General features: G+C 59.0%; 56 protein-coding genes and 2 pseudogenes (1 of these 58 running past the window's edge). 29 read left to right on the forward strand and 29 right to left on the reverse strand.

Going from position 1 to position 55,244, the window contains the following annotated elements:
- Nucleotides 1–106: 106 nt before the first annotated feature.
- Nucleotides 107–313 (forward strand): NepR family anti-sigma factor, encoded by a 207-nt coding sequence (locus tag C3Y91_RS21540; protein ID WP_024319398.1) that lies wholly within the window; start codon nucleotides 107–109, stop codon nucleotides 311–313.
- Between the two features lie 9 nt (nucleotides 314–322).
- On the forward strand, nucleotides 323–880 hold the full coding sequence (locus tag C3Y91_RS21545) for an RNA polymerase sigma factor (RefSeq protein WP_003542247.1): 558 nt from the start codon (nucleotides 323–325) through the stop codon (nucleotides 878–880).
- A 263-nt stretch (nucleotides 881–1,143) separates the two neighbouring features.
- Here C3Y91_RS21545 and C3Y91_RS21550 read toward each other — a convergent pair whose 3' ends face one another.
- The 7 genes from C3Y91_RS21550 to hemP all read right to left on the reverse strand — a co-directional run bounded on the left by C3Y91_RS21550 (nucleotide 1,144) and on the right by hemP (nucleotide 6,162).
- The gene (locus C3Y91_RS21550; RefSeq protein WP_168575772.1) at nucleotides 1,144–1,545 is read right to left on the reverse strand and encodes a hypothetical protein; all 402 of its coding nucleotides are present in this window, start codon (nucleotides 1,543–1,545) and stop codon (nucleotides 1,144–1,146) included.
- A gap of 9 nt (nucleotides 1,546–1,554) precedes the next feature.
- Nucleotides 1,555–1,899 (reverse strand): DUF883 family protein, encoded by a 345-nt coding sequence (locus C3Y91_RS21555; protein WP_017965788.1) that lies wholly within the window; start codon nucleotides 1,897–1,899, stop codon nucleotides 1,555–1,557.
- Nucleotides 1,900–2,046: 147 nt separating this feature from the next.
- Entirely contained in the window at nucleotides 2,047–2,841 is a 795-nt protein-coding gene (locus tag C3Y91_RS21560) for a heme ABC transporter ATP-binding protein (protein WP_168575815.1), read from the reverse strand.
- Between the two features lie 24 nt (nucleotides 2,842–2,865).
- Nucleotides 2,866–3,978, reverse strand: a complete 1,113-nt coding sequence (locus tag C3Y91_RS21565; RefSeq protein ID WP_130763731.1) for a FecCD family ABC transporter permease — start codon at nucleotides 3,976–3,978, stop codon at nucleotides 2,866–2,868.
- Nucleotides 3,979–3,980: 2 nt separating this feature from the next.
- Nucleotides 3,981–4,910, reverse strand: coding sequence for a heme/hemin ABC transporter substrate-binding protein (locus C3Y91_RS21570; protein WP_168575773.1), 930 nt, complete (start codon nucleotides 4,908–4,910; stop codon nucleotides 3,981–3,983).
- Between the two features lie 11 nt (nucleotides 4,911–4,921).
- Nucleotides 4,922–5,971: a hemin-degrading factor gene (locus C3Y91_RS21575; protein ID WP_168575774.1), complete on the reverse strand. Its 1,050-nt coding sequence runs from the start codon at nucleotides 5,969–5,971 to the stop codon at nucleotides 4,922–4,924.
- 8 nt (nucleotides 5,972–5,979) lie between these two features.
- The gene (gene hemP / locus C3Y91_RS21580; protein WP_018073757.1) at nucleotides 5,980–6,162 is read right to left on the reverse strand and encodes a hemin uptake protein HemP; all 183 of its coding nucleotides are present in this window, start codon (nucleotides 6,160–6,162) and stop codon (nucleotides 5,980–5,982) included.
- 176 nt (nucleotides 6,163–6,338) lie between these two features.
- Between hemP and C3Y91_RS21585 the strand changes: the two genes are divergently transcribed.
- The 5 genes from C3Y91_RS21585 (at nucleotide 6,339) to hmuQ (ending at nucleotide 9,359) form a co-directional block, all read left to right on the forward strand.
- A complete protein-coding gene (locus C3Y91_RS21585; protein ID WP_168575775.1) occupies nucleotides 6,339–6,761 on the forward strand; it encodes a hypothetical protein in 423 nt (140 codons plus the stop codon).
- Nucleotides 6,762–6,919: 158 nt separating this feature from the next.
- Nucleotides 6,920–8,251, forward strand: coding sequence for a TonB C-terminal domain-containing protein (locus C3Y91_RS21590; RefSeq protein WP_168575776.1), 1,332 nt, complete (start codon nucleotides 6,920–6,922; stop codon nucleotides 8,249–8,251).
- A gap of 107 nt (nucleotides 8,252–8,358) precedes the next feature.
- Nucleotides 8,359–8,766, forward strand: a complete 408-nt coding sequence (locus C3Y91_RS21595) for a DUF2325 domain-containing protein (RefSeq protein ID WP_027689261.1) — start codon at nucleotides 8,359–8,361, stop codon at nucleotides 8,764–8,766.
- The gene (locus C3Y91_RS21600; protein WP_018073760.1) at nucleotides 8,763–9,035 is read left to right on the forward strand and encodes a hypothetical protein; all 273 of its coding nucleotides are present in this window, start codon (nucleotides 8,763–8,765) and stop codon (nucleotides 9,033–9,035) included. The genes C3Y91_RS21595 and C3Y91_RS21600 overlap by 4 nt, the downstream gene beginning before the upstream one ends.
- 9 nt (nucleotides 9,036–9,044) lie before the next feature.
- Nucleotides 9,045–9,359, forward strand: a complete 315-nt coding sequence (gene hmuQ / locus C3Y91_RS21605; RefSeq protein WP_168575777.1) for a heme-degrading protein HmuQ — start codon at nucleotides 9,045–9,047, stop codon at nucleotides 9,357–9,359.
- A 377-nt stretch (nucleotides 9,360–9,736) separates the two neighbouring features.
- On the opposite strand, the gene C3Y91_RS21610 is transcribed toward hmuQ, so the two are convergent.
- Complete coding sequence (locus tag C3Y91_RS21610; protein WP_018073762.1) at nucleotides 9,737–10,108, reverse strand: DUF423 domain-containing protein; 372 nt, start codon at nucleotides 10,106–10,108, stop codon at nucleotides 9,737–9,739.
- 3 nt (nucleotides 10,109–10,111) lie between these two features.
- Entirely contained in the window at nucleotides 10,112–10,501 is a 390-nt protein-coding gene (locus C3Y91_RS21615) for a group II truncated hemoglobin (protein WP_027689260.1), read from the reverse strand.
- Between the two features lie 166 nt (nucleotides 10,502–10,667).
- Between C3Y91_RS21615 and C3Y91_RS21620 the strand changes: the two genes are divergently transcribed.
- The 6 genes from C3Y91_RS21620 (at nucleotide 10,668) to C3Y91_RS21645 (ending at nucleotide 15,569) form a co-directional block, all read left to right on the forward strand.
- Nucleotides 10,668–11,231 (forward strand): TetR/AcrR family transcriptional regulator, encoded by a 564-nt coding sequence (locus tag C3Y91_RS21620; protein WP_026171030.1) that lies wholly within the window; start codon nucleotides 10,668–10,670, stop codon nucleotides 11,229–11,231.
- Nucleotides 11,232–11,249: 18 nt separating this feature from the next.
- Entirely contained in the window at nucleotides 11,250–11,591 is a 342-nt protein-coding gene (locus tag C3Y91_RS21625; protein ID WP_003542195.1) for an SMR family transporter, read from the forward strand.
- 190 nt (nucleotides 11,592–11,781) lie between these two features.
- Nucleotides 11,782–12,567 (forward strand): ThuA domain-containing protein, encoded by a 786-nt coding sequence (locus tag C3Y91_RS21630; protein WP_130763727.1) that lies wholly within the window; start codon nucleotides 11,782–11,784, stop codon nucleotides 12,565–12,567.
- Between the two features lie 9 nt (nucleotides 12,568–12,576).
- On the forward strand, nucleotides 12,577–13,620 hold the full coding sequence (locus C3Y91_RS21635; RefSeq protein ID WP_003561895.1) for a Gfo/Idh/MocA family protein: 1,044 nt from the start codon (nucleotides 12,577–12,579) through the stop codon (nucleotides 13,618–13,620).
- Nucleotides 13,621–13,724: 104 nt separating this feature from the next.
- On the forward strand, nucleotides 13,725–15,257 hold the full coding sequence (locus tag C3Y91_RS21640; protein WP_168575778.1) for a winged helix-turn-helix domain-containing tetratricopeptide repeat protein: 1,533 nt from the start codon (nucleotides 13,725–13,727) through the stop codon (nucleotides 15,255–15,257).
- A 99-nt stretch (nucleotides 15,258–15,356) separates the two neighbouring features.
- Nucleotides 15,357–15,569, forward strand: coding sequence for a hypothetical protein (locus C3Y91_RS21645; RefSeq protein WP_168575779.1), 213 nt, complete (start codon nucleotides 15,357–15,359; stop codon nucleotides 15,567–15,569).
- Here the strand turns inward: C3Y91_RS21645 and C3Y91_RS21650 are convergent, their stop codons facing one another.
- The 6 genes from C3Y91_RS21650 to C3Y91_RS21675 all read right to left on the reverse strand — a co-directional run bounded on the left by C3Y91_RS21650 (nucleotide 15,570) and on the right by C3Y91_RS21675 (nucleotide 21,784).
- Nucleotides 15,570–15,965: a DUF1236 domain-containing protein gene (locus tag C3Y91_RS21650; protein WP_130662071.1), complete on the reverse strand. Its 396-nt coding sequence runs from the start codon at nucleotides 15,963–15,965 to the stop codon at nucleotides 15,570–15,572.
- A gap of 130 nt (nucleotides 15,966–16,095) precedes the next feature.
- Nucleotides 16,096–17,205, reverse strand: a complete 1,110-nt coding sequence (locus tag C3Y91_RS21655; RefSeq protein WP_130744893.1) for an ABC transporter permease — start codon at nucleotides 17,203–17,205, stop codon at nucleotides 16,096–16,098.
- 1 nt (nucleotide 17,206) lies between these two features.
- Nucleotides 17,207–18,334 carry an ABC transporter permease gene (locus C3Y91_RS21660; protein ID WP_024319411.1) on the reverse strand — a complete coding sequence of 376 codons (1,128 nt, stop codon included), beginning with the start codon at nucleotides 18,332–18,334 and terminating at the stop codon, nucleotides 17,207–17,209.
- On the reverse strand, nucleotides 18,331–20,076 hold the full coding sequence (locus C3Y91_RS21665) for an ATP-binding cassette domain-containing protein (protein ID WP_024319412.1): 1,746 nt from the start codon (nucleotides 20,074–20,076) through the stop codon (nucleotides 18,331–18,333). The genes C3Y91_RS21660 and C3Y91_RS21665 overlap by 4 nt, the downstream gene beginning before the upstream one ends.
- The gene (gene hlyD / locus C3Y91_RS21670; protein WP_024319413.1) at nucleotides 20,073–21,086 is read right to left on the reverse strand and encodes a secretion protein HlyD; all 1,014 of its coding nucleotides are present in this window, start codon (nucleotides 21,084–21,086) and stop codon (nucleotides 20,073–20,075) included. Before hlyD ends, C3Y91_RS21665 begins: the two co-directional genes overlap by 4 nt.
- Nucleotides 21,083–21,784 (reverse strand): CerR family C-terminal domain-containing protein, encoded by a 702-nt coding sequence (locus C3Y91_RS21675; RefSeq protein WP_024319414.1) that lies wholly within the window; start codon nucleotides 21,782–21,784, stop codon nucleotides 21,083–21,085. The genes hlyD and C3Y91_RS21675 overlap by 4 nt, the downstream gene beginning before the upstream one ends.
- 771 nt (nucleotides 21,785–22,555) lie before the next feature.
- Here C3Y91_RS21675 and C3Y91_RS21680 point away from each other — a divergent pair.
- Nucleotides 22,556–22,870 carry a hypothetical protein gene (locus C3Y91_RS21680; protein ID WP_018481629.1) on the forward strand — a complete coding sequence of 105 codons (315 nt, stop codon included), beginning with the start codon at nucleotides 22,556–22,558 and terminating at the stop codon, nucleotides 22,868–22,870.
- A 78-nt stretch (nucleotides 22,871–22,948) separates the two neighbouring features.
- Here C3Y91_RS21680 and C3Y91_RS21685 read toward each other — a convergent pair whose 3' ends face one another.
- On the reverse strand, nucleotides 22,949–23,965 hold the full coding sequence (locus tag C3Y91_RS21685; RefSeq protein ID WP_018073778.1) for an NAD-dependent epimerase/dehydratase family protein: 1,017 nt from the start codon (nucleotides 23,963–23,965) through the stop codon (nucleotides 22,949–22,951).
- A 246-nt stretch (nucleotides 23,966–24,211) separates the two neighbouring features.
- Here C3Y91_RS21685 and C3Y91_RS21690 point away from each other — a divergent pair, with 246 nt between their 5' ends.
- Nucleotides 24,212–25,168: an endonuclease/exonuclease/phosphatase family protein gene (locus C3Y91_RS21690; protein ID WP_024319415.1), complete on the forward strand. Its 957-nt coding sequence runs from the start codon at nucleotides 24,212–24,214 to the stop codon at nucleotides 25,166–25,168.
- Nucleotides 25,169–25,225: 57 nt separating this feature from the next.
- On the opposite strand, the gene C3Y91_RS21695 is transcribed toward C3Y91_RS21690, so the two are convergent.
- From C3Y91_RS21695 to C3Y91_RS37595, 3 genes and pseudogenes are all read right to left on the reverse strand, one after another.
- A complete protein-coding gene (locus C3Y91_RS21695) occupies nucleotides 25,226–25,531 on the reverse strand; it encodes a hypothetical protein (protein ID WP_018481626.1) in 306 nt (101 codons plus the stop codon).
- 117 nt (nucleotides 25,532–25,648) lie between these two features.
- Nucleotides 25,649–27,076 carry a mannose-1-phosphate guanylyltransferase/mannose-6-phosphate isomerase gene (locus tag C3Y91_RS37590; protein ID WP_018074644.1) on the reverse strand — a complete coding sequence of 476 codons (1,428 nt, stop codon included), beginning with the start codon at nucleotides 27,074–27,076 and terminating at the stop codon, nucleotides 25,649–25,651.
- Nucleotides 27,077–27,127: 51 nt separating this feature from the next.
- Nucleotides 27,128–28,540 (reverse strand): annotated as a pseudogene (locus C3Y91_RS37595) (phosphomannomutase); the annotation flags it as partial.
- Between the two features lie 238 nt (nucleotides 28,541–28,778).
- On the opposite strand from C3Y91_RS37595, the gene ung reads away from it, so the two are divergent.
- The 3 genes from ung to C3Y91_RS21715 all read left to right on the forward strand — a co-directional run bounded on the left by ung (nucleotide 28,779) and on the right by C3Y91_RS21715 (nucleotide 31,169).
- Nucleotides 28,779–29,480 carry a uracil-DNA glycosylase gene (gene ung / locus C3Y91_RS21705; RefSeq protein WP_024319416.1) on the forward strand — a complete coding sequence of 234 codons (702 nt, stop codon included), beginning with the start codon at nucleotides 28,779–28,781 and terminating at the stop codon, nucleotides 29,478–29,480.
- Nucleotides 29,481–29,619: 139 nt separating this feature from the next.
- A complete protein-coding gene (locus tag C3Y91_RS21710) occupies nucleotides 29,620–30,552 on the forward strand; it encodes a VOC family protein (protein ID WP_018073782.1) in 933 nt (310 codons plus the stop codon).
- A gap of 11 nt (nucleotides 30,553–30,563) precedes the next feature.
- The gene (locus C3Y91_RS21715) at nucleotides 30,564–31,169 is read left to right on the forward strand and encodes an alpha/beta hydrolase (RefSeq protein ID WP_024319418.1); all 606 of its coding nucleotides are present in this window, start codon (nucleotides 30,564–30,566) and stop codon (nucleotides 31,167–31,169) included.
- 206 nt (nucleotides 31,170–31,375) lie between these two features.
- Here the strand turns inward: C3Y91_RS21715 and C3Y91_RS21720 are convergent, their stop codons facing one another.
- Nucleotides 31,376–31,579 carry a KTSC domain-containing protein gene (locus C3Y91_RS21720; protein ID WP_018446824.1) on the reverse strand — a complete coding sequence of 68 codons (204 nt, stop codon included), beginning with the start codon at nucleotides 31,577–31,579 and terminating at the stop codon, nucleotides 31,376–31,378.
- Nucleotides 31,580–31,910: 331 nt separating this feature from the next.
- Between C3Y91_RS21720 and C3Y91_RS21725 the strand changes: the two are divergent.
- Both C3Y91_RS21725 and C3Y91_RS21730 read left to right on the forward strand, forming a co-directional pair.
- Nucleotides 31,911–32,552, forward strand: a pseudogene (locus tag C3Y91_RS21725) (TolC family protein); the annotation flags it as partial.
- On the forward strand, nucleotides 32,553–33,344 hold the full coding sequence (locus tag C3Y91_RS21730) for a metallophosphoesterase family protein (protein WP_024319420.1): 792 nt from the start codon (nucleotides 32,553–32,555) through the stop codon (nucleotides 33,342–33,344). It abuts the pseudogene before it with no gap.
- A 121-nt stretch (nucleotides 33,345–33,465) separates the two neighbouring features.
- Here the strand turns inward: C3Y91_RS21730 and C3Y91_RS21735 are convergent, their stop codons facing one another.
- Nucleotides 33,466–34,794, reverse strand: coding sequence for a UDP-glucose dehydrogenase family protein (locus tag C3Y91_RS21735; RefSeq protein ID WP_018073786.1), 1,329 nt, complete (start codon nucleotides 34,792–34,794; stop codon nucleotides 33,466–33,468).
- A 269-nt stretch (nucleotides 34,795–35,063) separates the two neighbouring features.
- Nucleotides 35,064–35,663, reverse strand: a complete 600-nt coding sequence (locus tag C3Y91_RS21740) for a transglutaminase-like cysteine peptidase (RefSeq protein ID WP_024319421.1) — start codon at nucleotides 35,661–35,663, stop codon at nucleotides 35,064–35,066.
- Nucleotides 35,664–35,971: 308 nt separating this feature from the next.
- Here C3Y91_RS21740 and C3Y91_RS21745 point away from each other — a divergent pair, with 308 nt between their 5' ends.
- The 5 genes from C3Y91_RS21745 (at nucleotide 35,972) to C3Y91_RS21765 (ending at nucleotide 42,713) form a co-directional block, all read left to right on the forward strand.
- On the forward strand, nucleotides 35,972–37,396 hold the full coding sequence (locus tag C3Y91_RS21745; RefSeq protein WP_024319422.1) for an O-antigen ligase family protein: 1,425 nt from the start codon (nucleotides 35,972–35,974) through the stop codon (nucleotides 37,394–37,396).
- 288 nt (nucleotides 37,397–37,684) lie between these two features.
- Nucleotides 37,685–38,896 carry an SLBB domain-containing protein gene (locus C3Y91_RS21750; RefSeq protein WP_032988630.1) on the forward strand — a complete coding sequence of 404 codons (1,212 nt, stop codon included), beginning with the start codon at nucleotides 37,685–37,687 and terminating at the stop codon, nucleotides 38,894–38,896.
- Nucleotides 38,897–38,976: 80 nt separating this feature from the next.
- Complete coding sequence (locus C3Y91_RS21755; protein ID WP_029767213.1) at nucleotides 38,977–39,681, forward strand: hypothetical protein; 705 nt, start codon at nucleotides 38,977–38,979, stop codon at nucleotides 39,679–39,681.
- Nucleotides 39,682–39,732: 51 nt separating this feature from the next.
- The gene (locus C3Y91_RS21760; protein WP_018073790.1) at nucleotides 39,733–42,009 is read left to right on the forward strand and encodes a polysaccharide biosynthesis tyrosine autokinase; all 2,277 of its coding nucleotides are present in this window, start codon (nucleotides 39,733–39,735) and stop codon (nucleotides 42,007–42,009) included.
- Nucleotides 42,009–42,713 (forward strand): hypothetical protein, encoded by a 705-nt coding sequence (locus C3Y91_RS21765; RefSeq protein WP_024319423.1) that lies wholly within the window; start codon nucleotides 42,009–42,011, stop codon nucleotides 42,711–42,713. Before C3Y91_RS21760 ends, C3Y91_RS21765 begins: the two co-directional genes overlap by 1 nt.
- Before the next feature lie 235 nt (nucleotides 42,714–42,948).
- Here C3Y91_RS21765 and rapA2 read toward each other — a convergent pair whose 3' ends face one another.
- A complete protein-coding gene (gene rapA2, locus C3Y91_RS21770; protein WP_018481614.1) occupies nucleotides 42,949–43,647 on the reverse strand; it encodes a calcium-binding lectin RapA2 in 699 nt (232 codons plus the stop codon).
- 679 nt (nucleotides 43,648–44,326) lie between these two features.
- Between rapA2 and C3Y91_RS21775 the strand changes: the two genes are divergently transcribed.
- The 4 genes from C3Y91_RS21775 to C3Y91_RS21790 all read left to right on the forward strand — a co-directional run bounded on the left by C3Y91_RS21775 (nucleotide 44,327) and on the right by C3Y91_RS21790 (nucleotide 50,332).
- Nucleotides 44,327–45,937 (forward strand): right-handed parallel beta-helix repeat-containing protein, encoded by a 1,611-nt coding sequence (locus tag C3Y91_RS21775; protein ID WP_024319424.1) that lies wholly within the window; start codon nucleotides 44,327–44,329, stop codon nucleotides 45,935–45,937.
- Between the two features lie 462 nt (nucleotides 45,938–46,399).
- Nucleotides 46,400–48,166, forward strand: a complete 1,767-nt coding sequence (locus C3Y91_RS21780) for a type I secretion system permease/ATPase (protein ID WP_018073794.1) — start codon at nucleotides 46,400–46,402, stop codon at nucleotides 48,164–48,166.
- 15 nt (nucleotides 48,167–48,181) lie between these two features.
- Nucleotides 48,182–49,489, forward strand: a complete 1,308-nt coding sequence (locus tag C3Y91_RS21785; protein ID WP_018073795.1) for an HlyD family type I secretion periplasmic adaptor subunit — start codon at nucleotides 48,182–48,184, stop codon at nucleotides 49,487–49,489.
- Between the two features lie 147 nt (nucleotides 49,490–49,636).
- A complete protein-coding gene (locus tag C3Y91_RS21790; protein WP_018073796.1) occupies nucleotides 49,637–50,332 on the forward strand; it encodes an SGNH/GDSL hydrolase family protein in 696 nt (231 codons plus the stop codon).
- Nucleotides 50,333–50,377: 45 nt separating this feature from the next.
- On the opposite strand, the gene C3Y91_RS21795 is transcribed toward C3Y91_RS21790, so the two are convergent.
- From C3Y91_RS21795 to C3Y91_RS21820, 6 genes are all read right to left on the reverse strand, one after another.
- Nucleotides 50,378–50,854 (reverse strand): glycosyltransferase, encoded by a 477-nt coding sequence (locus C3Y91_RS21795; RefSeq protein WP_018073797.1) that lies wholly within the window; start codon nucleotides 50,852–50,854, stop codon nucleotides 50,378–50,380.
- The gene (locus C3Y91_RS21800; RefSeq protein WP_018073798.1) at nucleotides 50,851–51,309 is read right to left on the reverse strand and encodes a glycosyltransferase family protein; all 459 of its coding nucleotides are present in this window, start codon (nucleotides 51,307–51,309) and stop codon (nucleotides 50,851–50,853) included. The genes C3Y91_RS21795 and C3Y91_RS21800 overlap by 4 nt, the downstream gene beginning before the upstream one ends.
- A 212-nt stretch (nucleotides 51,310–51,521) precedes the next feature.
- Complete coding sequence (locus C3Y91_RS21805; protein ID WP_130662059.1) at nucleotides 51,522–52,502, reverse strand: glycosyltransferase family A protein; 981 nt, start codon at nucleotides 52,500–52,502, stop codon at nucleotides 51,522–51,524.
- Nucleotides 52,499–53,383 carry a glycosyltransferase family 2 protein gene (locus C3Y91_RS21810; protein WP_130664968.1) on the reverse strand — a complete coding sequence of 295 codons (885 nt, stop codon included), beginning with the start codon at nucleotides 53,381–53,383 and terminating at the stop codon, nucleotides 52,499–52,501. Before C3Y91_RS21810 ends, C3Y91_RS21805 begins: the two co-directional genes overlap by 4 nt.
- Nucleotides 53,380–54,354, reverse strand: coding sequence for a glycosyltransferase family 2 protein (locus C3Y91_RS21815; protein ID WP_024319426.1), 975 nt, complete (start codon nucleotides 54,352–54,354; stop codon nucleotides 53,380–53,382). Before C3Y91_RS21815 ends, C3Y91_RS21810 begins: the two co-directional genes overlap by 4 nt.
- 91 nt (nucleotides 54,355–54,445) lie before the next feature.
- Nucleotides 54,446–55,244, reverse strand: the 3' portion of a protein-coding gene (locus C3Y91_RS21820) for a glycosyltransferase (RefSeq protein WP_075225039.1). The gene runs 170 nt beyond the window's last position; only the last 799 of its 969 coding nucleotides appear in the window; its start codon lies off the right edge, out of view — the gene reads right to left on this strand; its stop codon occupies nucleotides 54,446–54,448.

The following is a 55,244-nucleotide window of genomic DNA, read 5'->3' on the forward strand; positions in this document are numbered from 1 at the left end:
CTGAATCCTGTTCTAAATTAGAAAGTTAGAGCATGATGTCATCCGAAAGCCGCTCACACTTTTCGGCATCATGCTCTGGACAGACAACCGGCGAGAAGACGAATTGATGACTACACGCAAGAAAGAAGCAGCCGATCAGCGAAAGCTGGAGCTGCGGGCGAGCGACATCCTGGACCCGAACAATCAGATCGGCGTCAGGCTGCGGTCGCTTTATGCGGCCGCACAGGATGAGGCGATCCCCGATCGTTTTCTCGACCTTCTCGAAAAGCTCGACCATGCTGAAATGATGGCTTCTGCCAAGATGGCCGAATAGGATCGCCGCATGGAAGACAAATCGCAACCCAGCTTCAAGCGGGAACTGCTGGCGGCACTCCCAAGTCTTCGCGCCTTCGCGATCTCGCTCATCGGGCGGCACGACCGTGCCGACGATCTCGTCCAGGACACCATCATGAAAGCCTGGGCCAAACAGGATCATTTCGAGATGGGCACCAATATGAAGGCCTGGCTCTTTACGATCCTGCGCAACGAACTCTACAGCCAGATGCGCAAGAGCGGCCGTGAAGTGCAGGACAGCGACGGGCTGTTCACAGAATCGATGGCGATGCACCCCTCGCAGTATGGCGCACTCGATCTGCAGGACTTCAAGAAGGCGCTCGACCAGCTGCCGCCGGATCAACGCGAGGCGATCATCCTCGTCGGGGCCTCGGGCTTTTCCTACGAGGAGGCGGCCGAAATCTGCGGCTGTGCCGTGGGGACCATCAAGAGCCGCGTCAACCGGGCCCGCCAGCGGCTGCAGGAGTTGCTGCAGATATCAGGCGAGGCCGATTTCGGCCCCGACGCGACCTCGGCGCCGCTGACGTCGAAGGCCTTCGCATTCTGAAAAGAATTACATTTGGGAGGAAAGCCGGTCGCCCTTCGGGGCGCCGGTTTTTTGGTTGTCGGTTATGGCATTGATATAGTTGTGTATCCGCCCCTCATCTGCCTGCCGCCGCCTTCTCCCCGCAAGCGGGGCGAAGGGACATGCCGTACCCACCTCGCTCTCGCAGAGCACGTCCCCTCTCCCCGTTTTACGGGGTCCGGAGGACGGGTCGAGAAGAGTGACCCGACCCTGAGGGGCAGCCGCTTGCCTTCACGCCTCCTCAATCAATCCTCGCGCTTCGATCCCACCAGATTGGCTGCGACAATTGCCGCCAGAACACCGGCGGTCAGGAGCGGCTGGGCGCGGATAAGGCCGAGCCCGACCGTTGCCAGCGATTCCAGCGCTGCGCGGCGTTCCCGGGTGCGACGCGCTTCCCGGGCGTTGATAATCGACATTACCACCAGCGCGATGATGGCGATCAGCAGCGCGCAGGCGGCCAGGAAAAGAGCAGCGCCGACCGGGCCGTATATGCCGGCGAGCCAGATGGCGCCGGCAGTGACGGCCAGCGCGTAGGCAGTAAGGAGGAAGAGCACGGCAAGCGCAATGAAGATGCCATTGCGCTTGGCGCGCCCAACGGTTCGGTGCACGCTTGTGCCCGTCAATAGGCTGAGGATCGAGAAGAGCATCGCGCTTCCTCAGCGCCGGGCGAGGAAGGCGATGGCAAGGCCGAAAGCGGCTGCAGCGCCGATGGTTGCCAGCGGATGCTTGCGCACCGTCTCACGCATTTCCGTCGCTCCACGCTCATAGCCGTGCTGCAATTCGCGCAGCAGATCCTCGCTGCGGCCGAGCAGTTCCTCGTAGCCGGCACCGGCCTGGCTACGGATTTTCTCACCCTGGTGGCGCGAGCTCTTGCCGACGAGGCGCGTCAGTTCTGCGAGTTCGTCGCGTAGCGCTTCGATCTGCTCCTCGATGCCGGATTCCAGATTGTGGAAGGTGCCGTTGCGGCGGCTGCGGCCGGACTGGAAGATAGAATAGCTCATGGTTGTCTCCATTGACTGGGGCGCGCACAAGCCCGCCTGTTTCGCACGAGGGTCACCACCGTCCGTTGCATGAATGATATCGCCCGGCATTGACCCAGATCATGCCGGAAACGTGCCGGGCGATCAAAAGTTCCGCTCGCGCGGTGCTCAGGGGCGGGAAACGGCGCTGTGGGCGAGCACGAAGGGCGTGCCATCGGCCGGCACCTGGTTGATGCGCAGCGCGCAGCCGAACACCGAGAGCATCGTTTCGTTCGTCAGCACGTCAGCGATGCTGCCGGCGGCCGCGAGCCGGCCGGATTTCATCAGCACGATGCGGTCGGCAAAGAGCGCCGTCAGGTTGAGATCGTGCATGACGGCGATAACGCCGCCGCCGCGTTCGCAGAAAGTGCGGGCAAGCGTCATGATGGTCAGCTGATGGCTGATGTCGAGGCTCGAGACCGGCTCGTCGAGCAGCAGCCAGCATGGCTTGCCGTCGACGACGGGCTCGGCGATCTGGCAGAGCACGCGGGCAAGCTGCACGCGCTGCTGCTCGCCGCCGGAGAGCTCCTGATAGAAACGGCCTTCGAAGCCGGTCAGGTCGACGGAGGCAAGCGCTGCGGCCGCCGTCTGCTCGGCCTTGTCGGGATGCAGGTTGAAGCCCGAAGTCAGTCCCATGCGGACGATCTCGCGCACGGTGAACGGAAAGGAGATCGTGCTTGCCTGTGGCAGCACGCCACGAATGGCGGCAAGCTGCCAGGGTTTCAGCCCCTTCACCTCGTCGCCGCCGATGCGCACCGAGCCGCCATAGGCAAGTTCGCCGGAGATGGCTTTCATCGTCGTCGTCTTGCCGGAACCATTCGGCCCGGCAATCGCCGTCAGTTCACCCGCCTTTGCCGTGAAGGCGACGTCGCCGATGATGGTTTTGCCGGAAAGGCGCACGGAGACGCCGGAAACTTCGATCATCTCAATGTCACTCACGGGGGTCACTCACAGGGCAAGGCGCGAACGCTGCCTCAGCAGGATCCACAGGAAGAACGGCCCGCCGACTGCCGCGGTGATGATGCCGATCGGCAGCTCGGCCGGGGCAACTAGGGTGCGCGCCAGGACGTCCGCGAATATCAGCAGGGAGCCGCCGAGAAGAGCTGCGGCCGGCAGCAGGAAACGATGGTCGGGGCCGATTGCCATGCGCAGGATATGCGGCACGACGATCCCGACGAAGCCGATGCCGCCGCTGACGGCGACGGACGCGCCGGTCGCCGCGGCGACGCCAACGATCGCAACATTCTTCAGCCGCTGCACCGGCACGCCCATATGAAAGGCGGCCGCCTCGCCGAGCGTGATGGCATTGAGGCCGCGGGCCATGAAGGGCAGGGCGGTAAAGGACAACAGGATGATCGGGCCGGCGGCGGCGATCTTCGTCCACGTTGCGCCGGCAAGCGAGCCCATGCTCCAGAAGGTCAGGTCGCGCAGCTGCTGGTCGTTGGCCATGTAGATCAGCAGCCCCGTGATGGCGAGGGCGAGTGCGCCGAGCGCGATGCCGGCAAGCAGCATCGTCGCCACCGAGGTCTGGCCATGACGGGTGGCAATCCTGTAGAGCAGCAGCGTCGTGATGAGGCCGCCGCCAAAGGCGGCCGCCGGCAGAGCGTAGATGCCGAGAAGCGCCTGGAGCGAAGCAGCGATGCCGCCGCCGAGCACGATCATCGCGACTGTGCCGAGGCTTGCGCCGGAGGAGACGCCGACGAGACCGGGATCGGCCAGCGGATTGCGGAACAGGCCCTGCATCACCGTACCGGAGACGGCAAGCGAGGCGCCGATCAGGAAGCCGAGGATTGCCCTCGGCAGGCGGATATCGAAGATGATGATCCGGTCACGCGTGCTGAGCGCCGTCTCGGAGCCGGCCATGTTGCTGATGACGTCGAGGATCGAGGCATCCGAGGCGCCTGTCGTCACCGAAATCAGCATCGAAAAGACCGAGCCGACGAGGAGCAGCGCGATCGCCAGCAAGGCGAGCCGCGTCCTGTCGCCTGCGTGCCTGATTGCGCGGATGTCCGGCATCGGAAATGGTCGCCTTCGTTCCGTCATGGCTTGCGGCAGGGCCATAATCAGCCCCCGTAGATCGCCGTGTTGAGCTCACGCGCGGCGGCTGCGGTGCGCGGGCCGAAGCCGAGCAGGTAGACGCCATCCATTCGGATGATCGCTTTCTTCTCGCCTGCCGGCGTCAGCGCGATCGCCGGCTGAGCCAGCAGGTCCTCGTTCTTGGTGCCGGCGCCATCGCCGCGGTTCATCATGAGGATGATGTCGGGCTTGGCTTCGATGATCGCCTCGTCCGTCAGCGGCTTGTAGCCCGGGAATGCGCCGACGGCGTTGATGGCGCCGGCGAGCTTGACGATGCCATCGGCGGCCGTGCCGGTGCCTGATGCCATGATCCGGCCGCTCTGGGCGCTGAGGATGAAGAGAACGCGCTTGCGCTCGGCCTCCGGGCGCTTTTCGGCATCGGCGATCCGCGCGTCGAGATCGGCCGCGACCTTTTCTTCAAGCGCCTTGGCCTTGTCAGGCACGCCAAGCAGCGTGCCGACACGGTCGATCTTGGCGATGATACCGTCGCGGGTAAAGGCGTTCGGCACGGTCTCGAAGGGCACGCTGGCATTCTTCAGCACGGTCAGCGCCTCCTGCGGGCCCGAACCTTCGACGGCGATGATCGCCGTCGGGTTCATGGCGAGGATGCCTTCCGGCGAGAGCGCGCGCATATAGCCGACGTTGGGCAGCTTCAATGCCGCCTCCGGATACATGCTGGTCGTATCGCGGGCGATCAGCCTGCTTTCCTCGCCGAGCGCATAGACGATCTCGGTGATGTCGCCGCCGACCGAAACCAGGCGCGAGGTGTCGAGCTTCTTTTCGTCAGCATGGGCGGCGCGGACGAAGGCGAAGCCTTCGACCGTCGGCGCCATCGGGATCAGCGGCAGCGCCATGACGGCCGCCGTCAGGGCCAGTTCCCAAGCACGGATCCGGTGCAGATTGTTACGCATCGTCATCGTTGCGATCCTTATGCTGCCACGCTTGCTGCCCGCGGCAGGTTTTCCACGATCTCGCGCCATGCGGCGCGTTCGTCGGAACCTTCCTGCCGCTTGCCGAAGAACTGGATGATCATCTCGCCTTCGGCGTTGTAAGCCTCCAGCGAGGTGACGCGGCCGTCCGTGGTCGGCTTGCGCACGGCCCAGGTCTCGGCGATGTGATCCTGGCGCAGATGCAGGTGGAAGCTCGGGTCCATGATATTGATCCACGGACCCATGGCCTGCACGTTGAAGATCGGGCCGGAATGGATCTGGACGATGCCGTCATTGGCGACGAAGCACATAATCGGCAGGCCAGCTTTCACAGAGGCATGCATCATCCCTGCCGTCGCGCTGTTGTCGAGCTTCCAGGCATAGTCGTCGCCGACGGTGCGCACGGCGGCCTGGCGGCCGATCTTCAGGCGCTTCAGCATGCCGAAGAACTGATGCGTGTCGGTGAGCTTGCTCCAGTTGTCGCGCAGTTCGTCACGGCTGATGTCGGCGGTCTCATCGGCGGCGTTCGAGCTTTCAGCCTCGACAAATTCCTGCAACTGGTCTTCCAGCTTCAACTCGGCGACGATCGCGTGATAGGCCTCGACATTCGAGTTCGGGCGCAGGTGCACCTTGTGTACGGCATTGCCGGCCTTGTCGAAATATTGCAGGCTGAGGCGCTCTTGATCGCCATCCTTCTTGGATACGGCGAAACCATGCTCCCAGCGGCTGGGGAAAATGCGCAGGTCGATATTCTCGCCGAGAACGATCGCGGCCTGCGCGCCGCTCTTGATGTTTTCGAAGACGCCGATCTTCTCGTGCACGGCGCTTTCGTTGCGCGACAGCGCCATCACTTCGCCGAGGCCGGCCACGCGCTCGAGAAGCTTCAGCGCGCTGCCATCGATGCGGGTCACGCTGATGCCGGTTTCGGCGGCGACGAGGGCTGCCTCGGAAATCTTCAGCTGGGCGGCGATATCGCGCTCGCGCATCTTCGGATTGTCAGCGCGAAACGCACGGATTTCGGCTGGCGCCGGTCTTGTCTGTTCGGTCATGTCCTACCCTACTTATTGAGAATGAGCTTGCCCTGACGGGTGATCTTCAGGCGATAGACCAAGCCGTCGTGTCGAATCATGATCTCGTTCGTGCCGAGGAAGAGATCCGCGCTTTCGACGATCCGGTGCTGCGCAGCAGGCTCGCTCTGCAGCGGAACGTGCTTAAAGTTATCTGGCTTTTCAACCATCATTTCAGTTGGCAATTCCGTGAGACCGGTGATCAGGGTCCCCGGTTGTGATGACAATTATCTTGACTTTCTTACTCATAGTTTTTTAAAGACGCAATAGGAGACTAATACAGTCAAGTTTTTGAGATTGCTGATATGAAGCCGCCTGGCGGCGGTTCGCGACAATGGCGGAGAAGATGATGACGGTGAGGTTTGCGGCTGTTGCAGCCGGCATGGTGATGGCGGTTTCAAGCGTATGCCAGGCGCAGGATGCGGCAACAGCCAAGCTCGATGTCGAACTCAACGCTCTGGCGCCGTCGCAAAAGGGCTGCATGATGACCTTCGTCGCCGAGAACAATCTCCAGGCGCCGATCAACAAGATCTCCTTCGAGCTCGCTTTCTTCAACGACAGGAATGCCGTCGACCGCATCAACGTGCTCGACTTCCGCGATCTGCCGCAAGGCAAGAAACGCGTGCGCCAGTTCGATATGCCGAATGTGAAGTGCGAGACGGTCACGCGCATCATCATCAACGACACGCCGGTCTGCGACGGCCCGACGGCGGGCGAATGCATGAAGGGTCTCGTCACCCGTTCACAGATTTCCGTTCCCTTCGAGGGCTAGAGCGGTTCAGCTTTTCACGGAAGCGCTGGACCGCTCTATCCGTTTGTTTTTACGCAATTCCGGACGGAAAACCGCTTCACACTTTTCCTGGAATTGCTTTGAGAATACGCCGGGGATGAACCCCGGCGGACATGTTTCAGGCTGTCCGAGGCATACAAATGACAATTTCAGCGAAGACCAGATCGAGACAGCTGCTCATCGGGGAGCCGGACGCTGACGGCGGTCTGAACGACAACAACATGTATCCCGGCCACGAGCTTTCCGACCTGTGCAATGTGCAGCGGCAGCCGGCCGGCGAAGCTGTGGTCCACTATGGGCGTTTCGCGCAGATACCCTCCTTTCCCGATCATCCGGAAGCCGAGCCGGCCGCTCCCGTTCCCGCGCCGCCGATGGATGCCGCGGTGGAAAAGCAGGAAGACGAGAAGAAGCCGGTCCGACGACGGGTGGCGCTTGCCTGCGTTTGTTCGCTGATTTTTCACGCGACGCTGGCCGCTGTATTGATCATTGCCTTCCCTAAGGTGCCGGAGGAGACACTGATGGAGGCAGGCGAAGCGATCAGCGTCGTCATGCTCGGCAGCTCTGACGCCGATCAGAGCGCCGCCGGCGAGACCGAGGTGACCATACAGCAAGAAATTGTTCCGGAAGCTGTCGAACCCGATACGGTCAAGCCAGTGGAAACAACGGAGATGCAGCCGGAGGCCGTCCAACCGGAAACTGTCCAGCCGACTGATGCAGAGCCGGTCGAGGCCGTTCAGCCCACGCAGGAGGTGACGCGCCAGTCAGCGGAGACGGTGACGACTGCGGAACCAGAGGTGCTCGTATCGGAAACCCCTGCGGAAACGTCAGTTGCGCAGCCAATGTCGACAGTGGTGCCGGAGCAATCCCCGGAGATGCCGATAACATCCGCCGAACCACTCGCCGCAACCGCGACGCAATCCGAGCCGGAAGAGATCAAGCCTCTCGAGACGGCCGCGATTTCTCCCGAGCCGGAACCGCCAGCAGAGATCGCCACGCCACAACCAAAACCGAAGCTGGAAAAGCCCGCGGAAAAGAAGCCGGCCGAAAGAAAGCAGCCTCCAAAGAAGGCACAGGGTTCAGAGGGAGAGGCCAAACAGGAGTCACGCAGGGGCGCCGCGGACGGGCAGGCAGACGCCAACTCCGACATTAATTCACGCACGTCGGGCGGAAGGAGTGGATCGGGCGGTGCATCCGAAGCCAATTACAAGGGCAAGATCGTCTCGCGACTGTTCCGTTGCGTTGACCGGATTGAATCGCGATATCGTCGCGATTCTGCATCCTTGAATGTTCGCATCACGATCAACCGCAACGGAGATATCACCGCATCGGGCCTTGTCCGAGGTTCGGGCTTGGCCGAGGTGGATGGTGCCGTTATGTCCCGGATCGCTTCCTGTAATCTTCCCGCTATGCCGGATGACTGGGCCGGATCCTCGCGCTCGTACAGTTTTCCGGTGCAAGTCACGGCTCGATAAAATATGATAAATAATCAACTTTATACTTTACTCTAAAAATCAAGTTTAATAAGGTCCGCTCGCACACGCAGGAATCGTGTGACGATCAACGAGCGAACGGGTGGCATATGGCTCGCAAGGGCAATAAGGGTTCGAACCGGGAGGTCCGCGACAGCGCGGGCGAGGACGCCGGTCAGGCATCCTCCGGGCGATCCAAACTGGATGGCCGCAGTTTCCTCTATGTCGGCGGCCGCGACTGCCAGGTGGCGCATCTTCGCCAGATCTGCAGCAATTTCGGTGCAGAACTCATTCATCACGACGGTGGCTTACGCGAAGCGGTTTCCCGCATCGATACCGTCCTTCCCTCGGTCGACTGCGTGTTCTGCCCGATCGACTGTATCAGCCACGATGCCTGCCTGCGTGTGAAGACCGGCTGCAAGAAGTTCGGCAAGACCTTCATCCCGCTTCGCAACGGCAGCAAGTCCAGCCTGGAGCGTGCGTTGCATACGATGAACGAACGAGACAATTCCCGATGAACGACCAGCGCCCCGACGGCGTCACCATGATCGGCCTGCATAAGCTTGCCGCGCAGACAGGCGAGGGCCTCGTGCCCGAACTCTACGAACTTTTCCAGCAGCATGCCGAACGCCAGCAGATCTGCCAGAATGTGACGCTGTTCCCGACCTGGGAAGCGCGCATGCCCGGGGAAGTGACAACAAGACCGCTTGGACAGGCGGCGGCAAACGGCGATAATATCCTCGCCTTTCCCTCACGCGTAGCAAGGACGGGCAAGAGGAAGGCGTAAGGAGATTTCATGTATGTCGCAATGAACCGCTTCAAGGTGGCGACCGGGAGCGAGGGTGACTTCGAGGCGGTCTGGCGCAACCGCGATTCCAGCCTGCCCGGGGTGCCTGGTTTCGTCGAATTCCGCCTGCTGCGCGGCAAGGTCAACGACGAGGAGGGCTATACGCTCTATTCCTCGCACACGGTCTGGAAAAGCGAGGCGGATTTTCAGAACTGGACGAAGTCCGAGAGTTTTCGCGCAGCGCACCGCAATGCCGGCGATCACAAGGCCATGTACAAAGGGCCGCCTGTTTTTGAAGGCTTCAACGTGGTCGACGGGATTTAATTGCGGTTGATTAAGAGCGACTTGGCTCTTCGCTAAAATCTTGATTTTTTTGATCTCTGTCAGCTCCAGCGGAGAAAGGAGCCTGAGGCGCTGCCACAGGTCTCTTCTCCCCAGCGGGGAGAAGTGCCGGAGCGATAGCGAGGCGATGAGGGGGTGAGCGGCTAAGCCGCGAATGCACTGAGCGTAAGCGAAGGGCAATAATGGATGGCGTGCCGTGCGGCCTCCTTATCCGACCCTTCGGGCCACCTTCTCCCCGAGGGGAGAAGAGGGAGCAAGCCGCCGCCCCAGTCATCCCTCGGGATGGTATATCTACTCTGTGAACCTTCATTAAGCCCCCCTGAGCAATATCGGCAGAGCGCTATGCCGAACCGTCAATCCTAGGCCCGAACGCGCAAAACCGCTCCTGCCGCAACGGCCAGCCAGCCGAACATCATGGCGAAACCGCCGGTCGGGGCGGCCATCGGGAACAGGCCGGAACCGGCAAAACGCAGCGAAACGAGATCGCCTGAAAAGAGCAGCGTGCCGATGCCGATCAGTAAACCGGCCAGCCAGGCGGTTTTGATTCTGTCGGCGGCGAGCGCCAATGCCAGCAGGGCGGGCGCATGCGCCAGGCACATGGTGGATGCCGAGGCGAGCAGGTGGGCGTCGCCACCGCCATGCGCGGCCGCTGCGGCGAGCGCCACGCCGGCAAAACCGAACAGACCGGACAACAGGTAAAACAGCGGCACGAAACGGTCGTTGAGGTGCATCGGCTATTCCTTGTTCTGCATGTGATAGGCGAGCCGTTCGACCGGCGCCCAGATGAGATCGCGCAGCGCCTGGCTTGCGATCGTCTCGTCCAGGGCGCGGCGGAAGCAGAGCAGCCATTCGTCCCGCTCGACAGGGCCGATCTCGGCGACGAAATGGCGGCTGCGCAGGCGCGGATGGCCGCGCTTGTCGGTATAGAGCGGCGGGCCGCCGAGATAACCGCTCATATATTCGTAGAATTTCTCTTCACTGCCCGTAAGGCTCGGCGGATGCACGGCGCGCACGTTCCTCGCCTCCGGCAGCGTGTCCATCAGCGCGTAGAAGCGGTGCGTCAGCGCCCGCACGACGGGATCGCCGCCGATCGCTTGATATAAGGTGGTGACCTTCTCCGTCACAAAACCATCCCCATTGCCTCAACCGTTCCCCGGCCTCTTCATGCACCGGGCGGAAAATGATCGCAACTGTCATCAAGGCGCCGCGGCATTTCGCGCATAATGCCGGCACGGCGGGATTGCAGCCGGTTCTCTTGACAAAACCGTCCGGACGGTATCTTTTATCTGCATGTCAAACGCTCATCATCGCAAGAAACAGCCCGTGCTCGTGCGCCAGCAGTTGCTGGAGGTCGCCGCGCGCCTTGCTGCCAGCGACGGCATGGCCGCCGTCACGCTCGATGCGGTTTCCGCGGCGTCCAGCGTCAGCAAGGGTGGGCTGCTGCATCATTTCCCGACGAAGAATGCGCTGCTCGATGCCCTGTTCGAGAGCCTGCTCGAAAAGTTCGACGCCGATATAGAGGAACTGATGCGCGGCGATCCTCTGCCGCAGGGCCGCTTCACCCGCGCCTATCTCAGGGCGGTATCCGGTCTCAAGGAGCGTCCCGACGATTCCCGGAGTTGGACGCAGGTGACGATCGCGCTTCTTGCCGAACCACGGCTGCGTCTTCGCTGGCGCCAATGGGTGCAGGCGCGGGCGGAGGAATATATCGGCACCGACTCCTCGCTCGATGCGCAAGTCGTGCGTTTCGCCGCCGACGGTCTTTGGTTCGCAGATACGTTGGAAAGCCATGATATCAACGGCGTTCAGAGGCGGGATCTTATCGATCGCCTTGTCGAACTGACCGGCAAATAATTCGAAAAGGAATTCGCCATGAGCCAGGCCGCCGTCTACGGGCTGCTGTTTGCAGCCATCGTGCTCGAGGTCATCGGCACGACCGCGCTGCAGCTGTCGCAGCAATTCACCCGCATCGGGCCGACGGCACTCGTCGTCGCCTGCTATGCGGCTGCCTTCTATTGCCTGTCGCTGACTCTGAAAAGCATCCCCGTCGGTATCGCCTATGCGATTTGGAGCGCTTTGGGAATCGTGCTGATTTCCTCGGTCGGCCTGGTGTTCTTCAAGCAGCGCCTCGACCTGCCGGCAATCGTCGGCCTTGGGCTGATCATATCGGGCGTTATGGTCGTCAATCTGTTCTCGAAATCCGTTTCGCATTGATATTGCTGTGATATTGGCAGGTGGTTTCTCCGCCTTCGGCCGATAAATTTTCCCCTTTGTCAAAATACTGACAAAGGTCTATGTGTTCCTTGGACGTGAGGAGACGAGGCGCAGCCGGCGCCGTTTTCCAAAGCGCTTTGAATCCTGCCTTCCCGCCTATCGATATTTCCAGGTTCTACAGGAGCACATCATGGCCATTCGCACCGTCGTCTGGGGAGAGAATATCCACGAGACTACCAATGAGATCGTCCGGGGGATCTATCCCGAAGGGATGCACACGACGATCGCCAATGCGCTGAACACCGATCCAAGTATCTCGGCAACGACAGCGACGCTGCAGGAGCCGGAACACGGCCTCAGCGAAGCCCGCCTTACTGAGACAGACGTCTTGACCTGGTGGGGCCACAAGGATCACGGCGCGGTCGCCGACGTCGTCGTCGAGCGGGTTGCCAAGCGCGTCTGGGAAGGCATGGGTCTGCTGGTGTTGCATTCCGGCCATTTCTCCAAGATCTTCAAGCGGCTGATGGGCACGCCCTGCGCGCTGAAATGGCGCGAGGCGGGTGAGCGCGAGCGTCTGTGGACGATCAACCAGCGCCATCCGATCGCCGCCGGCATCGGCGAACATTTCGAGCTTGAGAACGAGGAAATGTATGGCGAGCAGTTCTCGGTGCCGGAACCGCTCGAAACGGTGTTCATCTCCTGGTTCCAGGGCGGCGAAGTATTCCGGTCGGGCCTGACCTGGCGGCGCGGCGCCGGCAACATCTTCTATTTCCGTCCCGGGCACGAGACCTATCCGACCTACCACGATGCCAATGTCCAGAAGGTGCTGATCAACGGTGTGAAGTGGGCCTATAATCCCGAGGGTGCATTGAAGAGCATTACTGATGCTCCAAATGTGCCGGTAGAAAAAGCACTGGAGCCGATCGTCGAACGCGGCCCGAGACTGCACCAGGCCGGCGAAGCCGGTTACCGCTGAGGAGCATCCATGCGACTACTCGTTCTTGGCACGGGGGTGATGGCGAAAAACCAGCTCGCCCGCTTCCCTCTCATCGACGGCGTGACGGTGGTCGGCGCCGTCGACACCGATCCCGAGCGGCTTTCGGCTTTCGCCGACAAGTTCAACATCGAAAAGCGGTTTCTTTCGCTGGAGGAGGCGATCGCCTGGGGTGAATTCGATGCGGCGACAAATGTCACGCCCGACCGCATCCATCACCCGACGACGATGGCGCTGATTGCTGCGGGCAAGCACGTTTTCTGCGAAAAGCCGCTGGCGGAGAACTATGCGAAGGCGCTGGAGATGACGGAGGCGGCCGAAAAGGCCGGCGTCATCAACATGGTCAACCTCACCTATCGCAACGTCGCGCCGCTGCAGCGCGCCCGTGAGATGGTGCTCGCCGGCGAGCTCGGCACGATCAGACATGTGGAAGCCTCCTATCTCCAGAGCTGGCTGGTGTCGCGCGCCTGGGGCGACTGGCGCACGGAATCGACCTGGCTGTGGCGGCTTTCCACCGGCCATGGTTCGAACGGCGTGCTCGGCGACGTCGGCATCCATATTCTGGATTTCGCCGCCTATGGCGCGGCGACCGACATCGATCACGTCTTTGCCCGGCTGAAGACCTTCAACAAGGCGCCGGGCGGCCAGATCGGCGAGTATCTGCTCGATGCCAATGACAGCTTCACCATGTCTGTCGATTTCGCCAACGGCGCGCTCGGCGTCATCCATGCCAGCCGCTGGGCGACAGGGCATCTGAACGAGTTGAAGCTGCGTATTTATGGCGAGAGGGGCAGCCTTGAGGTCATCCATCGTCCCAGCGGTTCCGAGCTGCATGGCTGCCTCGGCGAGGATGTCGAAACCGCGACCTGGACGAAGATCGAGGTTGAACCGGTGGCGACCAACTACGAGCGTTTTGCCGAGGCCGTGGCAAGCGGCGTCCAGCCGGACCCGAACTTCCGCCATGCCGCCAACCTGCAGAAGGTGCTCGACCTTGCGATGGTGACCGAGCGCGAGCGGCGCGAGTTGAAGGTTTGACCCTGTCCGCTGGATAAGCTGCCGTTCATCCGACGGTGGCTTATCCAGCGCATCGGCGCACCATCGGCTTTCAGTCCGCAATATTTTCGCGCTATGCTCTGGCAATGAGCAGCTCAAGGCTTTCGTTTGGTCCGTTCCTTTACGATCCCGTGACAGGAAGCCTGTGGCGGGACGGGAAGTCCGTTGCGACGGGACAACGGTCGGTAGCGCTGCTCGGCTTGCTGCTGGAGGCTGAGGGCCGCGTCGTCACCAAGGCGGATCTGATGGAGCGGGCCTGGCCGGGACTTACCGTGGAAGAAGGCAACCTGACGGTCCAGATTGCCACGCTCAGGAAGCTTCTCGGCGCAAGGCCGGATGGCACGGAGTGGATCGTCACCGTTCCCAGGGTTGGTTATCGCCTGCCGCGCCAGGACGATGCCGGGATAGCGCCCGTGGCGCCGCAGGCGCCGTCGGTTGCCGTTCTTCCCTTCGTCAATCTCGGCAGTGACGCCGACCAGGATTATTTCGCCGACGGCGTGGCGGCGGAGATCATCACCGCGCTTTCGCGCTTCCGTTCCTTTTCGGTCGTCTCGCAGAACTCCGCCTTTGTCTACAAGGGACGCAGCGTCGATGTGCGAGAGGTGGCCAGGGAATTCGGCGTGCGCTACGTGCTCGAAGGCAGTATCCGGCGAGAGGGCGCGCAGGTGCGCATCAACGTGCAGCTGGTCGACGGCATTTCGGCGGCCAATCTCTGGGCCGATCATTTCGAAGACGGCATCAGCCACATCTTCGCCTTCCAGGACCGTATCACCGAGCGCGTCGCCACGATCGTCGAGCCGGCGATCGAGATCGCCGAAATCCGGAGATCGCGGCGAGACCGGCCGAACAGCCCGGCGGTCTATGATCTCTATCTGCGTGCACTTGCTGCCATCACCGACGAGTCGATCGAAAGCAATGCCGCTGCCTATACGCTGCTGCGCGAGGCCCTGACCATCGAGCCGGAAAATGCGTTGATCCTGTCGCTTGCCGCCTGGGCGCTCGAACATCGCACGACCATGGGCTGGCCGCCGCTCGGAGAAGACGACAAGGCGGAATGCCTCAGGCTTGCACGCCGCGGCCTCCAGCATTCGGCCGGCGATCCCCGGGTGATGGTCCATTGCGGTATGGCGCTGCTGCAGACGGGCAAGGATTACGAAGGCGGCATGGCCGTGCTGGAGGCTGCCGCTGCCGCCAATCCCAATGATCTTCGCGTCGCGGCATGCTCCGGCATCGCGGCCCTGCACTGCGGCGATATCGATGACGCGCTCGAGCGTCTGCACCGCGCCTTGAGGCTGGGGCCGCGAGATCCGGACGCGCGTTTTTCGCTGACGGGCATCGCGATGGCCGAGATCTTCCGCGGCAATTACGAGGCGGCGGTCTCGTTCGGCGCTCGCTCGCTGGCGCTCAATGCCCATTTCGACCCGACCTACTGGATGCTGATCGCAGCACATGCGCATCTCGGCAACATGGCCGAGGCGCGGCAGTACCTGCATGCGCTTGAGGCGATCGCACCCGGTGTGACGCTCGAGAAAATTCAAGCCGGTCAACCGGCCAAGGACCCGGGGCGCTTTGTGCCGGTTCTGGAAGGACTGGCGCGGGCCGGAATGCGGGCGCGCTGAAAGCTCTTGGAAGTTTTAATAGCCTTTAATCGGTCTCTTAGAGACCCAAAGCGGACATTTCGGCGATGCTGATCCCGTCAATCGATGGAGGATCGGCTCATGCTTTCCACCATGCATATTCTATCGCTCAGACAGGGCAAGCTTTACGGCGACCGAATTCCGATAGAGGCGCTGCAGCATGGGTTCAAGCTGCCACAGCACTTTGTCGTTGTGTTCTCGCTGATCGGCATGTGGCGCGAGCGCACGAAAAAAGGCCCCGCCGAAGCGGGGCCGGAAGTTGCCGAGCCGCAACGCGCGGCTTCGGTTGCGTGATTATTCGATGACCTGCACCACACGGTGGGTGCTGGGTTCGACAATCACGCGTTGATTGTTGATGACCGTATAGGCATATTTCGGATTGTCAGGCACCGGCGTCACGACGACGTCTGCCGGAAGCGGCTTGCCGACGACGATCGGTTCCTGGACTACCACGGAGGCGGTCGGGGCTGGCTGCTGCTGGACATAGGTAACGACCTCGCGCGGCGGAGGATCGACAACGGCACCGGCGACACCGCCGGCCACGCCGCCAATGGCAGCACCCACGGGGCCGCCGACGATTGCGCCGGTGATGGCGCCACCGGCTGCACCGGTCACGGCTCCATCAGCGAGCGCATTGGTTGCAAATGACGACAGCGCAAGGGCGCTGGAGACAAGTAGGACCTTGTACATTTTGCTTCTCCTTTGCTGGGGTTGCGTTTGGGTAACGACCACGCCAATCCGAGGTTCCAGCAGGAGAGAGTCACGCTTTGGAAGGCCGGTTCACATTATGTGAGGCGGCGGAAGCATGGGTTGGGAGGCGTTATTCCAGCCGCCGGCGGAAGAGCCAGGCGGCGGCGCTGAGCGTGACGGCGGCGATCAGCGCTAATGGGATTGTCTGGTTCACCACTTCGCTTAAGGGGATATCCTTGAGGAAGACGCCTTTGACGATCACCAGGAAATAGCGCAGCGGATTGATCAGGGTCACAGGCTGCAGCCATCCCGGCATGTTTTCGATCGGTGTCGCAAAGCCGGAGAGCAGCATGGCTGGAACCATGAAAAGGAAGGCGCCGAGGATCGCCTGCTGCTGCGTCATCGACAGCGCCGAGATGAGGAGGCCGAGGCCGGCGACCGAACCGAGATAGAAGATCGCGCTGCCGTAAAGCAGGAAGAGCGAGCCGCGCAGCGGCACCTCGAAGAGGAACACAGCAGCCAGGATATAGACGGTGATATGGAAGAAGCCGATCATCATCGGTGGAATCAACTTGCCGATCAGAATCTCGTGCATACGCAGCGGCGAGACCATCAGCTGGTCGAAGGTGCCAAGCTCGCGCTCGCGGGCGATCGACAATGCCGTGACGATCAGGCCGATCAGCAGCGCGATGCTGGCGATCAGGTTCGGCACCATGAACCATTGGTAGGTGAGGTTCGGGTTGAACCAGTTGCGCGGCACTGTCGAGACAATGTCGGCGCCGGCACGTTTGCCGGCCGGTGTCTCGGCGGCGAGGGCGGCACCGATCTGCGAGAGATAGCCCGCGACGATCTGCGAGGCGTTGGAGCGCCGGCCGTCGAGCACCATCTGCAGGTCGGCCGGCGCTCCCGCCTCGATATTGCGGGAAAAGTCAGGGCCGATCTCAACGGCGGCAATGGCCGTCTGGTTGTCGATCGCCACCCGGACCTCCGCCTGGCTGGAGGCGATCTCGATCTTCCGGAAAGTCGGCGAGCCATCGATGCGCTCGATCAGTTCCTGGCCCCAGTGGCCGCTGTCGCGGTTGAGGATCATCACGTCGACATTTCGGACTTCGAGTGTCGCCGCATAGGAAAAGACGAGAAGCTGGACGATCGGCGGGCCGATCAGGATGGCGCGGCCCTTCGGATCACGCAGCACGGCGAGCAGCTCCTTGACGATCAGGGCGTAAAGCCTTGTCCACATCTCAGCCGATCCTTTTTCTGGTGCTGCGGGCTGCTAGCACGAACATGGTGGCGCCGATCGTCAGCATCACGCCGATCGCCTGCAGAAACATCGGCCAGATGTCGCCGGCGAGGAACACCGTCTGCAGGCTGGGGATCAGGTAGCGCGCCGGCACGATGAAGGTGATCCACTGAATCACGGTCGGCATGGAATTGATCTCGAAGAGGAAGCCAGACAGCAGGAAGGCTGGGAGGAAGGCCGAGATCAGTGCCAGCTGCGAGGCGAGGAACTGGTTCTTCGTGACCGTCGAGATCAACAGGCCCTGGCCGAGAGCCGGGATCAGGAAAGCGGCCGACAGCGCGTAAAGAGCGGCGACGGAGCCGCGGAACGGCACCCCGAAGAGGAAGACCGCAAGCAGCACGCAGAGCGTCATCGAGGTGAGGCCGAGCAGGAAATACGGCAGGATCTTGCCGGCGAGGAGTTCTGCCGCCGTCACCGGTGTCGCCATCATTGCTTCCATGGTGCCGCGTTCCCATTCGCGAGCGACGACGAGCGAGGTGAGAAGCGTGCCGACCAGCGTCATGACGATGGCGATCGAGCCCGGCACGAGGAAATTGCGGCTGGTCAGTTCAGGGTTGAACCAGAAGCGCTGCTCGACCGAGATGGCAGGACTATGGGAGGCAACGTCCGCCTGTCTCTGCCGCTCCCAGTTGGCAACAGTGCCTTGGGCATAATTCTGCACGAAATTCGCGGTGTTCGGATCGGAGCCGTCGACGATCACCTGGATATCGGGCCGGTTGCCGGCGGTGTAGCGCGTGGTGAAGTCGGCGGGAATGATGACGATGCCGCGCACCTTGCCGAGCACGAGGTCTTCCTCGAACAAACGCCGGTCGCGGCCCATGGCCACATCGAAATAGCGCGAAGCCTGGAAACTGGCCGACAGATCCTGCGTCAGCGGCGTCATCTCCTCGGTCACGAGGCCGATGCGGGTGCGAGTGGTATCGAGCGAGACGCCGTAGCCGAAGAGAAAAAGCAGGATCAGCGGCAGCACGAAGGCGATGAGGATGCTGCTCGGATCGCGGATCGCCTGGAAGCTTTCCTTGCGCACGAGGGCTAAGAGACGTCGCATCCGGCCGGAGGAGGTGCTCATACTGCATCCTCTTTCTCGGATTGCTGCACCAGGGCAATGAAGGCGTCCTCCATCGTCGGGTCCGGCTGCTCCTTGGTCGCGACCCGGGCCTTCAATTCGTCAGGCGAACCGAGCGCGATCGAGCGGCCGCGGTAGATCAGCGAGATGCGATCGCAATATTCCGCCTCGTCCATGAAGTGGGTGGTGACGAGCACGGTGACGCCTTTTTCCACAAGCGCATTGATATGCGTCCAGAACTCGCGCCGGGTGATCGGATCGACGCCGGAGGTCGGTTCGTCGAGGAAGAGGGCGCGCGGCTCGTGCATGACGGCGCAGGCAAGCGCCAGGCGCTGTTTCAGGCCGAGCGGCAGATCCTTGGCTGGTTGGCTGATATGGCGGCCGAAGTCGAAGATGCTGGCCATCAGGTCGATGCGCTCGCGCCGGTGTTTTCCGCCAAGGCCATAGACGCCAGAGAAGAATTCGAGGTTTTGCATGACGGTGAGATCGCCATAGAGCGAGAATTTCTGCGCCATGTAGCCGAGCTGGTTGCGGGCTTCGGCCGCATCGCGGCGAAGGTCGAAACCGGCGACGCGGCCTTCGCCGCCTGTTGGTTTCAGCAGGCCGCAGAGCATCTTGAAGGTGGTGGACTTGCCGGCGCCGTTCGGGCCGAGCAGGCCGAAGATCTCGCCGCGGCGGATATCGAAGCTGATATTGTCGGCAGCGGTAAAATCGCCGAAGCGCTTGGTCAGTCCCTTGGCCTCGATCACCGGCCGGTCGTTCTCACCCTTCAGCGGTTGCTGCGCCTCTGCGAGCCTGGAGCGGCCGCCGGGACCCCCGCCCAGCATATCGATGAAGGCATCTTCGAAGCGAGGCGGCGCAGGAGCGAGTGTTGCGCCATCGCCGGCCTTGCCGATATCGGGCTTCTTGTCCTTCGCCGTGACGAGACGGATCGCCTCGCCCTGGATGACGCCGTCGATGACGCCATCGGCCTGCAGGAGTTCGGCGAGCACCTGCCGACGGCGGCCGGTGACACCGGATACCCGGAAGACCCGGTCTTTGACGCGCTCGGTCATCTCCATGGGTTTTCCCGAGAAGAGCAGCTTGCCCTGGTTCAGAAGGAGCACGTGGTCGCAGGCCTCCGCTTCGTCCAGATAGGCGGTCGACCAAAGGACGCCGATGCCTTCCTTGGTCAGATTCTCGACCATCTTCCAGAGGTCGCGGCGCGAGATCGGATCGACGCCGACGCCGGGCTCGTCGAGCAGCAGCAGGCGCGGCTTCTTCAGAAGGGCGCAGGCAAGACCGAGCTTCTGCTTCATGCCGCCGGAGAGTTTTCCAGCGAGCCTGCCGGTGAAACGCTTGAGATCGGTGAAAGTCAGCAATTCGTCGAAAGCGCCGGCCCGCTCGCTTTTCGGCAGGCCACGCAGATCAGCATAAAGGTCGAGGTTTTCCTGCACCGACAGATCCTCATAGAGGCCGAAGCGCTGCGGCATATAGCCAATCGCCGCCTGGATACCGGCGGCATTCTTCCTGGTATCGAAGCCGAGAACCTCCATCGTTCCCGTGTCGGGCAGCATCAGACCGGTCATCAACCGGATCAGCGTCGTCTTGCCGGCGCCATCAGGGCCGACGAGGCCGGTGATTGCGCCGCCGCCGATGACGCCGGAGACGGCGTCAAGGGCGGCTGGCGCGGCGCCGAAGCGTTTGGTGACGCCGTCTATCCGGACGAGCGGCTTGTCGTCCCGGCCGGTCTCGGCGGCGGTCATTGTCCGCTTGCCGTCAGCGTGGCAAAACGCACGGTGACCGGCATGCCCTGGCGTAGATCCGGGCCGGGCCTGTCGATGACGATCCTCAGACGATAGACGAGGTCGGTCCTGAGTTCCGGCGTCTCCACCGATTTCGGGGTGAATTCGGCGACCGGCGAGATGAAGCCGATCGTGCCTTCATAGGGCTTGTCGGGCGGGGTATCGGAGGCAACAGAAACCTTCATGCCGGGATGGATACGGCCGAGATTGGGCTCGGCGACATAGCTGCGCACCCAGACAGGTTCGGTCAGGGATAATACGAAGACGGTGTCTGCCGGCGAGACGATCGCGCCATTTTCCCGGACGCGGGAGAGGATGACGCCGTCGTTCGGCGCGTGCAGCTCGGTATCATCAAGCGAGGTGCGGGCGGCGGCGAGCGTTGCCTGAGCCGCCTTCAGTTGGGCGTCGGCAGCGGCGATATCCTCGACGCGCGAGCCCTCCTGCAGCAGTTTCAGCGCCTCGTTGGCGGAATCGGCGCGTGCGGCGGCCATTGCCCTTGCAGCGGTTGCCTGGTCGAGACTAGCCTCGGAAATCGTGCCCTGTGGGCGCAACTGGCGGGCGCGGTCATAGGCGAGGTTGGCATTCGCCAGATCGGCGAGACTTTCGTCATAGGCGGCGCGTGCCTGGGCGATCTCAGTTGGGCGCGGCCCGGCTTTCAGCTTGTCGAACGTTGCCTGGAGGGCTGCGACATTGGCCTCGCTCGAACGGACGGCGAACTCATAGGGTGCTGGATCGAGATTCGCCAGAACCGTTCCCGTTTTGATGACGTCGCCTTCGTCGGCGTGGAGTTCGGCGAGACGGCCGCTGACGCGGAAACCGAGCGAGACCTGGCGGATATCGACATTGCCGTAAAGAACGAACTCGTGGCGGGCCTCAGGCCACCAGCCGAGTTTTTCGGGCAGGCCGTACCACCAGGCGGCGGCACCCACCACAACGAGGAGAAGGATGACGAGGGAAAGGATGCGTTTCAAGCTGCACCTCCTTTCAGCGGGCCGATGGCATCGACCAGCTCTGCGGCAAGGCCGCGCACGATCTCCACCTGTTCCGGGCCGACGCCGTCCCACTCCATCTGGGCGAGCACGGCCGCATGGGCGACACGAAAGACGAGGATGCTGCCGAGAAGGGTGAAGGTGCGCAGGCGCACATGTTCCGAGGCGGGATCCTCATGAAGGATGGCGCCGATCAGCCGCCGGCCCATCTCGATCATCGGACGCATGAGGCCCTGATAGACTCGTGTGAAGGCTTCTGTCGGCTCCATTTGCTCGCGGATCAGGAAGCGCGCCCAGGGTTCGGATTCCTTGCCGACGAACAGCGTCACCATGGTCCGGAGGATTTCAGTCAGGAAGAGGCGGGCCTCAGCTTCACCAAGCGGTTTGCCCGCAGCGTCGAGCGCCAGCAGATGCGCGCCGACGCGCGCCCTCATGTCACCGACATGCGTGTCAATGCGGCCCATCAGATATTCGGCGGTGGCGATGTAAAGACCTTCCTTGCTGCCGAAATAATAGGGGATTGCCTGCAAGTTCACCCCGGCCGCCTCGGTAAGCTGACGCGTCGACGCGCCGTCAAAGCCGTAGCGGCCGAAGACGTCGAGAGCCGCGGATAGCATCTTCTGGCGCGCGATCTCGGCGCGGGCGGAGGCCGGTGGCTGGTTGTCGTGTTCTTGGGTCATGAGAATTTTATAATACCGATAATAAAATAAGTCAATCGATTGATTTGTATGCTTTGAGCGCTGCTTAAGCGAGGTTGCCGATACAGGTCGCGAACGAGAGGGGGCATGCGTCATGCGCATTAGGTGATTTCAGCCATCCACCCGAAAAACACACTGGAAGACAACGCAAAGAGGCCCGTGGGGAACGGACCTTTCAGGGTTCTCGGGGTGGGGAAGAGGAACCAAGCCTCGGCGTTGGCTGCTAGCAGCTAACGCTGCATTATCGCTAATTTTCGCGACGCAAATATATCTGGCGGAGTGGTTGCGAACAAAAAGCTTGTCTGTTGTTTTCGTCATTCCAACGGCCATGTTTTGACACAAAACTGCCTTGCTCTTTCCGTATCGCCAATTCGATGCGTATTCAGATTTATATTATCGCGCTACTGCTCAGCGCCATCATGTGGTCGATCTCGTTCGATGCGGCGCGAGAATCCTATCATGCTGCGCAAAGTGCGGGATTGATGCCGAACCTGCACATCAACAAGAAGCTAGATCGCGTCCTGTAGACTGCTATGCAGCGTCGAGGCCATCGGCATTTCCGCGTTTTTCCCGTGGATTCCGAACCGGTGAGAACGGAAAATCAAATTTCGTAAAATTTGACCGATCTGCTTAAAAGCCCTGAAAATACTGATGTGTAGAGTGGTCTCATGAATGCGACCGAAGCGTGGACAGACGCGTCGATCGCTTGGAGCCGGGCGGAAAGCCCGACGATCCGTAAACGGGGACTTCGACATGCACAGAACTCTCGCCGCCATCGCCTTGAGCCTGACCATCACTGCCGCTGCCGGGCCGGCATTCGCCATCGGTCCCGCCAGCCTTGCCCGCGACCTGATGTACACCTCCGCCATCGGCCATTCGAGCGAGGTTCCGCTGACGACTCACGCCGGTTTCGTGCGCCCAGGCGTTCCTTTCGTTCTGCGCAGCCCGGCTCAAATCGAGGGCGAGAACAACCAGCTCAAGATCTATTCGCAGAGGCTGACCGTTGTCGTCGACTACATGTTCTCGAAAGCGGTCGCGGCTGTGGACGCCGTCACGTTTCTTCGCTGAAACACCGGTCTTTGTTGAAACATTGGGCCGGCTGGAAATAGTTCGGCTTGTCGCATCCTCCGCGACCGCCGGGATCGACTAGGCGTCAAGCTGGCCGCGTACGTCGAGATACCAGTCGACGAAGGCCCTGACGCCGACATCCAAGGTCGTATCCGGCTTGTACCCCGTCAGCGCAACAAGCAGATCGGGGGCTGCGAAGGTGCGCGGCACGTCACCCTTCTGCATCGCCAGCATCTTGCGGATTGCAGGACGGCCGAGCGCCTTCTCCACCGTTTCGACGAAATCCATCAGGCTGACCGGCTGGCCCCCGCCAATATTGACGACGCGGAAGGGCGCTTGGCGCGAAAGCGTTTCGACAGCTACGTTGTCAAGACGGTTTTCCTCGCTCGGAGCGATTGCCGACAGCCTGACGATCGCTTCAATGAGATCGTCGATATAGGTAAAGTCGCGGCTCATATTGCCTTCGCCGTAAATCTCGATCGGCTGGCCTTCGAGCATGTTCTTGGTGAATTTGAACAGCGCCATGTCGGGCCGGCCCCACGGGCCATAAACCGTAAAGAAGCGAAAAGCCGTGGTCGGAATCTTGTGAAGATGGGCATAACTGTGCGCCATCAGTTCCATTGATTTCTTCGTCGCGGCATAAATGGTCAGCGGCTCGTCGGCGCGATCGGTCTCGTGAAAGGGGACGGTCGCGTTGGCGCCATAGATCGAGGATGTCGAGGCCAGCATCAGGTGACGGATTTCGACGCGCCGTGCGATTTCCATGATGTTCCACGAGCCTTCGACGTTCGAACGAAGATAAGCCTCGGGATTTTCCAGGCTGTAGCGCACGCCGGCCTGTGCGGCGAGGTGAATCAAAATGTCGGGCTTGGCCTCCAGAACGGCCGCTTCCAGCGCTGGGCGGTCCTCAAGCATAGCGATGACGGGTTTGAAAGCCGGAAACTGGGAGAGTGCCGCATGGCGCATCTCCTTAAGCTTGACGTTATAATAGGGAGTCAGGCCGTCGAAGCCTGTGACGTCGTGCCCTTCCTGCAGCAGGCGCCTGGCCAGATGAAAACCGATAAAGCCGGCAGTCCCTGTAATGAAGTAGCGCATTCCCACCTTTTCTCGGCTCCCTGCCGACGGCAAAGAGCCGATTCCGTATCAAGTGACCCCACTTACAAGATAAGAAGAGGCCGAGTCGATAGGTCTTTGAAAGAGAAGGCCACAGCACCGTCTCCGCTGCCGTTGGTCTATCCGCCGCTGTTTTGCCGGATGCCGGCTCCCGGCTGTTATGCTGCATTGCACCATAACTGATCGCATGTTATGGCCGGGCGGTCGTCTGCAAGCAGGTCAGGATCGATGAGAGATATAATTTATTGGATTCTCTGCGCGTTTCTGACCGTTGCCATCGCGATCGTATCGTTACGCTATGTCACGAACTTCTGGCTTCTGTCCTTCGTCTACAGCTTTCAGGTTCACCTCGGCGTCGTGTTCGTCGCCGCCAGTCTCATCATTCTGGCTATCAAAAGGCAGATCTACGGCTTTATCCTTCTGCTTGCCTCGCTTCTTCTCATCGCTCACGGCATCATCATGCTGCGCGAATTCGCGGAGGGCGACAGAAGCACCGACACGCCGCCGCTTTTCCGTCTCATGTCGTTCAACATCGCGATCGACAATTGGAAAAACTCGACTGAAATCACCGACCTGGTGATCGCGTCGAATGCCGACGTCGTCAATCTGCTCGAAGCCAAGCCGCTGACGTTTCACCTGCAGCAATTGTTCAAGGCCTATCCCTATCATATCGGTTGTGACACCGGAAAGGATACCTGCGATACGCTGGTGCTCTCCAAACGCCCGTTCGTCAGCCGGCAGGTCGAAAGCATGGGCAGTCTTCGAAAAAACAGGCTTGTGATAGCAAGCGTCGACTTCGGCGGCGAGACCATCAATCTGGTTTCGGCGCACCTGACCAAACCATATTTCGACGATTTCCAGATGGCTGAATTGGAAGATCTTACCAAAGCGCTTGGTTCGATCGACGGGCCTCTGGTGCTGTCAGGTGATTTCAACTCCTCGGTGATCGCCCCGAGTATCCAGGGTTTCCTACGCGAACAGAAGTTGAAAACCATCGTGCCGGAACCAGCAACATGGCCGGTCGCCGCCGGCTCGCTCGGGATCGCCATCGATCACATATTTGCGCGCGCGCCGCTTCATCTGACATCGCTGAAACGTCTCGATGACAATCTCGGCTCGAACCATTCAGGCCTGATCGCTGACTTCGTTCTCGACAGAGATGGCGAGATGTCACCGGCAAAATGATTTTGCCTGGGGCAAGATAAGCTTGCCCAGGCAAGGCAAGCTTGCTGGGGGTCTAAATCAGAATCTGGTTCGGCCGCCCTTTTTGTCGATCATCTGAAAGGTCTTGCCGTCGGTCTTCACGTTGACGCAGTCGGTCTTCTTGCTGGGGAACAGGACGCACACCTGGCCATTGTTTATCTTGTAGCCATTCTTATTGCCGTCGCGATATTCGTAGCCGTTCTTGCCTTCTTTCAGTTCGGACGTGCCGGGCAGGTGCTGGCGAATTTCCGACTCGCTTGCCGCTCTCATGCTTGCCGTTTCGGCAAACGCCATTCCCGGCACCATGATTGAAAGAAATCCAGCAAGGACGGTCAGGGTACGCATCAGGGGGTATCTCCGGTCATGTCTGTCGGTACATCCATTCTACGAGAACCCCAAGAGGAAATTCAACAGCGAGATGGTCGCGCCGGAAAAGGCCCGACCATCGCTCCGGCTGCGATTTTACGTTCTTCCGAACTCATCGACGATACGGATGATGTCGTCCTCGCCGAGATAGGAACCCGTCTGCACCTCGATGAGCTCGAGAAGGATCTTTCCGGGGTTGGCGAGGCGGTGGACTTCGCCGAGCGGAATATAGACGCTCTCATTCTCACGCAGCATCCGCACTGTCTCACCGACGGTCACCTCGGCCGTTCCCTTGACGACGATCCAGTGTTCGGAGCGATGGTGGTGTTTTTGCAGCGAAAGCTTCTTGCCCGGTGTAACGAAGATGCGCTTCACCTGGAAGCGATCGCCGTTGAAGATGGAGGTATAGCCGCCCCAGGGGCGATAGGATGTCGGATGGGTTTCGGTGAATTTCGCGGTGGCGGACGTGGACGCCAGCAGCTTGACCAATTGCCCGACGTTCTGGCTGTCTTTGAGCGGTCCGACATAGACTGCGTCTTCGCTGGCGATGACGGCGACATCATCCATGCCCTGGACGGCAAGATGCACGCCATGCGTCATGACGAGCGAGTTGCGGGTGTTGACCACGGTGGTGTTTGCGGCGGCGACGTTGCCGTTACCGTCGCGTGCGCCTGATTTCCAGACGGCATCCCAGCTTCCCATATCAGACCATTTGAAGGGCGAGGGGACAACGGCGGCCTTGGAGGTCTTTTCCATGATCGCGTAGTCGATGGAGATGTCGGGGCTCTTGGCGAAATGGTCGGCGTCGAGGCGGGTGAAATCGAGGTCGCGGCTTGCCTTCGAAACGGCCTTGCTGGCCGCCTTCAGCACGTCAGGCGCATATTCCTGCAGTTCGGCAACGAGTTCCGCCACCGGGAACATGAAGATGCCGGAGTTCCAGTAGAAGCCGCCGGCGGCGAGCATCTGCTCGGCCTTCTCAAGTGCCGGCTTTTCGACGAAGCGCTTGACCTTGTGCGCACCGTTTTTGAGCGCATCGCCGATCTCGATATAGCCGTAACCCGTCGCCGGCTCCGTCGGAGTGATGCCGAAAGTCACGAGCTTGCCGTCGGCTGCGGCATCGCGGGCGATGCGGATGCAATCGAAATAGGTCTCATCGGCCAGGATCTCGTGATCCGAGGCGAGCATCTGGATGATGGTGTTCTTGCCGAAGAGCTCGCCGGCAAGCGTAGCGGCGGCGGCCACCGCTGCCGCGGTGTTGCGGGCAACCGGTTCGAGCAGGACGGCGGCGAGCGGGATGGCGAGCTCGCGGGCCTGCTCGGCGACCAGGAAGCGGAATTCCTCATTGGTGACGACGATCGCGGCTTCATAGAGATCCGGATTGGAAACGCGGTCGAGGGTCTCCTGAAACAGCGTCTTGTCACCGACGAACTGGATGAACTGTTTCGGTGCGGTGGCACGGGAAAGCGGCCAGAGCCGGGTGCCTTTGCCGCCGGCCATGATCACGGGAACGATTTTCTGCGTCATAGGCGGGTTCCTTGAAAAAAGCGTGTTCGTCGCATGTTTAGCGGGTGTCTCTGCCCAGTCTCGTATACGGGTCAGCCCGGCGGTCAGAAGATCCAGGGCTGCGGTCTCGCTCTCGGCTTCCACGTAGCAGCGCATTTCCGGCGCATTGCCGGACGGGCGGAAATGGATGATCCTGCCGTCCCTCAGTGTTACGCGAAGTCCGTCGATGTCGGACTTCGCAGCCACCTCGCCGATCGGCTGCAGGAAAGCCGAAAGATTTTCATCGGAGGCACGCAGATACTGCATCAGCGCCGCGCTCGTCTCGACCGGAAAATTCTCGAGGCGGTCGGCGGCGGCAAATGGCAGATGATAGGAGGCGGCAACGGCCGAAAGCGGCTGCTTGCGGGTGGCGGCGAGCGACAGGATCGCGAGCATCGGGATAAAACAATCGCGTGTCGGCAAGGCACGCACGTTTCGGCCGTTGATATCAAAGGCGGTTGCGGTCAGCAGTCCGCCATTGGCTTCAAAGCCCATGACATGATCCTTGCCGGCCGCCACGGCCTCTTCCATGCCTGAAATGACGAAGGGTGAGCCGACGCGGGTGCGCCGGACGGCGAAAGAGCCCGCGGCCTCGATGCCCGAATTGGAGGTAACCGGTGTCACCACTGTTCCGGCGCCGAGGAAATTGGCTGCCACAAGGCCGAGAAGGTCACCGCGCAGCGGCGTGCCGGTTTCGTCTGCGACCAGCGGACGGTCGCCGTCGCCATCGGTCGAGACGATCGCATCGAACTTGTGCTCGGACACCCAACGCTTCGTCAGCGCGATCGTCTCGTCGGAAACGGCTTCGGTGTCGACGGGAATGAAACTCTCCGAACGTCCAAGAGCGGTGATCTCGGCGCCGTAATGGGCGAGGACGTCAACCAGCAGGTCGCGGGCGACGCTGCTGTGCTGGTAGACACCGATCTTCAGGCCGGACAAGGCGCCTTGCGGAAGCAGGGCGGCATTGCGTTCGAAAAAGAGCTGCCGGCAGATCGCTTCATGCTCCTCCGTCTCGGCCGGCGCCTGCGTCACCGTTTCACCGGTTCGCTCGATTTCGGCCGCCAATGCGGTGATATCTGCCTCGTCCGATTTGTCGATCTCACCATCCGGGCGATAAAACTTGATGCCGTTGCGGTCCGCCGGAATATGCGAGCCCGTCACCATCAGGCAGGCGGCGTTGCTCTCGAGCCCATAGAGGGCAAGGGCGGGTGTGGGGACATTGCCGCAGTCGAATATCCGGAAGCCGAGCGCGGCAAGCGCACCGGCACAATTTCCCGAGATTTCAGGGCTTGAATCGCGAAAATCGCGGCCGATCAGAATGACGTCGCCAGCCCGCGCCTTGCCGGTCTGCAGCAGATACTTGCCGAACGCGGTGGCGTAGAGGGCAGAGGCGCGTCCCTTGAGATCGACTGAAAGTCCGCGAAGGCCGCTCGTGCCGAATTTCATAGGAAGACATGGCTCCGATTTCACCATCAAGGTTCTACTCAGGCCGCCCGCCGGCGTAAATACCGAAGCTGTCATATAGTTAAACACGGACGACGATGTTTCGAGCAGGCTTTTACAATCTTCACTCGCCGAGTTCGCAAGACATAGACCATCGCCAAGTCGACAGGCATTGCAGCCTATATCGATTTTGCTAGAACCGTGTGTCCGTTGTTTTGTCCTATGCGAAGGATTTTCCCAGATGAGCGATACATCCGTCAGTCTCGAGGAGAGCTGGAAGGCTGCGCTGGAGGGGGAATTTTCCAGCCCCTACATGCAACAGCTCAAGTCTTTCCTCGTAGCGCAAAAGCAGGCCGGCAAGCGGATTTTCCCCAAGGGCAGCGAATATTTCCGCGCCCTTGATCTGACGCCGATCTCCAACGTCAAGGCCGTCATCCTCGGCCAGGATCCCTATCATGGACTTGGGCAAGCCCATGGGCTGTGCTTCAGTGTCCGGCCGGGCGTGCGCATACCGCCCTCCCTCGTCAATATCTACAAGGAGATGGAGGCGGATCTCGGCATAGCGCCGGCACGGCACGGTTTTCTCGAACATTGGGCAAGACAGGGTGTGCTCCTGCTGAACAGCGTGCTGACCGTCGAGGAAGGGCAGGCAGCGGCCCATCAGGGCAAGGGGTGGGAGCGCTTCACCGACGCCGTCATCCGCAAGGTCAACGATGAATGTGAATCCGTCGTCTTCATGCTCTGGGGTTCCTATGCCCAGCGCAAGGCCGCCTTCGTCGATACGACGCGGCATCTCGTGCTCAGGGCGCCGCATCCCTCGCCGCTTTCGGCCCATAACGGTTTTTTTGGCTGCGGGCATTTTTCAAAGGCGAATGCCTTTCTGCAGTCGCGCGAGCGCGCGCCGATCGACTGGCAATTGCCGGCCAATCCGCAGGATTTCTGAGTTTTCCTGAACGCTGACAGCGGATCGTTCACAAAAAGAAGACGATGCGTTTTAGTCGGCGGGTCTATTCCGCGGGCGCCGGAAAGCGCATTTATGGCCCATCGAAAGCCCGCAACGGCGGGCATGAAAGGGGTCTCAAATGCTCGATCAGATCAAGGGTCTGCACCACGTCACGTCGATGGCGCAGGACGCCCGCACCAACAACCAGTTTTTCACCAATGCGCTCGGTCTGCGCCGCGTCAAGAAGACTGTCAATTTCGACGCGCCTGATGTCTATCACCTCTATTACGGTGACGAGACCGGCACACCCGGCAGCGTAATGACCTATTTCCCGTTCCCGAAGATGGCGCAGGGCCGTCCCGGCACAGGCGAGGTCGGCACGACGGTGTTTTCCGTTCCCAAGGGTTCGCTCGGTTTCTGGAGCGATAGGTTCAGCACGCTTGGTATCGACGGCCTGAAGGCTGAGGAAAGTTTCGGCGAGAAACGCCTGAATTTTTCCGGTCCCGACGGTGACGGTTTCGCGCTTGTTGAAGTTGAGGACGATAACCGCCAGCCCTGGACGCTTGGCGGCATCAGCGAGGACCACGCCATTCGCGGCTTCCATTCCGTTGCCATGCGGCTGCGGGACGAGGGCGCCACGGCCGAACTCTTGAAGTTCATGGGCTACGAGGTCGCTGAAGAAAGGGACGGCGTCAAGCGGCTGATCAAGCCCTCCGGCAATGGCGCCCATCTCATCGATCTCGAAACCATGCCGAACATCGCCCGCGCGCTTCCCGGCGCCGGCTCGGTTCATCATGTCGCCTTCGCCGTCGAAAACCGCGAGAAGCAGCTCGAAGTGCGCAAGGCGCTGATGGACACGGGTTATCAGGTCACGCCGGTGATCGACCGCGACTACTTCTGGGCGATCTATTTTCGCACGCCGGGCGGCGTGCTGTTCGAGGTCGCGACCAATGAGCCAGGTTTCGACCACGACGAGGACACGGCCCATCTCGGCGAAGCCCTGAAACTGCCGCAGCAGCACACCCATCTTCGCGCGCTGCTCGAGCAGCACCTGCAGCCGCTCGAAGCGTAGGGAGAGGCGATATGACCGAAACTGGATATGTGCACCGGCTGCATGCCGGTGCACCTGATAAACCTATCCTACTGGTGCTGCACGGCACCGGTGGCGACGAAAACCAGTTTTTCGACTTCGGTCGGCGCCTGCTGCCGGAAGCGACGATTCTCTCCCCGCGCGGCGATGTTTCCGAACACGGCGCGGCGCGGTTCTTTCGCCGCACCGGGGAAGGGGTCTACGACATGCCCGACCTTTCGCGCGCGACCGAGAAGATGGCTGCCTACGTCAAGGCATTCGCTGATGAGTACCAGGCTTCCGAGATTCTCGGTTTGGGATTTTCGAACGGCGCAAATATTCTTGCCAACGTGCTGATCGAGAAGGGTATCTTCGATGCCGCGGTTTTGATGCACCCGCTCATTCCGTTTCAGCCCGAAGCCCAGGTAACGCTTGTGGGAAGAAAGGTGCTGGTGACGGCGGGACAACGGGATCCGATCGCTCCCGTCTCCATGACCGAGGCGCTGTCCGAACATCTGAAAAACCGAGAGGCGGAGGTCAAGGTGGTCTGGCACCCCGGCGGTCACGAAATTGCGCCGCTCGAGATTGATGCGGTCCGCGATTTCCTCGGCAATTATTGACCGCGCGCGCCGCGGCAGCGCCGCGTCTTTTTAGACGCGCAAAGGACGCTGTAGCATTTTGAAGTGCAACATAATTTGTCCTTCAATCGATTCCGATTCAAGGAATTATGCAAGTGGCTGGCGGGAGACTGATTTGCGGGACCGGCGAATGCCGGTCCCGCATCTTTGCTGGAACGATGATACCATCGTCCGTTCTCGATAAGGCATTAGGGACGGGGAGGATATTTGCCCCTGATTGCCTTCATATAAAAATTTCCTGGCGATTCCGCCATCGTCAAACCGACGACGACACCCTTGGGAACGCCTTCATATTCTCGCCTCTGACCGTTGGTCAGATAGACCCTTAGATGCCGGCTGTCTTCGTCGTAGGTGATCGCCTCGATAAGCTTCGAATCAACCGCAGTTTCCACTTTGCACCCCGCAGTTTAGGATCTGAGATTCCTGATCAAGAATGTCATTCACGCTCGCAACGCGCCATCATTATGCTGCGCCGCAAGGGCGTCAAGCGTGATCTGCTTTAACGTTCATTTTTTCCTGCGGTCTCTCGTTATAGTTGATTTTTGCAGCTTTTCGAAGGTCACGCCTGTGGAAATCCAATACCTGTGGCTCCCCCATTTGGGGATATTAGCCGATAATGTCACGAGAAACGCAATAATCGCCGGCTTAACGCCGGATTAATCATCATATAGCAAACTATAGCGTAATATTAACCGCAGCACCCTCCCAAGCATGAATGATTACATCCGCAAGGCGGAGCGTGACCTCGCCGCTGCAACGGCCAATATCGGCGCTGCCGAGCCGCAGCTTTATCCGAGCATCACTCTCAGTGGTTCGATCTCGCCGTCATTCATAAAACAAGCGGGTAGCGCTGCCGGTGGCCTGACCACTTGGTCCTTCAGGCCGACCCTCAACCTGCCGATCTTCGATGGCGGACGGCTGCGCGCGAATGCGGAGATTACGAGATCCGGTGCGAAGGTGCAGTCTCTCGTGTGGAAGCAGACTGTTCTGACCGCCCTTGAAGAGGTTGGGCGCGCGCTATCATCCGTTCACCGCGACGCGCAAACCGTTCAGGCGCTGCGGGCGCAGGTGACGACTACGCAGGAGACTCTTGCGCTTTCGATCGGGAGCTACAAGGATGGACACTCATCCTTGCTTGATGTGCTGGATGCGCAGCCCTCGGTCGCGACTAGCCAGGCGAGCTTGGCGCAGGCGGTGCAGCAGATGGCGAAGGATTATGTCGCTCTGAATATGGCAATCCGGTTACAACTTCGATGGGGCCGCGATCCGGCCAACTTTCTTATGAAGACTGAGCCTCATGCCGTGGCAGCGATGGATAAGAGATGGATTATTTCCGGCAGCCCGCCATTCAGTCGGGTCTCATAAATGGGTTACATGTTTAACTATCTAGGGCCGTGGCGACGACACATACCGATACTGGCCGGCAACCTTAACAGACGCGCTCGGCTGACGTTTGCCGAAGGCGAATTCGCTGCGGTCTACGCGATGAGCGATGTTCACGGATGTTATAACGAGCTGGTCGAGGCGCATCGCCGCATCGTCGAGGATGCCGCGCGCTTCCCGGGGCCGAAACTCATCGTCATGCTCGGCGACTATGTCGATCGCGGGCCTGATTCGAGTGCGGTGCTGGAGTTTCTGAGCAAGACCCCGCCGCCGGGATTTCAGCGCTTCGTCCTGTGCGGCAATCACGACGCGGAGCTGGTCAAACTCTACCGCAAGCCAGCGCGCATTCTCGAATGGCTCGGCTTTGCCGGAACGGAGACGCTGCACTCATACGGTATCGACATCGAGCATCTGCTGCAGTCGGCGGCCGGAAGCGAAACAATTGCCCGCGTCATCCGCAACATGATACCCGAGCGGCATATCAAATTCCTGGAATCGCTGCCGATCATGCTGCGGATAGGAAGAGTCGTCTTTGTTCATGCGGGCATCAAGCCGGGCATCGACCTCAAAAAGCAGAAAGACAGCGACCTCATGTGGATCCGTCAGCCCTTCCTGGATGAAGGCCCGCAGCTTCCTGTCCTCGTGATCCACGGGCATACCCCGGCACGAATCCCGACATTCGGGCCGCAACGCATCGGTATCGACACGGCGGTTTCGGCGACGGGCCGGCTGACGGTGCTGACGATAAAGGGGACGCGAGTCGGCATCCTTTAAATCGGCGAACATGGGGGCCGTCCGAAAACCACTGCACGCTTTTGCGCGACATGCTTAAAACCAAACGCCGCGGGACTTGCGCTCCGCGGCGTCAGGACGATCAGACGTTCAGGAGGCTATCTCAGGCGCCGGTCACGTCCTGATAAAGGTTGGTGCCGATGCCGGTATAGGTAAAGCCGTGTTTGCGGACCTCGTCGCTGCGGTAGATATTGCGCAGATCGACCAGGATCGGAGTGCGCATCGACTGCTTCAGGCGATTGAAATCGAGCGCGCGGAACTGGTTCCATTCGGTGACGATGACAATCGCATCCGCACCAGCGGCCGCCTCGTAGGGTCCGCTCGCATATTCGATGTTCTCGATCACCTTGCGGGCGTTTTCCATACCCTCGGGATCGTAACCGACCACTTGCGCGCCGTTGTCCTGCAGGGTCTGGATGACCGCGATCGCCGGGCTGTCGCGCATGTCGTCGGTGTTCGGTTTGAAAGTCAGGCCGAGGATCGCGATCTTCTTGCCGCGAATGTCTCCGCCGACGGCCGAAATGACTTTGCGTCCCATCGCCCGCTTGCGGTTGTCATTGATCGAGATCGTCGTCTCGATGAGACGCATCGGCGCGTCGTAATCCTGCGCCGTCTTGGCAAGAGCAAGCGTATCCTTGGGGAAGCACGAGCCGCCGTAACCCGGGCCGGCATGCAGGAACTTGGAGCCGATACGGCCATCGAGACCGATTCCGCGCGAAACGTCCTGGACGTTTGCGTCGACCCGCTCGCAGAGATCGGCAATCTCGTTGATGAAGGTGATTTTCATCGCGAGAAATGCATTGGCCGCATATTTGATCAGTTCCGAGGTGCGGCGAGTGGTGAAGACCAGGGGTGCCTGGTTGAGGTAAAGCGGGCGATAGACCTCGGTCATGGTTTCGCGTGCCCGGTCGTCGTTCAGCCCGACGACGATACGGTCAGGACGCTTGAAATCCTCGATGGCGGCGCCTTCGCGCAGGAATTCCGGATTGGAAACGACGGCGACATCTGCCGCGGGATTGGTTTCGCGCATGATCCGCTCGACCTCGTCACCCGTGCCGACCGGCACCGTCGACTTGGTGACGATAACGGTGAAGCCTTCCACATAGGTGGCGATCTCGCGTGCAGCGGCGTAGACATAGGAGAGATCCGCGTGGCCGTCGCCGCGTCGGGACGGTGTGCCGACAGCGATGAACACGACGTCGGCGCTGCGGACACTTTCGCCGACATCGGTCGAAAAGGACAGCCGGCCGGTGCTGGTATTTTCGGCGACCAGTTGCTCGAGACCCGGCTCGTAGATCGGAATGCGGCCTTCGCGAAGGGCTTCGATCTTACTCAGATCCTTGTCGACGCAGATGACGTCGTGGCCGAAATCCGCAAAGCAAACGCCTGAAACGAGGCCGACATAGCCTGATCCAATCATCGTGATGCGCATATTTCCCTCAAATCATTAGAGTAGAACGTCATGCTGCGTCGCAGCATGACGTTCGTCATAGTTAATCTGGACGAAAAGACAATACCGAAGATCGCCTGAAACCCACATCGAAAATCGAACTCCGGGCACCGCAGCTTGCCGCGCGCTGCCCCGTCGATAGCCAAAACATAGGTTTGTGTGGGCAATATGACAAGTCGAGCGGCTCGTCAGAGCCGGCTCGACTTCAATCCGGAAACAGGATCAATCAGTCTATGTCGCTGCCTCGGTTGTTATAGCCGGTACCAGACGTAGGGGTCTGTTCCCGATTGAATCTTGTCCCAGCGCAGATCGGTATCGCGCCAGTTCTTGATGCTGCTTTTCCTGTTGTCGAGCACGAGGTCGCCCTTGTCGGTTCTGACCACGAGGACCGCATGTCCTTCACCGGAGGGTGTATATGCCGTTGCGATTCGCAAAGCGCGCGACGACCAGCCCATCGCGATCAGCCGACTGCGCTTGGTCAACGCGAAATCTTCGCAATCGCCGCTGCGAACATTCACCTTCCAGACGTCGCCATTCAGTTCGTTGCGGGAGTCGTTCCGGCCGATCATCGTACGATTGACGGCGGTGTTGACATCCTTTAGTTGCAGCATTTGCTTGTCCGTCAGTGCAACGACCGCCAAACCATTGTTGTCGCGGCATTCGGTCGGGTTCTGGGCGCAGAACAGCACCTGGGCGAAAGGCGGAATGATCTTGCCTTTTTCAGAGATATAACTGACCGCCGAATTACCGGTCAGACCGCGGGCAAAACCTGCGGGACCGGCGGCAAATGCCGAGCACGCATTGCCTGCTGTAAGGGCCAGTGCCAGAAGTGTAACGAAAGTTTTCTTCATCTCTTAAATCCCCGTCAGGACAACCGATTGAGATCAGGCTTGCCTTTTTTCTCGGTCAATGGCATGGCGATCTGATGATCTGCCAAGTATTGGGCGCAGAATATCTGTCCCGTTTCTGCTGCTTGGAAGGAGCATAGCCGGGCCTTGTCTCGATTGGCTTAAACCTTTCGCGACAATTTTAAACGATGTGGAATTCTGTTACACTTTAGCACGCAAGTGCTTGATGTTCAACTTATGTTAGTACGAGTAAATTAATCTCTTCGGTTGCAATGGCTTTGGTCGCCGCCTACTCTGGTAAACGAATTCACATGTTCTCCAACCTCATCAATAAGCGGGTCTTGCGAGAGGTTTTGCTTTTTGCCTTCATCGGCCTCGTTATATTGACGCTCATACCGTTCGGGAGCGTTACACCCTTTCCTTTCGCCTTCGCCGCGATCGGGATGTTTGCCCTCGCCATCATTTCGGGACTGCTGTTCGGAGAGCCGAGACAAAGCAGATGGGTTTTCAGTATCGCTTTGTTTCTACTCGTCGTCCTGGCGGGCTGGGCGTTCATCCAAACCATCGAACTGCCCGCCAATTGGTTGGCGAATCCCGCCTGGAATGCCGCGCGTGACCTGGCAGGTGCCCAGTCCGCGGCGATCTCGGTCGAACCGGCCGACACGTTCGCGTCGATCCTCCGGGTCGCCCTGCCTTTCGTCACGTTCCTGACCGGGCTCCTCTTATGCGATACCGATCAGCGCGCGAGAAAAGTGCTTGCCGGCCTCGGGCTTTCGGCGGGCATCATCGCTGTTTTCGGCCTGCTGCAGTTTTTGCTGTTTCCCAGCATCCTGATCGTCATCGAGAAACATGCCTACCTCGACAGCCTGACCGCGGTCTTCGTCAACCGCAATACCGCCGCGACCTTCCTCGGGCTTGGAACGCTGCTCATGCTGACCCTGGTCAGGGACATTGCCCGTGCCTATTCGAACTATCCGCCCGGTGAGCCGGGCCGAAACGCGCTTCTCTTGCGATCGTGGGTCTATATCCTACTCTTGTGCGCATGCTTCACCGCGCTGATGCTCAGCCGCTCGCGCGCCGGGATATTTGCGACCTTTGTTGCCGCTCTCATCTATTTTCCGTGGCTTGTCATCAATTGGAACGGCTCGAGGCGTCATCTGAGACCGGCGTCAAGATGGCGTTCGATGCTGAAGCTCCTCTCGGCGATTGGTTTCATCGTAGTGTTACTGACGATGTTTGCAGGCCAGGCGATTTTGCGTGCGCAAGAGCGGCTGCTCGAGGATGATGATCGGTTTTGCATCCTGCCGGGCATATGGCGTGCCATTTCGGATCATTGGTTGACGGGAACCGGGCTCGGTACCTTTCGGACCGTGTTTTCTGCCTACCGCGATCCGGCCTGTGGAATTTTCGGGATCTTCGATCGCGCACACAATTTCTATCTCGAAGGGTTTCTGGGCCTCGGAATATTGTTCCCCATTGCGGCCGTCCTTGTCCTCTCGGTACTTGCAAGAGTGTTTTGGCGCGGGCTCGTCCAAAGGCGGCGTCTGAGGCACTATGTTCTTCTTGGTCTAGCGGCGACGGTTTTGGTCGCCCTTCATGCGGCGGTCGATTTTTCGCTGCAGATACCGGGTTTTGCGGTGTTTTACTCCGCCTTCCTCAGTGCGGTTGTCGCGATAAGCCTCGGGCGTAGCAACGGAGAGGCGGACATGGCATATGAGCGGCCGTTAACCACTTAAAGTTTAAATGGATGGATTTTAATAAGATTTTCGGAAAAGATCGATTGTGCAGGTGCGAACGGTTGACTCTGAAACCCAAGAAATTTTATAGCGGGTGCAGCCTTCGGATTGTTGCGGCGCAAGAAAAGTCGCACCGGGGCCGTTTTTCGCTTCCTAAGGGCTCGACGTTGCCAGCCTGCCACAGTTAGGGGAATGTTAATCGGCTTTCAGTGTTATTGATCGGGGATCGTCTTGTATTTTGTCAGATTGCGGAGCAGTAGCTTCAGAGGCGTCAACACAGGGTATTCTATGGGTTGTTCTCGTATCAGTAGTACACGCGTCGCCATTGTTGTAGCGCTAACGACTATATTGGCAAGCTGCACATCGTTGCCAAGATCCGGTCCCGATCACAAAGATGTTGATCGCGATGCAGCCGTGAAAGTGACAACCAAGGAGCGTCGCGTCGGTATCGACTACGCCCTGATTGATCTCAGCAAGAACGTCCTGTCGTATTTTACCGCTCCCCAGCCAACATCCTTCAAAGGTTTTGGTGGTGGTCGAGGCGGGGCGCCCGAAATTCCGCTCGGTTTCGGTGATGTCGTTTCGGTTGCCATCTTCGAGGCTCAGTCGGGCGGTCTTTTCATTCCGTCCGATGCAGGTAGCCGACCCGGCAATTACATCTCGCTGCCAGAGCAGACCATCGATAGAAACGGAACGATCACAATTCCCTATGCAGGCCGGGTTCCGGCTGCCGGTCGCCTGAAGGAGACCGTAGAGCAGGACGTCGAGGATCGCCTGGCAAGCCGCGCGATCGAGCCGCAGGTGGTTATAACCACAACCACAAGCCGCTCCAGTCAGGTTGCCGTGCTCGGTGATGTCAACAATCCCCAGCGCGTCGAGATCAGCCCGGCCGGTGAGCGCGTTCTGGATGTCATTTCCGCCGCGGGTGGTTTGACGACCAACAATATCGAAACGAATGTGACGCTGCAGCGTCGTGGCAAGACGGCAACCGTCGCCTACACTACGCTATTGAAGAACCCGGCCGAAAATATTTATGTTGCGCCGGATGACACGATTTCGATCGATCATGAGCGTCGCACATATCTTGCGCTCGGCGCCGCAGGCACCAGCGGTCGCTTCGATTTCGAAGAGTCTGATCTGACCCTTGGAGAGGCAATCGCCAAGGCGGGCGGCCTGCGCGACGACCGCGCTGATCCGGCACAGGTCCTGCTCTACCGCCTTGTCCCCAAGAAAACGGTTGCAGCGATGCACGTGGACGCGACGAGGTTTACGGGTGAAACGGTTCCGGTAATCATCCGCGCGAATCTTCGCGATCCGGCAACCTTGTTTGCTGTTCAGCAATTCAAGATGGAAGACAAGGATATTATCTATATTTCCAATTCGGCCTCTGTTGAACTGGTCAAGTTCCTTGACATCGTAAACTCGGTATCGTCCACTATTTCCGGAGTGGCCGACGATGCGAACGATACCAGCAATGCGGTCCAGGATCTTGGAAATTGATTGACATAGGCGGGCCGTCATCGATCGCGAATGATCAGTGAGGGCGGCCTATATAGCGGATTTGATGAAGGACTGTGGTTATGGCAAGGTCTGGTGTTTATCGTAAGCTTGCGTATAGCGGAATCGTCGTCGCGATGTTTGCCGGCATGAATTCAAGCGCTTTTGCGGCAGCTTGTTTGGGTCCGGCAAGTCTGACTTCCGTCGATGTCGGCGGATTTACCGCTAGCCCTGCCGTTCTGCTCGACATGTCCGATCCGTTGGTTTTGTCATCGCGTGTTCGCGCGCTGGTCGGAAGCAGCAATGATGCGCTGTCGCCAGTGATCGAGCAGGCAAAGAAGGCCAGTGCTGCACAGATGGCGGCTATCGGCTCCGGTCTCGCGCGGGCCGCAAACAGCTGCCAGGTAACGGATCCGCAATTCAAGCTGGCGATCGAAAAGGCCGTTGCCGAGGCGACTATTGCCGATCCCAACCTCGCGCCGCTGCTTGCCGCCTTTGCAAAGGTCCTTGCCGAAGGCGGGACCGCAGCTCTTGGTCCGGGTGCAAGTGCCGCCGCCGCATCCGGCATCGGCAATGATGGGCAAGTTGGACAAACCGGGCCTGGAGCGGACGATGGTACGCCGTTCGACGGCGCTGCCACAACTGCGGGTACACTGAAGGTCTCGAATGCCGGCGCAGATGATTCATCGTCGACTTCAACGACGACGATCGTCAGCATCGGAGCGGCTGGGCAGTCGTCCACCGATCCGACGCAGTCGACGAGTCAGAGTGTCCCGGTCATACAATAGCTGGAATTGCCCGTAGATCTTAGCACTTGACGCTTTTGTTGGAGATCGAAATTGCTATCGCCAGATAAACTTACGCCGCGTATCGACCCCTCCCGCGATACGGGAAACGAAGCTGACTTCATCGATTTCGACAAGCTCATCGCAATCGCCCGCCGACAGTGGCGGATGGTTGCGGCGTGCGGTTTCGCCTTCGCCATTCTGGGCATTGTGTATGTCCTGACTTCGGTGCCTGTCTACACCGCCGACACGAGCGTGCTGATCGACCGCAGCGATAGTCAGGTGATCAATCAGCTGGCGGCTTTCGGCCAGATGGACGATGACGAAGGTACTGTCCTCAGTCAGGTTGAGCTTTTGAAGTCCGACACGATCGCCTATGCTGTTGTCGACAAGCTGAAACTCGTCGACAATCCGGAGTTCATGGGACCGAAGAGCTCGCTTTTTTCTGTCTCAACGTTGAAATCCTTCATGAATTTTCGGTCGTGGTTTGCCGATGACGCAGTCGTCGCCCCCGATCCGGAAATGAGGCGGCGAGGCGCTGCGGAGACTGTCGCTGGCAATATCGATGTCGAACGCGTCGGCCGCTCCTACGTCCTCGATGTCAGCTATACCGCGCAGTCGCCCGGCCTGGCGCGTGATATCGCGGCTGGGATCGCCGACGTCTATCTGGTCGACAAGCTCAATTCCAAATACGAGGCGACGCGCCGGGCCGGCCAATGGCTGCAGGAGCGCATCGAAGAGCTCCGGCAGCAGGCGCTGGACACCGACCTTGCGGTTCAAAAATTCCGCGGCGAGCATGGGCTTGTCGAGGCCGGATCCGGTACGCTGATTAGCGAGCAGCAGCTTTCCGAAATCAACACCCAATTGATCAATGCGCAGGCCGAGACAGCGAAGGCCGAGGCAAGATATGCCCGCGTCAAGTCGATCATCGACGCCAAGCAGACCGATGCGATCGTCACGGATGTGCTCGACAGCTCGATTTCGAACGACCTACGCAAGAAATATCTGGAAGCTTCCAAGCTAGAGACCGAAATTGAGGCCCGGCTCGGTCCCGATCACGTCCAGGCGGTTCGGCTTCGTGCGGAAATGGAAGAATATAAGAGGCTCATGTTCGATGAGTTGAATCGCATCGCCGAAAGCTACCAAAGCGAGCTGCAGGTCGCGAAATCGCGGGAAAATTCTCTGCGCGACAGTGTGACACAGGCGACGGGCGTAGCCGCAACGGCCGGCGAAACGCAGGTGCAGCTTCGCGAGCTGGAGCGCACGCGCGATACCTATAAGAATCTCTATCAGAGCTTCTTGACGCGCTATCAGGAAGCAATTCAACAGCAGAGCTTTCCGATTACCGCTGCTCGCATCATCACGACGGCGGAGACGCCGACGAAGCCGAGCGCTCCGAAGAGAGCTCTCGTCGTGGCTTTCGCGATGTTCGTGGGATGTGCATTTGGCAGTGGTATAGCCGCCTTCCGCGAATTCCGGGATCGGTTCTTCCGCACCGGCGACGATGTCCGTGACGTGCTCGATGTCGAGTCTCTCGGTGTCATGCCGCTGATTGAAAATAACGTCGACGATCCGACGCTCGTTGATCCCGGCAATCCGCGAAGCATTGCCAGGGGCGGGAAGACCACGACCTATGTCGAGGAGCATCCGCTCTCGGCATTTGCCGAGACGCTTCGAAGCGCCAAGATAGCCATCGACCTCAGTGCTGCCGATCAGCGCTGCAAGGTCATCGGCGTCGTGTCGAGCTTGCCCGGCGAGGGGAAGTCGACGACATCCATCAATTTTGCCAAGCTCCTGGCAATGCAGGGTGCGCGTTGCCTGCTTATCGACGGCGACATGCGCAATCCTGGTGCTACCCGGGCGATCGGCCGCCATGCGGAGGCCGGCTTGCTCGAGGCGATCGTTGACAGCCGGCCGCTCAAGGATCTGATCCTTCTCGATCCCAAAACAAAGCTCGCATTTTTGCCGACGGTGGCACGGTATCGTGTCCCGCATTCGTCGGAGCTGCTTGCGTCACGCGGCATGGATCAGCTTCTTCAAACGGCACGTCAAAGCTTCGATTATATTATCGTCGACCTGCCGCCCTTGGCGCCGGTTGTGGATGCACGCGCCATCAATTCGAAGCTGGATGCGGTGGTTTTCGTTATCGAGTGGGGAAAGACATCGCGCAAGGTCGTGCAGTCGACCTTGCTGTCCGAGCCGGAACTCTATGCGAAATGCGTCGGTACTATATTGACCAAGGTGGACCCGTCGCAGATGAAACTTTACCGGACATTCGGTTCGAGCGAGTATTATTATAAGCGTTATTCGCGATACTATACCGAAAGCTGATGTTCCGCGGTCAGTTCGTTTCGGTTACCAGAATCGCTTTCGTTATCGTCACCGTCGTCTTTGTGGTGCTGGCCGGTCGAGAGCTCTCCGCTTCGATAAGAACGGCCAGCATCTCGATCGTCGCCGAAAGGATCGAGCGCGGAGAGACGGTCGCGGATGACGTCGTGACCAAATATGCGTTGCGTAGTGTCGACGTCGTTGACGGTCATTATTGCCGATCAGACATTGTGGCTGCTGGCGTAACCCTCGTTCTGGCGCAACTCGATCGGCAGAATGTCAATGTCAACTACGACGCCTGGGCCGTTGCAGCGTCGAGTGCGCGCCAGTATCTGCGGTATGCGCTTTCGTGCATGCCGACGAACAGCAATTTTTGGCTTCGCCTTGCGGCCGTGCAGTCGACAATTGCGGAAGAGCCGGTCGCGATTGCGGGAATGATGAAGCGTTCGGTTGTGCTCGCCCCCCACGACCAGGTGATGATTCTGACGCGGTTTTATTTCTGGAACGATTTTACCGATGCAACGCTTGCCGCGGCAAAGAGCGCGCTCGATAGCGATCTTACGACGATGCTGAAACTGGGCGATCGTTGCAGGGTCAACGCCACGATAAAAGAGATTAGCCCACAGCTTCGTCCAATCTTCGATCAAACCTGGACGAGCGTTGGAGAGGCTGCGACGGCGCGGTTCCGACAGCGTTGCAGCAAGTAAATCACCGAGTCGGCTTTCAAAGACAGTTCCAAGCTCCAAAACGGCGCTGAACCAACGCCCGATGGAATATAATCGTGCTGTTCTGGAGGCAGTTCCGAGCTCCGCTGAAGTTAGCGGTCCATCTGGTTGCCGGCAGCCGCGCACGACGGCTCATTCTCTTAACCGGAGCTCAACTTGTATAAAGCAACGCCCGCTGCTTACGCGGCGGGCTTTGTTTTTGATTGGCTATTGATGATCAGACTTCTGCGTCCGCGCCAGTGATGTTGAGTGTCAGAACGCCGACGTCGGTGTGGCCTTCGCCGTCAGAGATCTTGTAGAACTGGACGGTTTCCGTGACGTGATCGCCCGCAGCAACATCCACTGCCAGATCATAGGTAAATGTTCCATCCGCTTTGACATGGAACGTGCCATACGTGCCGGCGACATCGGTCGTTGCGCTTGGATCGCCGTTTACGGTCGTGGCGCCGAACTGGCGGAGGAAGAGATGACCATTGTCGCCGGCAATGTCGTTATCCAGGGCGTTGCCGCCGATGGCGTCGCCTTCGGTGAAGCTGTAGTGGTCGTCGACGGCGATCGGCTTTACCTGTGTTACGCCCTGAATGTTCAGCGTGAACAGGCCGACATCGGTATGACCGCTGCCGTCGGAAATCTTGTACGAGACCTTCTCCTGGAGCAATTCACCATTGGTGAAGTTGACCTTGGCAGCGTCGCTCAGGACATAGGTGTAACTACCGTCAGGCTTGACGAAGAAGGTGCCGTAGTCGCCTTGGATCTCTGTGATCTGGCTGTTGCCGCTCTTGGCGCCAACGCTCGCACCGTCGAAGGCGCGCAGGAACAGGTGTCCGTTATCGGATGAATCGTTGGAAAGCAGATTTCCTGAAATGGCGTCAGTTTCCAGGAATGTTGCACTATCGTCGGTTGCGTGAACAGCCATCGGTTCTCTCCTTGAATTGTTCTTTGCTAGGTCAATTCTGACCTTTAGCGAGCTGCCCGATTAAGGATATCTTAATACAGAGAGTCAAGGGTGTAATTAACAGCAAGTGAACATTTTGGGGTGTATCGTACAATAATGACACACCTGGAACTCGCATAAGATAGTGAAACGCCGGGGGATTGTTGCGTTAAAAATAAGTGAAAATGTCAAATGACAGATACGAATCCATTTTTCTTCGGAATAGAAGAATGTTTATTCAAGGGTAATTTATAAAAATACGCTGATGTTCAGATGTGCAGATGAGATATTGACATAATCACTACGGGCTATGGCGTGACATTTTTCGTTGCTCGCTCGATCTCATGATTTTCGGCGAAGTAACTGATGTCGCGCTCTTGTCACATATGTTTATTAAGTAAGCTTTCTTTCGAGGCGCAATTTTCGCAAATTAATATGCGTGTCCTGGAAGATAGTCTTAATGCCACTGCTGATGTCAGGTAACCTGTTCATAATTGTGCAGCGCAACTTTTTTTGCAACGCGAAATATTCGAGAAGCGAAGATATTTTGTAGAGGATGTAAGAATTGTCGCGAGATAGAACGCATTTTAGTGTTCCATTTTAGGAGGCAGAGAGAAGTCTGCAGGTAAAAGATTTTCCAGTATCTTTGGGAGATCATGGCGTGACCGTCTACTATGTAAATTCGGCAACGGGATCCAATCAGAATAGTGGGATGAGCGAGCAGTCGGCTTTCGCGACGCTTTCCGCGGTCGAATCCTTGAGGCTAAAGCCGGGAGACAGCGTGCTGCTTGCCGCCGGAAGCGTGTTTAACGAGCAATTCGACCTGAAATACTCCGGCACTGTCAGCTCTCCGATTACCATTGGCAGTTACGGCGTTGGCGATGCGCCGGTCATTCACAGTAGCAATGACGGCATCCACGGCTCGAAGGCTTCAAACATCATCGTGGAGAACATCAAGATTGCTGATACCGGCGGTGCGGCGATATATGCGGGAAATGTCACTAACTGGACCGTCCGCAACGTCGAGGTCGAAAATACCGGACTTGCCGGCAAGCCTGGTTCCGTCAATTTCCAGAGCAGTCAGAACATTACCATCGAGAACAGCAAGATTTCCGGCGTGAACGGAGACGGCATCTGGATGGATAAAGTGATTGGCGTTACCATCGTTAATAACCTGGTCATTAACAGCCAGGGCGCTGCGGCAGACGCCGTTCAGTTGAACGACAGCAGCAATATCCTGATCAAGGGTAACCACCTGGAGCAGACGGAGACCAATAGCGCAAAGGGCGTCCTGGTGCTTGTTCGAGCTGTAAATGCAGTGGTCGAGGACAACACCGTGGTCGGTGGCGGTTTCGGGATAGGTGCCAACGCAGGCAAGAATATCGCCATCCACGACAATGACATTTCGGGATATGGTGGTTACAGTTGGTCTTTCGGCATCGGCCTTGGCGACCAGGGCGATGCGACAAACTATGATATCAGTGGAAACTATATTCATAACGGCGTCTGGGGCGTGTCGATCAGCGCTGCAGGTTACCCAAGTTATACACGCACGGATATCGATATTCATGGTAATGTCTTTGACGACCTGTCGTCCTCGGCGCTGAAGGTCGACAGGCCTGCATCCGGCTCTTTCCATGATAATATCATCGACAGCGTGGTGTCGACGTTGACAATGCCGGTCGCAATTGCCCTCCAGAGCACATTCTTGATCAACGATAATAAAACGCTGGAGCAAGCGCAGGCCGAACTCGACGCAACGACTGGCAACACCCCGTCCAACAATGAGGCGCCTACCACACCGGTTGCGGAGCCGCATGTCGAACCGTCAACACCGACGCAGACAAGCACTCCGGCGCCCGCGACCGAAGCGCAGGTTTCCACCCCACCCACCGTCGCCGTTCGCAAGATTGTCGCAGCCCATGACAGCCTGAAGATCTCGACGGATACGGGCAGCGCCTATCATGGCAACCTCCTCGAAAACGATAACGCAATCAATGGAACCGTGCTGCTTCGTCGCTTCGGTGACAGTGCAGTGGACAAGCATGGCCTGACGCTGACGGGGAAATACGGCGTCATCCATGTGGAGAGCGATGGTGATTACACGTATACGGTCGATGCGGTGAAAATCGCCGGTCTCAGCGGAAAGGTCAGCGAATCCTTCCAATATAAGATTTCTGACGGCGCTTCTCACGTCGATACCGACTCGCTCGGCGTGTATATAAATGTGGACGCGTTCCATAGCAGCCAAGCATCGCACCTGCTGGTTTGAATCACGCCAAGAGAGCGCCGGCCCGCTGTTCAACATCTGAAAGCTTGATGATGACGGGGTGTCGGCGGTCGAAGGCGCGGATAAAAAAATAGTTCCGCCGTTCATAGGAAAAATGAACTATAGATTGAATTTATAGTTAACGCCCCAGTAAACGTCGCGCATATGCGCGCGATACGTTCATCTCTCTGCGCCGTTGTTGGGCAATTTGCGATTTTCACTTGCTTAGGTTGGTATATTTAGCGTAGCGTCAAGTCAGAATCCCTGAAGCCGCTCGTTATAAATTGGAATTTTTGGTCACTTTTTGGTTGGATTCATGTAATAGGTCGTGGGCTTGCAAGCGGGTCCGGCGCCGGTGTCGGGGTCCAAGGCAGTCGTGTCATTGATCGGGCGTGATGGACCCGGAGCTGGAGTGTGCGCCGGCATATTTGCTTTCGTGCGATGCGGTAAGAGAGGGATTATTTCGTGTTTCAGAATTCAGCAGCTGATGTCAGCGAGCCATCCAAAGCATTGAGGAAATGCAAGGGGGGGCTTGTTTTCATTGGAATAGCAAGCGCGCTTATCAATATCCTATACCTTACAAGTTCATTTTTTATGCTTGAGGTGTATGACCGGGTCATCCCCAGCAAAAGCATACCTTCGCTGGCTGTCCTGGCAATACTTGCGTTAATGCTTTACTGTTTTCAAGGAGCGTTCGAGGTTCTGCGAAGCAGGATGCTTGTGCGTGTTGCCGGTGCGCTTGACGAGATGGTGAACGGACGTGTGTTCCGCGCGCTGATCAAGGCTCCGTTGAAGGTCAAAATCGGCGGCGACGGGCTTCAGCCGTTGCGCGACTTCGACCAGATCAGAACCTTCCTGTCCGGTATGGGCCCGACAGCGATGTTCGATCTGCCCTGGTTGCCGTTCTATATCGTGATCTGCTTCCTCTTTCATCCGGCGATCGGATATATCGCGATCGGTGGATCGCTGGTTCTCGCCATCCTGACGTTCATGACCAATCAGGGAACGCGTACGCTCTCAAAGAAGCAATCTGACTCCGCCAATATGCGGAATGCCTTCGCGCAGACCTCGATCCGCAACTCCGAGGTTATTCACGCCATGGGCATGGCAGGCACGATGGCCGAAATCTGGGACCGCAAGAACAGTGAATACCGGACGATCACCCGGCAGGCATCGGATGTCGGCAACGGATATGCGACCTTGTCGAAGATTTTCCGTATTGCTTTGCAATCGGGAACGCTCGCGACAGGCGCAATCCTGGTCATTCAAGGGCAGGCCTCTTCGGGAATTATCATCGCGGGCTCGATATTGACCTCGCGCGCTCTGGCGCCTGTCGAAGCGGCGATCGGAAATTGGCGTGGTTTCGTTTCTGCTCAGCAGAGCTGGGCGCGGCTTTCGAGCCTGTTGAAAACCATTCCTGAGATTCCAGCCCCCCTTGCGCTCGCGGCCCCTACCAAGCAAGTCACTGTCGAGGGCTTGGCGAGCGGACCGCCGGCGGGCCAGCGCCTGGTCATCTCCGATGTCAGCTTCGGCTTGAGGGCGGGGAGCGCGCTTGGGGTCATTGGTTACAGTGCTTCGGGCAAGTCGTCGTTGGCACGGGCGATGATGGGCATCTGGCCGACCGTCAGAGGATCCATTCGTCTCGATGGCGCTGCGCTGGATCAGTGGGACGGCGACGCACTTGGCCGGCATATCGGTTATCTCCCGCAGGATGTGGAGCTTTTCTCGGGGACCGTCGCGCAGAATATCTGCCGTTTCGCGAAGGAGATGTCACCCGAGGTCGTGGTTGCCGCAGCGCGGGCGGCGCGTGTTCACGATCTTATTCTTCGTCTACCGAACGGTTACGAAACCGAAATCGGCGAAGGCGGTGCTGCACTTTCGGCCGGCCAGAGACAGCGTATCGCGCTGGCAAGAGCGCTTTACGGCGAACCATTCCTCGTCGTGCTCGACGAACCGAACTCCAATCTCGATGAAGAAGGCGAGCGGGCGCTGAGTGCCGCGATCATGAGCGTGCGGGCGCGCGGCGGCATTGTCGTTGTCATCGCACATCGGTCCGGCGTTCTGGCGGTCTGCGACTTCGTGCTGATGATGCAGGAAGGCCGTATGATCGCGTTTGGTCCCAAAGAGGAAGTTCTGGCAAGGGTCAGCCGGCCGGAAGCGGCGCGTACGCCGATTGCCGAGCGCGTGGCTCAGCTTAAAGTCGTGGTCGACGGCATGAATGCGGCCGAATAGGCCAGAAGGAAGATTGTGAGCAAGGTTATCAGTGAATCGAAACGCTCCCTCAATCGGCATGTTGCCGTTGTCGGTGTGTTGTCGATAGCCCTCGTTTGTGGCATCGGCGGTTGGGCGGCGACGACAGAGCTTTCGAGCGCAGTCATCGGCGAGGGCGTGATCGTCGTCGACGGCGATGTCAAGAAGATCCAGCACCTGACAGGTGGTATCGTGTCGGAATTGCTGGTCTCCGAAAACGACCATGTGACGGCAGGGCAGGTGCTGATCCGGCTCGATGGAACGACGACCCGAGCGAACCTCTCGATTGTCGAAAGCACGCTCGCTCAGCTTTATGCGCGCCGTGCCCGTCTAAAGGCGGAACGGATCGGCGCCGAATCGTTCGAGGTCGAGGAAAACATCACCGATCTGACATCCAGCACCTCGGCGCAGAAGCTTCTCGATGGCGAGCAGAAGTTGTTCGACAGTCGCAGGTCGGCGCTTATCGGGATGAAGAGCCAGCTGGCATCGCGTAAGGATCAGCTGGCCGAGCAGGTAAAGGGGTTGGTCGTTCAGATCAATGCCACCAATGATTCCCTGGGCTTGATCGAAGAGGAGCTTGGAGGCATTGATGTGCTCTATAAGAAGGGGCTGGTCACGCTTCAGCGTTTGAATCAGCTCAAGCGGGCACGTGCCGATCTCCAGGGCAACAGCGGCCAGGAAATTGCAGCAAAGGCGGAGGCCGAGGGCAAGGCAATCGAGATCGATCGCCAGTCGATCCAGCTCGACGAGGATCGTCGTTCGGAGATCGCAAAGGACCTGACCGACGTCGAGGCGCAGATAGCCGAATATGAAGAGCGCCGCGGAACCGCGCTCGATCAGCTGCACCGTCTCGACATCACCGCGCCGCTGACCGGACGAGTTCACGAGCTTTCGGTTCACACCGTCAATGGCGTCATCGATCCCGGTCAGACGCTGATGCTCGTCGTGCCCGAAAACAACGAGCTTACGGTCGAGGCGAAAGTTGCCACCCGCGACATTGATCAGGTTCACGTCGGTCAGTCCGTCGATGTGCGTTTCAGCGCTTTCGATCAACGCACGACGCCTGACGTGAGCGGTGAGATTACCTCTATCGCTCCTGATATCGTCAAGGATGAGCGCACGGGCATTAGCTACTATCCCCTGCGCGTCAAGCCGAAACCTGAAAGCATCGCCAGGATGAAGACAATAAAGCTCTATCCCGGCATGCCGGCGGAGGTCTTTATCAAGATCGGCGACCGGACGGTTATATCCTATCTCACCAAGCCTCTGACCGATCAGATGCAGCACGTATTTCGTCAGGAGTGATTGGCGGCTGTTTCGCGTTAGGAGCCCCACGTCTTAAAGCAGCCGTTGTCATTCGCCGGGCTGGGGTTGGGTTATTTCGTGGCGCTTGAACAGAGGTATGAGCTTCCATTTCACGAAATTGTCTCAAGCCTGCTGCAGGGTCTCCCTATGATATGTTTGCGGCTTTGGCGAGCGGCGCCAATTGAGAGGCGACCGGCTTATGGACTGGTTCTGTTTCTGGCGTGTCTGGTGATGCTTTCAGCGACCAAAAACGGTTATGCCGATAGTCCTCCGCCGCTGAAAATAGTGGCCTTCGGAACATCCTTGACGGCCCGCGGGGGATGGCAGCCTGCCCTTGAGACAGAGCTTGCAGCCTGCCTGCACCGGCCTGTGAAGGTCGATAGTGTTGCGAAAAGCGGTGAAACGTCGCTGTGGGCTCTGACCCAGATCGATCGCGTCGTTGCCGAGCAGCCGGATATCATCCTGATTGAGCTCTACGCCAACGACGCAACGCTGCATCGGTTCGTGTCGCTTGCACAAAGCCGAAAGAATATCGGCGACATCCTCGACCAGCTTCGGCAGCGCCTGCCGCAAGCGCGGATTGTCGTCATGGCCATGAATCCGTTTTCAGGATTACGTGGGCTGATCCGCCCCTTTGTCGACAGCTACATCTCGGCACATCAGGCGGAGGCGCAAAAACGGGGCCTGGAGTTTGTCGACCACCGGCCCAACTGGGAGCGTCTTACGCCGGATGATCTGGTTACGGCAATTCCTGATGGCGCGCATCCTCTGCCCGACGTCGCCTCTAAAATCATCACGCCTGAACTCGTCAAACGCATCGCCGGCAACAACTGCGGAGAATGAAAAATTCTCTCACATGCCCGTCACAATCCGTGACGGCTTCCGGGTTCAGACGGCGGCAATATAATTTTTCAAGTAACTGACCAGCGAAGCCCGGCCGGCCTCAGACGAATCTTCGTGAGACGGACTATCCAGATCTTCGAGGAGATAGTTTTTGAGATCGTCATCGGTATGCGCGACATAGATACCCGGTCGGCCTGCGAGCTGGCCTACCGTGGCAAGCTGATGATCGTTTCGGTGCTCGCCGAGCGCCGCCTGTCGGGGAACGAGAATGATCGGCTTCCCAAAACGCTTGGCCGTCAGCACAGTGCCAATTCCCGCATGAGAGACGATGATGGTTGCATCGCGAAAGACCTTATCAAAGTCCTTCGGCTCGATATTTTTGATCCACTTCATGTTCTGTGGCGTGTAGCTGCCCCTGCCGATCTGTGCCAGAACCGGTTTGGACAGTTCCGTTGCGAATGTGTCGACGGCCTTGACGAGGCGATCGAATGGCAGCTGCGTTCCGACGGTGACGAGAATCAAAGGACAGCTCCTGCGTAGTGGGGGCCATCCGGCCGTGAAAGATGCTGCCATTGCGTGAGCCAGAGCGTCGCAATATGGCCAGCCAATTTTCCCGATAGGGAGAGCTTCTCGACATTGGCGACGCTATCGATCCAGATCGTTCGCTTGCCCATCAATTTGCCGGCAAGCAGGCAAAAAAGTCCGGGTGCGGCGCCGGTCGAGATAATAACGTCTGGCCTCTGCTTGATGACGATGGAGAAGGCGCTGAAAAAGCACCGGATCGACATTGTGATCGAGTCGCGGCTGCAATCGGGAAGCACCAGGCCGTCGCGAATGTCGTATTTGGCAAGCAGCCCTGGGATGGTTGTTGCAAAGACGATATCGCAGCCCTCGAATGCGCCGCGCATGGCCATCAGCTGTTCCCAATGGCCGCCTCCTGACGAGGCAGCGAGAACCTTCAATTTTTTCTCAGCCATAGACAGGCATCTCCTATATTTGACCGATGATAATAGCGCAAAACCGTTCTGTTCAAACTGCGGCTGTGCCGCGATAATTCAATAGAAGTGTAGCATTTTTGGTTTGGTTGGTCGAAGCTTTGAAATTCATGGACGGCCGGTTAACCGTAGGATGTTTTCGTCTTGAACAAAAGAAGGGCCGAAACTCATTCGAGGCGCTCCCGCAAGCAATATCAGTGGGCGGCATTGGGTTTGTATTCCTGGTACGCGTGTCCGAGAATCCCGTTGACCATGCCAGCACCGCGCAGGACGTGGGTGAGAGCTCGCATGCCCCAATAGGGTGAAATCAAAATCGCCGGCAGCATGGCCAGTCCCAGTATGACCCTCGTCGCTCCATAAACCGCGCGATAGGCTCGGCGCTTGAGGTTGCCATGCAGGACCTCACTGACTGCGAAGGTATTTCCGAGCCGGTATTGTCTTTGCAGCACCCATTTCCAGGTCATCCGGTTCGCGGGAACGATATCATAGACAAGCGCCTTATCAGCCCAGAAAACCTGCATGCCGCGACGGATGGCCTGATTGAAGAAGAGATAATCCGTGCCTCCGGTGAATCGCATCTTCTCTTCAAAACGCAGATTCCATGAGCGGATCAGGGGATAGTCGAACATGACGTTGTTCGAGGCCGCATAACCGATACGCTGACCGTCCTTGTTCTTTTTGCGCTCGAAGACTCTCGCCTTGATGAAATATTCCGGCGGGTTTTCCGGATAGACCGGCTGGACGGGACCGTAGACGCAATCGGCGCGGCTTTTCTCCCGTGTTTCCAGCATCGCGTCCAGCCAGCCGTCGACCGGCCATTCGTCATCGTCGAGAAAGCAGAAAAGGTCGGTGCCGGGAGGCGCTGAATCCATCGCGCGGTTGCGCGCAAAGGGTATGCCCTGGTTTTGTTCGATGACGTAGATCAGGTCGTAGGCGCCTGTCTGGCCGAACCCCTCCACCGTGGCCTTTGCGCTGCCGGCTGCATCATTGTCCACGATCACCATGGTGAGATGATAGGGACGATCCGGATGTCGATTCTGGCGGGTCATCACGTCAAGTAGCTTGGCAATCCCGTCGAGGCGTCGATAGGTCAGCACGCCGACGGCGATATTCAGCGGTGCGGCGCCTGCTTCTGTGCCGACGGATGAATGCGGAAAAGTCTGTTGCTGATTCATGACTGTCCTCTCCGCAGCATATTTCCCAAACGCTTGCGCGCCGCCATCAAGGCCACTTCGGTCGCGGCAGCATCGCCGAACGGACCGCCGGCCACCGTGTTGCGAGCTTCGCCCCGGAGCTTCAGAAGCGATGTCGTTTCGGCAATTCCGCCGGCCACGAGGCTCTTGCCGAGTGCCTGCAGCCCGTCATAGCGGCGTGCCAGTTCGAGCCCAGTCGCGATCATGATCCGCGGGCGCAGTGTCTTTGCCCTGCTTGTGCCCGTGTAGCGGTTCGACTCATGAATGCGCTGAAACGTCAGCGGTGTTTCGACGATGGCGCCGCGGCCGAGAAAGGCAGCGGCAAACTTGATATAATTGTCGCTGAGGACGACGTCTGTCGCGACGGACATCGGCAGTATCTGGGACAGCAGATTGCGGCGGAAGCTCAAGCCCGATGTCGGAACCGGAAGCGAGGGAAAGCCGCCCCTGCGAAGGGTGTCCCGCTTGTCGAACAGTGTCACTTGCAGCTCTGCAGGAGGCTGGTCGCTTTCCTCGGTCGTCACCCGGTCGAAGCACCAGTCGATCTCGTTGTGATCGTAGATCTCGGCGATACGAGCAAGTTTGCCGGGCAGAAACGCATCATCGGCATCGAGGAGAAAGAGGATATCGCCGCTTGCGGCCGCAAAACCCGCATTGAAGCTCGATGCCTGGCCACCATTTTCCTTCAATACGGTCAGGATCCGCTCGCCATAGGAAGCAAGAATCTCTTGGGAATCATCGGTGGAGCCATCGTCGACCACGATCACTTCGAAGTCGGGATAGACCTGCGACAGAACACTGTCGATGCATGGGCGCAGATACCGGCCGTAATTGAAATTGTTGATAAGCACCGATAATTTCAATGCACGACCTCCTGCGCTAGTCGACCAGAATGATTTACTGCCGGTGCGAATCGGCGAAGTCCGGCGCGGTAGCCACGCATGTAATAGTACTTCCAGATGGCCCAGAACCGCTTCTTTGATCGCGGCAACGGATAAAGGAGGGCTGCCCGAACCGCCCAGTTGGCGCTCTCGATCCAGGTCCTTAAGGGGATTCCCCCGATCCTTATACCTTTTGGAATGTCCTCGGCGAAGAGCGCTGGCATTCCATAGCCAAGACGTTCCCCACGCTTCTGTACCCAAGCCTCTGTCACGCTAGAGGCTGGAATCCAATGATGAACAATGGCCTCAGCGCACCGATAGGTTTTCACGCCGCTTCGGGATAGGCGGCTGACGATTTCCGTATCCTCTCCCATTGCGAAAAGACCTCCTGGAAGCGGCCCGATATCTTCGCGGAATCGAACATTGCTGCCAAGTAATTCGCGACGCATGGTCGTGTTCGGACCCCAAATTTTTGTCGGGTCGCATGGGCCACTGGATTCCTGGTCGGCTATGGCGAAGGTTGATCCCATGGGAATCCAGTCCAACAGCGGATCCCCATGGGGATAATGCTCCCAATTTGGAAGAATTCGGCCGCCGATAACGCCGAAATCCGGGTTCGCCTCCGCGCATGCAGCGATCGAACTCAACCAGTTCGCATCTGCCTCGATGTCGTCGTCCGTAAAAACGATCAGCGCTCCTCGAGCTATCGCCAGAGCTGCGTTCATAGCTCCTGATTTGCCTGGGCGGGTATGATTAACAACAACAATTGGAAGCTTCTTTGCATATTGATCGAGAAGCTCCTGTGTTTCGTCTTTACTGTTGTTGTTAACGGCAATCAGTTCCCATTGTTCGACTGGAAGGTTTTGCCCCAACATCGAATCCAGCATCTGTTGAAGCCGTCTGCTGGCGCCGTTGAAGGACGAAAAGATGACACTAATTCTCGGATCCGTCATCAAACCCACTCGCCTCCTGACGTGCGAAAATCCTGCCCGCTGCCTCCGCAGCTGGAGCCCTTCCTGTCGATGCCGCGGTTTAGTACTTTCGTCATTTGGCACCGACCTGAGAGTAGATCGTTCTATTCATCGTAGATCGCTGCTTGAGAAATTGGCGCAGGATCCCCTGTCTCACCGACTGCGCCCAGAGCAATTTGAAGCGAACGCCGCTTAGCGGAAATCTCTTGACGACGACGCTGGCCGGCACCATCAGAAGCCATCTCAAGGCGCTAGCGATGGGCAGACCGCCAATTTTCGTTTTTCTGTCGAAGAGGTCCGGCCGAACGATAACCAAGCCCATGCCATAACGCTCGCCGCGCCGCAAAACCCAGCCTTCGTTCACATAGCCCTTCCTGACAATGTGCCGAACCCCGGGATGCCGCGAGTGAAAAGCCTTGGCTCCATTCTTCTCCAACCTGAGAGCGAAAGCAGTATCCTCACCCATGGGGAACTGAGCGACAGTGGCATCGGGGCCGAGGCCGTCGTGAACGATATAGCCGGATCCTAAAATGGAACGACGGAAGGCCGAATTCGGCCCCGATATCAATGCCGCTGAAATCGGCCCCTCGGGTAGACCGCCATTTAGCGCATAAAGAATCCCCAGATGCCCGTAATTGATGAGCCACGGTGCAGGCCTTTCCTCCCATTCGGGCGTGATTAAGCCGCCGAATATGGCAAACTGTGGCTGCTCATCTGCCAAGGTGAGAAACTGCTCGATCCAATCCGGCGCGGGAATGACGTCGTCATCGGTTAAAATGACGAGTTCGCCCTCCAGATGGCGGAAGCCCAAAGTCAATGCGTACTGCTTACCTTGTTTTGGCTCAAAATAAACTTCCAGCGGAAGCCGCTCC

This window comes from Rhizobium ruizarguesonis, assembly GCF_012349115.1.
GTDB lineage: Bacteria > Pseudomonadota > Alphaproteobacteria > Rhizobiales > Rhizobiaceae > Rhizobium > Rhizobium ruizarguesonis.

Excerpts from the sequence above, each read along its gene's own strand:
- C3Y91_RS21540 (WP_024319398.1), top strand. The coding sequence starts at position 107 with ATGACTACACGCAAGAAAGAAGCAGCCGATCAGCGAAAGCTGGAGCTG.
- C3Y91_RS21545 (WP_003542247.1), top strand. The coding sequence starts at position 323 with ATGGAAGACAAATCGCAACCCAGCTTCAAGCGGGAACTGCTGGCGGCA.
- C3Y91_RS21550 (WP_168575772.1), bottom strand. The coding sequence starts at position 1,545 with ATGCTCTTCTCGATCCTCAGCCTATTGACGGGCACAAGCGTGCACCGA.
- C3Y91_RS21555 (WP_017965788.1), bottom strand. The coding sequence starts at position 1,899 with ATGAGCTATTCTATCTTCCAGTCCGGCCGCAGCCGCCGCAACGGCACC.
- C3Y91_RS21560 (WP_168575815.1), bottom strand. The coding sequence starts at position 2,841 with ATGATCGAAGTTTCCGGCGTCTCCGTGCGCCTTTCCGGCAAAACCATC.
- C3Y91_RS21565 (WP_130763731.1), bottom strand. The coding sequence starts at position 3,978 with ATGGCCCTGCCGCAAGCCATGACGGAACGAAGGCGACCATTTCCGATG.
- C3Y91_RS21570 (WP_168575773.1), bottom strand. The coding sequence starts at position 4,910 with ATGACGATGCGTAACAATCTGCACCGGATCCGTGCTTGGGAACTGGCC.
- C3Y91_RS21575 (WP_168575774.1), bottom strand. The coding sequence starts at position 5,971 with ATGACCGAACAGACAAGACCGGCGCCAGCCGAAATCCGTGCGTTTCGC.
- hemP (WP_018073757.1), bottom strand. The coding sequence starts at position 6,162 with ATGATGGTTGAAAAGCCAGATAACTTTAAGCACGTTCCGCTGCAGAGC.
- C3Y91_RS21585 (WP_168575775.1), top strand. The coding sequence starts at position 6,339 with ATGACGGTGAGGTTTGCGGCTGTTGCAGCCGGCATGGTGATGGCGGTT.
- C3Y91_RS21590 (WP_168575776.1), top strand. The coding sequence starts at position 6,920 with ATGACAATTTCAGCGAAGACCAGATCGAGACAGCTGCTCATCGGGGAG.
- C3Y91_RS21595 (WP_027689261.1), top strand. The coding sequence starts at position 8,359 with ATGGCTCGCAAGGGCAATAAGGGTTCGAACCGGGAGGTCCGCGACAGC.
- C3Y91_RS21600 (WP_018073760.1), top strand. The coding sequence starts at position 8,763 with ATGAACGACCAGCGCCCCGACGGCGTCACCATGATCGGCCTGCATAAG.
- hmuQ (WP_168575777.1), top strand. The coding sequence starts at position 9,045 with ATGTATGTCGCAATGAACCGCTTCAAGGTGGCGACCGGGAGCGAGGGT.
- C3Y91_RS21610 (WP_018073762.1), bottom strand. The coding sequence starts at position 10,108 with ATGCACCTCAACGACCGTTTCGTGCCGCTGTTTTACCTGTTGTCCGGT.
- C3Y91_RS21620 (WP_026171030.1), top strand. The coding sequence starts at position 10,668 with ATGTCAAACGCTCATCATCGCAAGAAACAGCCCGTGCTCGTGCGCCAG.
- C3Y91_RS21625 (WP_003542195.1), top strand. The coding sequence starts at position 11,250 with ATGAGCCAGGCCGCCGTCTACGGGCTGCTGTTTGCAGCCATCGTGCTC.
- C3Y91_RS21630 (WP_130763727.1), top strand. The coding sequence starts at position 11,782 with ATGGCCATTCGCACCGTCGTCTGGGGAGAGAATATCCACGAGACTACC.
- C3Y91_RS21635 (WP_003561895.1), top strand. The coding sequence starts at position 12,577 with ATGCGACTACTCGTTCTTGGCACGGGGGTGATGGCGAAAAACCAGCTC.
- C3Y91_RS21640 (WP_168575778.1), top strand. The coding sequence starts at position 13,725 with ATGAGCAGCTCAAGGCTTTCGTTTGGTCCGTTCCTTTACGATCCCGTG.
- C3Y91_RS21645 (WP_168575779.1), top strand. The coding sequence starts at position 15,357 with ATGCTTTCCACCATGCATATTCTATCGCTCAGACAGGGCAAGCTTTAC.
- C3Y91_RS21650 (WP_130662071.1), bottom strand. The coding sequence starts at position 15,965 with ATGTACAAGGTCCTACTTGTCTCCAGCGCCCTTGCGCTGTCGTCATTT.
- C3Y91_RS21655 (WP_130744893.1), bottom strand. The coding sequence starts at position 17,205 with ATGTGGACAAGGCTTTACGCCCTGATCGTCAAGGAGCTGCTCGCCGTG.
- C3Y91_RS21660 (WP_024319411.1), bottom strand. The coding sequence starts at position 18,334 with ATGAGCACCTCCTCCGGCCGGATGCGACGTCTCTTAGCCCTCGTGCGC.
- C3Y91_RS21665 (WP_024319412.1), bottom strand. The coding sequence starts at position 20,076 with ATGACCGCCGCCGAGACCGGCCGGGACGACAAGCCGCTCGTCCGGATA.
- C3Y91_RS21675 (WP_024319414.1), bottom strand. The coding sequence starts at position 21,784 with ATGACCCAAGAACACGACAACCAGCCACCGGCCTCCGCCCGCGCCGAG.
- C3Y91_RS21680 (WP_018481629.1), top strand. The coding sequence starts at position 22,556 with ATGCACAGAACTCTCGCCGCCATCGCCTTGAGCCTGACCATCACTGCC.
- C3Y91_RS21685 (WP_018073778.1), bottom strand. The coding sequence starts at position 23,965 with ATGCGCTACTTCATTACAGGGACTGCCGGCTTTATCGGTTTTCATCTG.
- C3Y91_RS21690 (WP_024319415.1), top strand. The coding sequence starts at position 24,212 with ATGAGAGATATAATTTATTGGATTCTCTGCGCGTTTCTGACCGTTGCC.
- C3Y91_RS21695 (WP_018481626.1), bottom strand. The coding sequence starts at position 25,531 with ATGCGTACCCTGACCGTCCTTGCTGGATTTCTTTCAATCATGGTGCCG.
- C3Y91_RS37590 (WP_018074644.1), bottom strand. The coding sequence starts at position 27,076 with ATGACGCAGAAAATCGTTCCCGTGATCATGGCCGGCGGCAAAGGCACC.
- ung (WP_024319416.1), top strand. The coding sequence starts at position 28,779 with ATGAGCGATACATCCGTCAGTCTCGAGGAGAGCTGGAAGGCTGCGCTG.
- C3Y91_RS21710 (WP_018073782.1), top strand. The coding sequence starts at position 29,620 with ATGCTCGATCAGATCAAGGGTCTGCACCACGTCACGTCGATGGCGCAG.
- C3Y91_RS21715 (WP_024319418.1), top strand. The coding sequence starts at position 30,564 with ATGACCGAAACTGGATATGTGCACCGGCTGCATGCCGGTGCACCTGAT.
- C3Y91_RS21730 (WP_024319420.1), top strand. The coding sequence starts at position 32,553 with ATGGGTTACATGTTTAACTATCTAGGGCCGTGGCGACGACACATACCG.
- C3Y91_RS21735 (WP_018073786.1), bottom strand. The coding sequence starts at position 34,794 with ATGCGCATCACGATGATTGGATCAGGCTATGTCGGCCTCGTTTCAGGC.
- C3Y91_RS21740 (WP_024319421.1), bottom strand. The coding sequence starts at position 35,663 with ATGAAGAAAACTTTCGTTACACTTCTGGCACTGGCCCTTACAGCAGGC.
- C3Y91_RS21745 (WP_024319422.1), top strand. The coding sequence starts at position 35,972 with ATGTTCTCCAACCTCATCAATAAGCGGGTCTTGCGAGAGGTTTTGCTT.
- C3Y91_RS21750 (WP_032988630.1), top strand. The coding sequence starts at position 37,685 with ATGGGTTGTTCTCGTATCAGTAGTACACGCGTCGCCATTGTTGTAGCG.
- C3Y91_RS21755 (WP_029767213.1), top strand. The coding sequence starts at position 38,977 with ATGGCAAGGTCTGGTGTTTATCGTAAGCTTGCGTATAGCGGAATCGTC.
- C3Y91_RS21765 (WP_024319423.1), top strand. The coding sequence starts at position 42,009 with ATGTTCCGCGGTCAGTTCGTTTCGGTTACCAGAATCGCTTTCGTTATC.
- rapA2 (WP_018481614.1), bottom strand. The coding sequence starts at position 43,647 with ATGGCTGTTCACGCAACCGACGATAGTGCAACATTCCTGGAAACTGAC.
- C3Y91_RS21790 (WP_018073796.1), top strand. The coding sequence starts at position 49,637 with ATGATATGTTTGCGGCTTTGGCGAGCGGCGCCAATTGAGAGGCGACCG.
- C3Y91_RS21800 (WP_018073798.1), bottom strand. The coding sequence starts at position 51,309 with ATGGCTGAGAAAAAATTGAAGGTTCTCGCTGCCTCGTCAGGAGGCGGC.
- C3Y91_RS21805 (WP_130662059.1), bottom strand. The coding sequence starts at position 52,502 with ATGAATCAGCAACAGACTTTTCCGCATTCATCCGTCGGCACAGAAGCA.
- C3Y91_RS21815 (WP_024319426.1), bottom strand. The coding sequence starts at position 54,354 with ATGACGGATCCGAGAATTAGTGTCATCTTTTCGTCCTTCAACGGCGCC.